Source organism: Flaviramulus multivorans (genome assembly GCF_021728415.1).
GTDB lineage: Bacteria > Bacteroidota > Bacteroidia > Flavobacteriales > Flavobacteriaceae > Sabulilitoribacter > Sabulilitoribacter multivorans.
Map to the genome: position 1 here is coordinate 1 of NZ_JAKKDV010000007.1, position 57,671 is coordinate 57,671.

At 33.0% G+C, this 57,671-nt stretch carries 38 protein-coding genes (1 of these 38 running past the window's edge); 19 read left to right on the forward strand and 19 right to left on the reverse strand.

The features are described 5' to 3' along the window. From L3X39_RS13355 to L3X39_RS13370, 4 genes are all read left to right on the forward strand, one after another. The coding region (locus tag L3X39_RS13355) for a MopE-related protein (RefSeq protein ID WP_237232361.1) at positions 1 to 720 on the forward strand (720 nt) is incomplete at its 5' end. Between the two features lie 267 nt (positions 721 to 987). Further along, complete coding sequence (locus L3X39_RS13360) at positions 988 to 6,966, forward strand: RemA C-terminal-like gliding motility protein (RefSeq protein WP_237232362.1); 5,979 nt, start codon at positions 988 to 990, stop codon at positions 6,964 to 6,966. 183 nt (positions 6,967 to 7,149) lie between these two features. After that, on the forward strand, positions 7,150 to 10,338 hold the full coding sequence (locus tag L3X39_RS13365) for a RemA C-terminal-like gliding motility protein (protein WP_237232363.1): 3,189 nt from the start codon (positions 7,150 to 7,152) through the stop codon (positions 10,336 to 10,338). A gap of 260 nt (positions 10,339 to 10,598) precedes the next feature. Further along, a complete protein-coding gene (locus L3X39_RS13370; RefSeq protein WP_237232364.1) occupies positions 10,599 to 16,034 on the forward strand; it encodes an immunoglobulin-like domain-containing protein in 5,436 nt (1,811 codons plus the stop codon). A gap of 324 nt (positions 16,035 to 16,358) precedes the next feature. On the opposite strand, the gene hisS is transcribed toward L3X39_RS13370, so the two are convergent. The 6 genes from hisS to rpsF form a co-directional block, all read right to left on the reverse strand. Beyond that, on the reverse strand, positions 16,359 to 17,729 hold the full coding sequence (hisS, locus tag L3X39_RS13375) for a histidine--tRNA ligase (protein WP_237232365.1): 1,371 nt from the start codon (positions 17,727 to 17,729) through the stop codon (positions 16,359 to 16,361). Between the two features lie 70 nt (positions 17,730 to 17,799). Next, on the reverse strand, positions 17,800 to 18,270 hold the full coding sequence (locus L3X39_RS13380; RefSeq protein ID WP_237232366.1) for a DUF6495 family protein: 471 nt from the start codon (positions 18,268 to 18,270) through the stop codon (positions 17,800 to 17,802). Between the two features lie 60 nt (positions 18,271 to 18,330). Further along, positions 18,331 to 21,462 carry a TonB-dependent receptor gene (locus tag L3X39_RS13385; RefSeq protein WP_237232367.1) on the reverse strand — a complete coding sequence of 1,044 codons (3,132 nt, stop codon included), beginning with the start codon at positions 21,460 to 21,462 and terminating at the stop codon, positions 18,331 to 18,333. A gap of 138 nt (positions 21,463 to 21,600) precedes the next feature. Beyond that, complete coding sequence (rplI, locus tag L3X39_RS13390; protein WP_237232368.1) at positions 21,601 to 22,062, reverse strand: 50S ribosomal protein L9; 462 nt, start codon at positions 22,060 to 22,062, stop codon at positions 21,601 to 21,603. 13 nt (positions 22,063 to 22,075) lie between these two features. Beyond that, on the reverse strand, positions 22,076 to 22,375 hold the full coding sequence (gene rpsR / locus L3X39_RS13395) for a 30S ribosomal protein S18 (RefSeq protein WP_237232369.1): 300 nt from the start codon (positions 22,373 to 22,375) through the stop codon (positions 22,076 to 22,078). A 2-nt stretch (positions 22,376 to 22,377) separates the two neighbouring features. Further along, positions 22,378 to 22,716 carry a 30S ribosomal protein S6 gene (rpsF, locus tag L3X39_RS13400; RefSeq protein WP_237232370.1) on the reverse strand — a complete coding sequence of 113 codons (339 nt, stop codon included), beginning with the start codon at positions 22,714 to 22,716 and terminating at the stop codon, positions 22,378 to 22,380. A gap of 211 nt (positions 22,717 to 22,927) precedes the next feature. On the opposite strand from rpsF, the gene L3X39_RS13405 reads away from it, so the two are divergent. Next, positions 22,928 to 23,623, forward strand: a complete 696-nt coding sequence (locus tag L3X39_RS13405) for a LytR/AlgR family response regulator transcription factor (RefSeq protein ID WP_237232371.1) — start codon at positions 22,928 to 22,930, stop codon at positions 23,621 to 23,623. 14 nt (positions 23,624 to 23,637) lie between these two features. Here L3X39_RS13405 and priA read toward each other — a convergent pair whose 3' ends face one another. The 3 genes from priA to nadC all read right to left on the reverse strand — a co-directional run bounded on the left by priA (position 23,638) and on the right by nadC (position 27,992). After that, the gene (priA, locus tag L3X39_RS13410) at positions 23,638 to 26,091 is read right to left on the reverse strand and encodes a replication restart helicase PriA (RefSeq protein WP_237232372.1); all 2,454 of its coding nucleotides are present in this window, start codon (positions 26,089 to 26,091) and stop codon (positions 23,638 to 23,640) included. Between the two features lie 3 nt (positions 26,092 to 26,094). Beyond that, entirely contained in the window at positions 26,095 to 27,036 is a 942-nt protein-coding gene (locus L3X39_RS13415; RefSeq protein WP_237232373.1) for a YihY/virulence factor BrkB family protein, read from the reverse strand. 95 nt (positions 27,037 to 27,131) lie between these two features. After that, the gene (gene nadC, locus L3X39_RS13420) at positions 27,132 to 27,992 is read right to left on the reverse strand and encodes a carboxylating nicotinate-nucleotide diphosphorylase (protein WP_237232374.1); all 861 of its coding nucleotides are present in this window, start codon (positions 27,990 to 27,992) and stop codon (positions 27,132 to 27,134) included. 132 nt (positions 27,993 to 28,124) lie between these two features. Here nadC and rlmH point away from each other — a divergent pair, with 132 nt between their 5' ends. Further along, positions 28,125 to 28,598 carry a 23S rRNA (pseudouridine(1915)-N(3))-methyltransferase RlmH gene (gene rlmH, locus L3X39_RS13425; RefSeq protein WP_237232375.1) on the forward strand — a complete coding sequence of 158 codons (474 nt, stop codon included), beginning with the start codon at positions 28,125 to 28,127 and terminating at the stop codon, positions 28,596 to 28,598. Here the strand turns inward: rlmH and hpf are convergent. Beyond that, the gene (hpf, locus tag L3X39_RS13430; protein WP_237232376.1) at positions 28,595 to 28,894 is read right to left on the reverse strand and encodes a ribosome hibernation-promoting factor, HPF/YfiA family; all 300 of its coding nucleotides are present in this window, start codon (positions 28,892 to 28,894) and stop codon (positions 28,595 to 28,597) included. The two genes, rlmH and hpf, sit on opposite strands and share 4 nt — an antisense overlap. A gap of 171 nt (positions 28,895 to 29,065) precedes the next feature. On the opposite strand from hpf, the gene L3X39_RS13435 reads away from it, so the two are divergent. The 11 genes from L3X39_RS13435 (at position 29,066) to L3X39_RS13485 (ending at position 43,148) form a co-directional block, all read left to right on the forward strand. Then, positions 29,066 to 29,638, forward strand: a complete 573-nt coding sequence (locus L3X39_RS13435) for a non-canonical purine NTP diphosphatase (RefSeq protein ID WP_237232377.1) — start codon at positions 29,066 to 29,068, stop codon at positions 29,636 to 29,638. A 72-nt stretch (positions 29,639 to 29,710) separates the two neighbouring features. Next, complete coding sequence (locus L3X39_RS13440; RefSeq protein ID WP_237232378.1) at positions 29,711 to 31,930, forward strand: RelA/SpoT family protein; 2,220 nt, start codon at positions 29,711 to 29,713, stop codon at positions 31,928 to 31,930. A 24-nt stretch (positions 31,931 to 31,954) separates the two neighbouring features. Further along, complete coding sequence (locus L3X39_RS13445) at positions 31,955 to 32,413, forward strand: Fur family transcriptional regulator (protein WP_237232379.1); 459 nt, start codon at positions 31,955 to 31,957, stop codon at positions 32,411 to 32,413. 8 nt (positions 32,414 to 32,421) lie between these two features. Then, on the forward strand, positions 32,422 to 33,705 hold the full coding sequence (locus L3X39_RS13450; RefSeq protein ID WP_237232380.1) for an adenylosuccinate synthase: 1,284 nt from the start codon (positions 32,422 to 32,424) through the stop codon (positions 33,703 to 33,705). A 109-nt stretch (positions 33,706 to 33,814) separates the two neighbouring features. Then, positions 33,815 to 35,632 (forward strand): OstA-like protein, encoded by a 1,818-nt coding sequence (locus L3X39_RS13455; protein ID WP_237232381.1) that lies wholly within the window; start codon positions 33,815 to 33,817, stop codon positions 35,630 to 35,632. Between the two features lie 2 nt (positions 35,633 to 35,634). Continuing rightward, positions 35,635 to 36,819, forward strand: coding sequence for an aspartate aminotransferase family protein (locus L3X39_RS13460; protein ID WP_237232382.1), 1,185 nt, complete (start codon positions 35,635 to 35,637; stop codon positions 36,817 to 36,819). A 156-nt stretch (positions 36,820 to 36,975) separates the two neighbouring features. Continuing rightward, positions 36,976 to 38,358, forward strand: a complete 1,383-nt coding sequence (locus L3X39_RS13465) for a tetratricopeptide repeat protein (RefSeq protein ID WP_237232383.1) — start codon at positions 36,976 to 36,978, stop codon at positions 38,356 to 38,358. 85 nt (positions 38,359 to 38,443) lie between these two features. Then, positions 38,444 to 39,361: a polyprenyl-phosphate transporter gene (locus L3X39_RS13470; protein WP_237232384.1), complete on the forward strand. Its 918-nt coding sequence runs from the start codon at positions 38,444 to 38,446 to the stop codon at positions 39,359 to 39,361. 2 nt (positions 39,362 to 39,363) lie between these two features. Further along, positions 39,364 to 40,380: a DUF368 domain-containing protein gene (locus L3X39_RS13475; protein WP_237232385.1), complete on the forward strand. Its 1,017-nt coding sequence runs from the start codon at positions 39,364 to 39,366 to the stop codon at positions 40,378 to 40,380. Continuing rightward, entirely contained in the window at positions 40,377 to 41,114 is a 738-nt protein-coding gene (locus tag L3X39_RS13480) for a shikimate dehydrogenase family protein (RefSeq protein WP_237232386.1), read from the forward strand. The genes L3X39_RS13475 and L3X39_RS13480 overlap by 4 nt, the downstream gene beginning before the upstream one ends. Before the next feature lie 108 nt (positions 41,115 to 41,222). Further along, entirely contained in the window at positions 41,223 to 43,148 is a 1,926-nt protein-coding gene (locus L3X39_RS13485; protein ID WP_237232387.1) for a DUF349 domain-containing protein, read from the forward strand. A gap of 6 nt (positions 43,149 to 43,154) precedes the next feature. Here L3X39_RS13485 and L3X39_RS13490 read toward each other — a convergent pair whose 3' ends face one another. From L3X39_RS13490 to L3X39_RS13520, 7 genes are all read right to left on the reverse strand, one after another. Beyond that, positions 43,155 to 46,430, reverse strand: a complete 3,276-nt coding sequence (locus tag L3X39_RS13490; protein ID WP_237232388.1) for an FIDD domain-containing protein — start codon at positions 46,428 to 46,430, stop codon at positions 43,155 to 43,157. A gap of 195 nt (positions 46,431 to 46,625) precedes the next feature. Further along, positions 46,626 to 47,408 carry a nucleoside triphosphate pyrophosphohydrolase gene (gene mazG, locus L3X39_RS13495; protein ID WP_237232389.1) on the reverse strand — a complete coding sequence of 261 codons (783 nt, stop codon included), beginning with the start codon at positions 47,406 to 47,408 and terminating at the stop codon, positions 46,626 to 46,628. Positions 47,409 to 47,516: 108 nt separating this feature from the next. After that, the gene (locus L3X39_RS13500; protein WP_237232390.1) at positions 47,517 to 49,784 is read right to left on the reverse strand and encodes an aconitate hydratase; all 2,268 of its coding nucleotides are present in this window, start codon (positions 49,782 to 49,784) and stop codon (positions 47,517 to 47,519) included. Positions 49,785 to 49,984: 200 nt separating this feature from the next. After that, positions 49,985 to 50,938: an AAA family ATPase gene (locus L3X39_RS13505; RefSeq protein WP_237232391.1), complete on the reverse strand. Its 954-nt coding sequence runs from the start codon at positions 50,936 to 50,938 to the stop codon at positions 49,985 to 49,987. Between the two features lie 4 nt (positions 50,939 to 50,942). Then, the gene (locus tag L3X39_RS13510) at positions 50,943 to 52,397 is read right to left on the reverse strand and encodes a peptidylprolyl isomerase (RefSeq protein WP_237232392.1); all 1,455 of its coding nucleotides are present in this window, start codon (positions 52,395 to 52,397) and stop codon (positions 50,943 to 50,945) included. Further along, positions 52,360 to 53,211 (reverse strand): peptidyl-prolyl cis-trans isomerase, encoded by an 852-nt coding sequence (locus L3X39_RS13515; protein ID WP_237232393.1) that lies wholly within the window; start codon positions 53,209 to 53,211, stop codon positions 52,360 to 52,362. Before L3X39_RS13515 ends, L3X39_RS13510 begins: the two co-directional genes overlap by 38 nt. Beyond that, positions 53,211 to 55,166 carry a peptidylprolyl isomerase gene (locus L3X39_RS13520; RefSeq protein WP_237232394.1) on the reverse strand — a complete coding sequence of 652 codons (1,956 nt, stop codon included), beginning with the start codon at positions 55,164 to 55,166 and terminating at the stop codon, positions 53,211 to 53,213. Before L3X39_RS13520 ends, L3X39_RS13515 begins: the two co-directional genes overlap by 1 nt. A 225-nt stretch (positions 55,167 to 55,391) precedes the next feature. Between L3X39_RS13520 and L3X39_RS13525 the strand changes: the two genes are divergently transcribed. Together L3X39_RS13525 and L3X39_RS13530 are read left to right on the forward strand one after the other, a co-directional pair. Beyond that, positions 55,392 to 55,628, forward strand: a complete 237-nt coding sequence (locus tag L3X39_RS13525; RefSeq protein WP_237232395.1) for a hypothetical protein — start codon at positions 55,392 to 55,394, stop codon at positions 55,626 to 55,628. A 119-nt stretch (positions 55,629 to 55,747) separates the two neighbouring features. Beyond that, positions 55,748 to 56,983 (forward strand): hypothetical protein, encoded by a 1,236-nt coding sequence (locus L3X39_RS13530; protein ID WP_237232396.1) that lies wholly within the window; start codon positions 55,748 to 55,750, stop codon positions 56,981 to 56,983. 195 nt (positions 56,984 to 57,178) lie between these two features. On the opposite strand, the gene L3X39_RS13535 is transcribed toward L3X39_RS13530, so the two are convergent. Together L3X39_RS13535 and folE are read right to left on the reverse strand one after the other, a co-directional pair. Next, a complete protein-coding gene (locus L3X39_RS13535; protein ID WP_237232397.1) occupies positions 57,179 to 57,442 on the reverse strand; it encodes a hypothetical protein in 264 nt (87 codons plus the stop codon). 57 nt (positions 57,443 to 57,499) lie between these two features. Further along, positions 57,500 to 57,671, reverse strand: the end of a protein-coding gene (gene folE / locus L3X39_RS13540; RefSeq protein WP_237232398.1) for a GTP cyclohydrolase I FolE. It continues 416 nt past the right edge of the window; only the last 172 of its 588 coding nucleotides appear in the window; its start codon lies beyond the right edge, outside the window; its stop codon occupies positions 57,500 to 57,502.

Genomic DNA, 57,671 nt, shown 5'->3' on the forward strand with positions numbered 1-57,671 from the left:
ACCGCTACTCAGTGTACCAACCCTGGTGGATACTCAACCACAGCGCCTACTATTGACGACTGTGATGATACCGATGCTAACATCAACCCAAATACCGTGTGGTACTTAGGCGTAGATAGTGATGGCGATGGATTCTTCGGAAGCCAGTTAACCGCTACACAGTGTACCAACCCTGGTGGATACTCAACCACAGCGCCTACTATTGACGACTGTGATGATACCGATGCTAACATCAACCCGAATACCGTGTGGTATGCTGATACAGATAGTGATGGCTACGGAGATAACGCTTCCAGCCTAACACAATGTACTCAACCTTTGGGCTATGTTTTAGATAATACAGATTGTGACGACACTAATAATGCCGTAAACCCCGGTGTTGCAGAAATTCCAGGAAATGGAATTGACGATGATTGTAACGCAGGAACACCGGATGGGTCTTTAGAAGTTGATGAGTTCAATATTAATAATGTGTTAGTTAGTCCTAATCCATTTAATAATATTATCAATATAAAGTTACCTTCAAGTCTTAATAATAGTGACTTTGACATTAGAATATTCGATTTAAATGGAAGACTTGTATTAGATAAACAGTATTCAAGTATTAATAATTCAATACATGTAACTGGTTTAGATAAACTAGAACAAGCGCCTTACCTATTCAAAATCACCAACAAAGAAACAGGTGCTAGTGTAATAAAGAGGTTAATAAAATTTTAATCTAGTCTGACCAATTCAAACCAACAAAGGGTAAAGCTTAAAAGCTTTACCCTTTGTTTATTGCTGATTAAAATTATGTCCTTAGAATTCAACAATTTATATGTAGGCGATTTCTCAATAAAATAAAAAATGTAATAATTACAAAATACTGATTATCAACATTTTATGTTTTTAATTATGTATTTCATCGATTATATTTGCATTTCGTAGAGTTTTAACATACATTTGGCATTAAATAATTAGTCCCAAGCTAAAATTTAACCTCTTATGAAAAAAATTACTTTTTTAATAAGGGCTAGTATACTTATAGTAGGTGTATTACTCTCATTCAATGGCAATTCACAAACATGTGGAACAACCATAAGTACATTTCCATATAGCCAAAATTTTGAAACTGGTGTAGGTGGATGGACTCAAGATACAGGCGACAATTTTAATTGGACTAGAGATTCTGGGGGAACCCCTTCAACGGGAACTGGTCCTACAAGTGGTAATGGCGATACATGGTATATGTATATCGAAGCTTCTAATCCTAACTTTCCCACATTAACTGCTAACCTAGAAAGTCCATGTTTTAACTTAACTAGTGTGTCTACTGCACAATTTACATTTAACTATCATATGTTTGGTGCAGATGTTGGTACATTAAATGTAGATTTAAGTACAGACAATGGTTCTACATATCCTACAAATTTATGGACATTAAGTGGATCACAACAAGCAACGCAAGCTAGTCCGTACATCACGGTAAACCTAAATCTAACTCCTTATGTTGGTCAAACAATCAAATTAAGATTTAGTGGTACTTCAGGATCAAGTGGTAGTGGTTGGAGTAGTGACATTGCTATAGATAATGTATCAATGACAGCAACTTCTGGTCCAGAAATAAATATTAGAGGTAATGCAACAGATATTGTAAGTGGTGATACAACCCCTAGTGTGAGCGATGATACTGATTTTGGAGATGTTGACGTAGCAATTGGTACAAATCCAAATACTTTTACAATACAAAATACCGGTACTGGAACATTAAATTTAACAGGGGCACCCAGAGTTGTTATTGGTGGTGCACATCCTGGTGATTTTACTGTTACTGCAACTCCCGCAGCATCAGTTGCTGCATCAGGGAGCACAACATTTACAATTACATTTGACCCTAGCGCTATTGGATTAAGAACAGCAACCGTATCTATCGCTAACGATGATTCTAACGAAAACCCCTATACATTTAGTATTCAGGGCAACGGTACAAGTTCTGCACAAGAAATAAATGTAACGGGATTAGGAAACACTATTGTTAGTGGTGATGTTACCCCAACTAGTACAGATAATACCGATTTTGGGAATGTAATTACGGCCTCTGGTACTGCTGCAAATACTTTTGTTATTGAAAACTTAGGTACTTTATTAAATTTATCCTTAACAGGTAGCTCTCCTTATGTTGCTATTTCAGGAACTAATGCTGCTGATTTTACTGTAACAACTATTCCTAGTAATACGATTGGCGCCAGTAGTAGTACAACATTTGTTATCACTTTTGACCCAAGTGCTGATGGTTTAAGAACCGCTACTTTAACAATTGCTAACAATGATGCTGATGAAAGTAGTTATACGTTCAGTATTCAAGGTACAGGTTACACGCCTCCACCATGTGGCGTTACTGTTTTAAATACCGCCGACTTTGAAACAGGTTTAGATGGTTGGACAGACGGTGGTGCCGATGCACAAAGAATAAATAATGCTACTAGATCATATTCTAATAGCTATAGTTTAGAAATTAGAAATCAAGATGGTGCTGGTAATAACTCCTCCGTTTTATCTCCGTTATTTGATTTAGGAACTTATGACAAAGTTGATATTAAATTTTTCTTTTCAGCTTATCATTATGATGATAATGAAGAGTTTTATATTGAATACAGTAGTAATAGTGGAAGTACATGGACTACAGTAAGCACCTATCATTGTGGTAACACGTCATCAGGCAGTAAATCTGGAGACTTTTTATTTAGTGATACTTCAAGTATTTTCTATGCTAAAACCTCAACATTATTAGATGCTGATTTTTCATTCCCTGCTGGAGCAACATCGCAATTTAGAATAAGAAGCAATGCTGATAGCACTTCAGACCTAATTTATATTGACCTAGTAACTATCACTGGAACGCAATATTGTACACCTGTTACTGGTCCTGGTGGTATAACAACTAATTTAGATTTATGGCTAAAAGCTGATAAAGTTGATGGCTCAAATGTAGTTGCAGATGGTACCGCCATTTCTCAGTGGTTCGATACTGGTAAGGGTAATCATGCCGAGGCTACGATTACCGCTCAAGCACCTGCTTATAGAAATAATACAACTGATAACTTCAATTTTAATCCTGTAATTGAATTTGACAACGATAATAATACGGCTCCAGGCGATATGACCTATTTGTTAACAGATAGAGATGTGCTTAAAGGAACCAGCGGGTTTAATAGTAACGACATGTTCGTAGTAATTATACCTGATATTACCGTCACAACTGGAATGATACCAATGGATACATTTACGGGAGACGATACCGACCCAACTACAACTTCATTTACAGAGGATGTAACAGGATTCGGATACGGTGGATATACGGCTCGTTTATCTGGTGAGTATCTAGCCTATTGTATTGGTGGAACAACTGGATCAGGACCTTACCCAGGGTATGGTTCAGCCGATACTAGTGCTGGCACAAACTTTAACCAAATAGGCATTTTAAACCTTAGACACAATGCCACTGATACAGGAGAAGAAATACATCTGAATTCTATAAGAATAGATGATCTTGAAAATGATGCTCCTGACTTTTCATCAGTGAATGATAAAAGATATTTTATAGGTAGAAGTCAATATTGGGGAGGTAGTTTTAATGGTCGAATAGCAGAAATCATTACATATTCAGCAACAAACAATGATGCTAATGATACAGCTGCAAGAAATAGGATTCAATCTTATTTAGGAATAAAATATGGTATCACCCTAGCACCAGACTCTAATGGTACTACAAAAGATTATGTAAACTCTGATGGTACCGTAATTTGGGATCAATCAGCAAATGTTGGCTATAACCACGATATTGCAGGTATTGGTCGTGATGACATTTCAGAGCTAAATCAAAAACAATCAAGTAGTGTTAATGATGCTACGGATGGTTCGGGACCTATTGAAGGTATTTTAACTATAGGTCTTAGCGATATCTATGACACCAATAGTGATAATGTTTCAAGCAACCCTACAGCGTTTAACGATAAAGAATTCCTTGTATGGGGGAACAATGGAGCAGATTTAAACTTGGCAGCTGCAACTATTAACGTAGATATGAGTGCTGGTATTGGTGGTCTTAGTACCCCAGTAAGCTTTATTGGTATGCAACGTGTTTGGAAAGTAGTTGAAACTGGTGGAGATGTACCTTCATGTAAAGTTAGGATACCACAAAGTGCTATTAGAAACATTACGCCTCCGGGTAGTTACTTAATGTTTATTTCTGATACAGGTGTATTTGACCCTACTGCCGATTATAGAGTACTAACTCCTGACGGTAGTGGAAATTTAGAAACTGACTATAATTTTAATGCTACTAAATACATAACATTTGGATATGCCCCACAAGTAATAGCAGAACGTTCTGTTTATTTTGATGGTGTCGTTGATTATATAGATGTTGAAGACAATTTAGATTTAAATACAACTGAATTTACACTGTCGGCTTGGATTAAAAGAGACTTAACTACTGTAAATGCATCTATTCTTTCAAAAAGAGACTTTGCAAATACAGAAGGTTATGATTTAAGAATTAATGTTCTTGGTAGATTGGAGTTTACTTTAAATGGTGGTGCTGCAACGATTACATCTTCTGTAGCCATACCTGCAGATGAATGGCATCAAGTAGCCGTCATTTATGACAACGGTACTGCCACGTTATATATTGATGGTGTAGCCGATACATCCGCTTCTTCTTTACCTGCGCCAATAGCGACATCACAAAAATTCTTAATTGCAGCCGCAGATGGTTATGATCCTAATACTACAGCATATTTTGCAGGAAATATTGATGAAGTACGAGTTTGGGATAGAGCCCTGACGGTAGGTCAATTGCGATATATAATGAATCAAGAAATTACAAATGACATTACACTTGCTCTAGAATACGGTGATGTTATTCCAACAACAATTACTAATAATGAGATTAGTGCTGTTCCTTGGTCTGACTTAGCAGGATATTATCCAATGTCCGTATACACATATACTAATACAAATGATTTATCAGGTAACAATAACCAAGGTGCATTAAGAAACTTAGATACTGTTGATTTTCAGACGGCTCCCCTACCATATCAGACGCAAGCAGCGGGTTCATGGGATGCAGATGCCACCTGGTTAAACAATACAGTACAATATCTACCAAACTCTTTGTCTATTATTGACGGTACTACTCCTATTGATTGGAATATAGTTGAAATTGATCATGATGTATATCTTGGTAATAACCCTACTGATGCTAGAACAAGAGACTGCTCGGTGGAAGCTTTAATTATCAATAGCGGTGATTTACAAGTTAATGGTGATACCGCAACTAGTACTGGTATTGGCTTGACTGTTACACATTATTTAAAAATTGATGGCACCTTAGATTTAGAAGGTGAATCTCAATTAGTACAAACAGACCTAAGTGATTTTGATATTACAAGTACTGGTACTTTAGAGAGAGACCAACAAGGTTATTCAAATACATATTTATATAATTATTGGTGTTCACCAGTGTCAACAACTAGTAATACAAGCTATACTTTACCAAGTGTTGTAACTAATGTAGGCTTCTTAACAAGTGCTTATAATGGAACATCATCCCCAGTTGCTAATGCAGATTATTGGATATGGAAGTATGCAAACAGACCTGGTGATAATTACTCATTATGGCAGCATGTAAGAAGTACTGGATCCTTATTAACTGGTGAAGGGTTTACCATGAAAGGTCCTGGAACTGCTACATCTGATCAAAACTATATGTTTGAAGGTCAGCCAAATAATGGTGATTTTAGTTTACCGCTCGCAGTAAATAACGATTATTTAGTTGGAAACCCATACCCTTCAGCATTAGATGCTGATCAATTTATACGTGATAATATTAGTACACTTGACGGTGGAAATAATACCGATAATGTTATTAATGGTGCATTGTATTTCTGGGATCATTTTGCTATCAATAGTCATTATTTAGCAGATTACCAAGGTGGTTATGCCGTTTATACCTTACTTGGAGGTACGGTGGCAATTTCTACAGATTCTAGAATTAATGCAACTTATGCGTCTGGTACAAAACTACCTGAACGATATATAGCTGTAGGACAAGGATTCTTCGTTTCGGCAATTGCTGATAGTGGATTAACTGGACTAACTCAACCTATAGTAGGAGGAAATATTTTATTTAGAAATAGCCAAAGGATTTTTCAAAGAGAAGTTGTTTCTGGATCAAATACGGGCTCTGTATTTATGAAAAATAAAGGAAAATCAAAGAATACAGGAAAAATTACTGAAGAACAAGACACTAGAGAAAAAATAAGATTAATGTTTGATTCACCTGATGGATATCACCGTCAACTTTTAGCTGGTGTAGATGAAAACGCTTCTAATGATTTCGATTTAGGGTATGATGCCTTATTAATTGAGGATAATCGTGAAGATATGTATTGGAATTTAGATGCTTCAAAATTAATCATTCAAGCCATTGATAATTTCAACTTGGAACAAAAACTTCCCTTCAGCATGAAAATATCAAAAGAAGGGTTAGCTACCGTAAGAATTGATAATTTAGAGAACATTGATGACAATAAAAACATCTATGTGCACGATAAAGAACTAAATACTTATCACAATCTAAGAGAAAGTGATTATAGTGTGCTATTAAGCCCTGGTGAATATAGCAACCGTTTTGAGGTCACTTTTTCAAATAATGCACTAAGCACTGAAGATTTTAACAATGTAGATATACAAGTTTACTATGCAAATGAAAAGGAAAGCATTATTATTAATAATCCTAAACTAATAAATATTAAAACCGTAGAAATGGTGAATGTATTAGGGCAATCTGTTTTTAAAACGGGTAACATTAAAAAAGAAAATTATCTAGAGATTAAAACAAAACAAATAAATACTGGTGTATATATTATTAATGTAACAACTGATGATATTACTATTTCCAAGAAAGTGTTAGTTGATTAATAACAATAATTAATTGAAATAAATAATAAAGCCCTAGATTAAGATTAGGGCTTTATTATTAAAATATACATTTTATCGCATTTATTAAACGTTTTATCGATTATTATAAAAAATATATTATATTAGTAAAACCAAGATTAAGAAAGACAAACTAATATTTAGACCTAAGCTAAATACCTACTTATGACAAAAATTGCTATTAACATAATTTTAATGCTCTCTCTTTGTTTTTGCAATATAAAATTATACGCTCAACTGCACCCTACTCCAACTTGTGGACAAAATTTTAACTTAAACTGGAGCACAAGCAATGGTGATGATCACTATTGGCCTCCAGGACAACTATCAAGTACATATACCAATGTAGATGGCTCTGAAACTGATATTACAATTACATTTACGGGAGAGACAAGCACATTAGGTTTTTGGTCTGGAAACACCCCAAAAATTGGTACACAATCAAGCTACTTATATAACGGCATAGATTTACTAAGCAACGGATTTTCAGGCACAGGAATTACCTGTACAATTACATTTAGTAAACCAGTATATGCGCTATCATTCGATATACATCACGTTAATAAATGGCAAACAAATGGCGATAAATATACATTTACAGGAAAAGATATAGATGGAAATACCATTTATCCTGAATTTACAAACTCTCCTTTGCCTACTTATGTATCGGATAACTCTACAGGAATCGTAAATGCAACTTCAAACTTAACTGCTGGAGACAATTCAATTATTGGGGTTAATTTCTCAAGCCCTAATTATATTCAAAGCATATCCTTTGTTTGGGAAGATTGTGATACTTGCGAGCATTATCAACCTCATGCCACAGGCATAGGTAATTTAAGTTTTTGTACACCTCAGACTTTAGATTTTGATGGTGTAGATGATTATGTAAGTCGAAGTCCCTTTTTAGATGGCAACTCAGAAATCACAATGATGTCATGGGTTAAGTTGGATAACGGCTTTAATGGCGGGGAAATTATGGGACAACCAAACTTTAGACTCTTTGTTGACTCACAAAAAAAATTAAAAGCATCTATCAAGAACAGTTTAGGAGCAGATATTAATTCGCCAGATTTATCAGAAGCCCTTTTACAAGAAGAACTTTGGTACCATGTGGCTCTGAAATTTGATGGCAATAGTGGTACTATTGAGCTTTATATAAACGGGAAATCCATTTGGAATTATGCCAATAGCGCATTAATAGGTAGCACCCTCATGAATTCAATGGAATTAGGTTTAAACACGGATTTTGAAATAGGAAGAAATGCACAGTTTGAAAACGATTATTTTGAAGGTTCAATTTACGAGTGTAGAGTATATAACAAAGCTTTAAACATAAAACAATTACATCAGCAGATTAATCAAGAAATCGAAAATAATAACGAAAATGTAAGAGGTACTATAATACCAAAAGATATTGAGGGTTTACAATGGAGCGACTTATTACTCTATTATAAAATGGATATTCTAAATACTGGTTTCACACCTGATTATTCTGCTAATAAAACTGATGGGAAGCTTCATAATATGAAGACCTATCAAGATTACACAGCACCACTACCATATGTAACAACCCCATTATCAACCGGCGTATATAGCGAACCGAGCAACTGGGAACATGGAAATGTATGGGATATATCTGAAGACATTCCAACACATTCAATTATTCAAATTAAAGGAAATCTGGAGTTCTATACAGATGTAAATACCATCGGACTCATTATTGATTCAGGCAGTACTTTAAAAGTAAGAAATGACTCTGGATTGTTTAACTCATGGTATTTAAAATTAGATGGAACCTTAGATTTAGCAGGAAAATCTCAGTTAATTCAAACAGAAAATAGTACGCTAGATGTAACAAGTACTGGTATACTAGAAAAAGATTTACTAGGTACTGCCGACAAATACACCTATAATTATTGGTCATCACCAGTTGGCAGACCAAGTGACGGTAGTAATAATAACAACTATTCTGTAAAAGACATTTTTACCGATGTCGTTTTTTTAAACACAGGTCACGACGGAGCAATTAATCCAGTTTCAATTGCTGATTATTGGATTTGGAAATATAACAACCGATTAAGTGATAATTATTCGTCATGGCAACAAGTAAGAAGTACCGGTGATATTATGGCTGGTGAAGGCTTTACTATGAAAGGTCCTGGAACAGGAACCATTAATGATGAACAGAATTATACTATTCAAGGAAAACCAAACAATGGCGATATTAATTTAACCGTATACCAAGGAAATGATTATTTAATAGGTAACCCATATCCATCTGCTCTTGATGCTGTTAAGTTTATTGAAGATAACAAATCAACTATTTCTGGAATTGGTGCTAGTAATGGAACATTATACTTCTGGAAACATTGGGGTGGCGGTTCTCATGTTGCTAGCGATTACCAGGGCGGTTATGCTACATTTTCACTTTCTGGAGGTGTGCCAGCCGCATCAAAAAACACTGATAGTTATTTAACCTCAACTGGCGGTGCTCCTGCCGATATCCCTGGGAGATACATACCAATTGGTCAAGGGTTTTATACAACTGCTGAAACCGATGGCATAATCAACTTCAATAATGGTCAACGTGTATTTAATATTAGCGATATTGAATATTCTACACAAGGAAAAAATAATAGCAACAAAAATATAACTGCAAATAGTGTTGATACAAGAACTAAATTAAGAATCGGTTTTAGTTCCGTAAATGCCCTAAGAAGACAATTGTTAGTAACTATAGATGAAAATGCAACATTGGGATATGATTGGGGTTATGACTCTAAATATATAGATACTCAAATTGATGACATATATTGGATAATTGATAACCAAAAGTATACGATTCAAGGAGTTAATGAAATTAATGAACAAACCATTATTCCGTTAGGTATACACACAAAAAATGATGGATATAATAGTATTAATATTGATAAACTGGAAAATACACCTAGCAATATTGAGGTTTATTTACACGATAAAGAATTAGAAGTTTATCATGATTTAAAACAAGATAAATATGAAACCTATCTTGAAGCCGGCGAATATTTAAATCGTTTTGAAATTACCTTCGCTAAAGGACAAACTTTAGAAAGTGAAGAAATACAAAGCAAACAGATTGAAGCCTATTTTTCAAATGAAAAAAATAGAATCGTCATTAATAATCCAACTTCAAAATTAATAGAATCGGTAGAAATGTTTAATATCCTTGGGCAATCGCTATTTAAGTTTCAAACAAATACTAATAACAGTTATTTAAAATATAATGCTGAACAAATAAAAGCGGGCAATTATATTTTGAAAATTGAAACCGAATTTGGCACCATATCTAAAAAAGTATTAGTCAATAATTAGCTGAATTATTCATCTTTGATAAAATCTAAATCTACTTTTTGTATTTAATAATACTTAAGTCCTGAATTTACATTCAGGACTTTTTTGTTTATACAATTAAACCACATACCATAGTTAATTGTAAGTAATCGCTTCAAGTAAATTACGGTAAAACCGTAAAATTAATTTTTGTTCATAATTTGTAAGAAAATATGTTTCTTGTTCAATATTAATATTTTAAATTGAAGTCCAAATATTTATTCTAACTTAAACTAACCCGCATGAAAAAACTATTACCCGTTTTACTCATTTTATTAAATGTAACCTTCGTTTTTTCCCAAAGTAATTCATTTTGGAAAAAGGAAACTACTGCTAAAAATGCCAAAATTAAGGCAAGTAAAACAGATATTAAAAACCCTAATATTTATACTTTAAATATTGAAGGGCTTAAGCAAGAACTACAGAAAGCACCTAAGCGAAATCTTTCTAACAAATCCGAAAGTGGTATTATAATTTCTTTTCCTAATTCTCTGGGCAAAATTGAAAGTTTTAGAGTTAAAGAAGCTTCTGTTATGCACCCCGATTTACAAGCTAGATTTCCCAACATAAGATCCTATGTAGGGCAAGGTGTTAGTGATCCTTCAGAGGTAATTAGGTTTAGTGTGTCTCCTTTAGGGTTACACAGTATGACAATTTCTCCAAACAAGCGAGCAACTTTTATTGAACCATATACTGAAGATTTAGGGTATTACCGTGTTTATGATAGATCTCAAAGAATTAATACCGATGATGATTTTGAGTGTGAAGTTACTTACCAAGTAAATAAAAAACTCAATGCCGATAAGTCATCTGCATCAACGATGAAAAATGCTGACGATGCCATTCTTAGAACTTATAGATTAGCGGTTTCGGCAACTGGAGAATACACGCAATATCATGGAGGCACTAAAGCTCTAGCTTTAGCAGCCATAAATACAACCATGACTAGAGTAAATGGTATATATGAAAGCGATTTTAATGTAAACTTAGTCCTTATCGCTAATACTGACGATGTCATTTATACAAGTACGAGTTCAGATCCTTATGGTAATACTACATCAGGCTATAATAGTGCGCTTCAGTCTACTTTAACGAGTGTTATTGGTGAAGCTAATTATGATATTGGACATTTATTTGCAAATCTTCAAAACAACGGAAACGCTGGATGCATTGGATGTGTTTGTGTTAACAATCAAAAAGGTAGTGGTTGGACCTCACATACAGTACCAGAAGGAGACCCATTTGATGTAGATTATGTAGCTCATGAAATGGGGCATCAATTTGGTGGTAATCACACATGGACTTTTGGAGGAAATGAAGGTTCTGGTGTTCAAGTGGAGCCAGGAAGTGGTTCTACAATTATGGGTTACGCTGGTATTACTGGCGCTACGGATGTACAATCCAATAGTGATCCTTATTTTCATGCGGTTTCTATCGAGCAAATTACTGATTATATAAAAACCACTAGTTGTCAGACAAATACAGCTACAGGTAATGCAGTACCAACGGCCGATGCCGGAAGTAATTATACAATTCCTAGAGGAACGCCATTTGTTTTAACAGGAACTGGTACAGATGCTAATTCAGGAGATGTTTTAACCTACTGCTGGGAGCAAATCAATAATGGTTCTTCTTCAACAACCAACCCTAATCCAAATGCCACTTCAGGTCCTGCTTTTAGGTCGTACAATCCAACTACAAACAATCAAAGATATTTTCCCCGTTTGGAAACTGTGAAAACAGGAGCTACGTCATGGCAGTGGGAAGCTGTTCCTAATGTTGCTAGAACCATGAATTTTAGGTTAACAGTAAGAGATAACGTTGCAGGTGGTGGTAATAATAATAGTGATGATATGATTGTTACTGTGAATAGTTCCGCTGGTCCTTTTGTTGTAAGTGCTCCAAATACTAATGTTACTTGGAATGCTGGTACTACTCAAACGGTTACTTGGGATGTAGCAGGCACTACAGGAAATGGTGTAAATGCAGCCAATGTGGACATATTTTTATCTACAGATGGTGGCGATACATACCCTATTGCTTTAGCTGCTGGAGTACCAAATGATGGATCTCATGATATTGTAGTGCCTAATAATCAAGGAACTCAAAATAGAATCATGGTAAAAGGTTCTAATCATATTTTCTTCGACATCTCTAATGCTAATTTTACAATTGCAGGACAAGTAGTTTGTAATGCTACAACGCCTACAGGATTAAATGCTTCAAGTATTAACTCAGATTCAGCCACTTTAAGTTGGGATGTTGTTCCCGGTGCATCTTACGATTTAGAATACAGACAAGTGGGTGCTGGTTCTTGGACAACAGTTTCAGTAAGTGGTGTTTCCCAAGCATTATCTGGTTTAAGTCCATTAACACAATATGAAGCTCAAGTAAGAAGCAAATGTCCTGATACTTCAACTTCTGCCTACAGTAGCATCATTAATTTTACAACAACCGATGTGCAACTTAACTATTGTAGTTCGGCAAGTACAAATGTTAATGATGAATATATAAGTAGAGTTCAATTAAATACTATTGATAATGCCTCGGGAGCACAATTTTATTCCGATTTCACTGGCATCTCTACTACCTTAGATAAAGATACTCAGTATACAATAACAGTGACCCCAACTTGGACTGGAAGTACATATCAAGAAGCCTATTCAGTATGGATTGATTACAACAGAGATGGTGATTTTGATGATGCAGGTGAACAAGTTTGGACGCAAGCTGCAACAACAGCATCACCCGTTAGTGGTAATTTCACGGTACCATCTTCGGCAGTTGAAAACACAACTACGATGAGAGTTTCTATGAAATATAATGGAATTCCAACCGCTTGTGAAACCTTTACTTATGGTGAAGTAGAAGATTATTCTATTACTATTCAAGGTTCAGGTCCAGATATTACGGCTCCTGTTATAACTTTAAATGGAGCTGCAAGTATTGACTTGAATGTTGGAGATACTTATAACGAATTAGGAGCAACTGCCACTGATGATGTCGATGGGGATATCTCTGCAAATATTGTTGTTGGAGGTGATACCGTTGATACTAATACCGCCGGAACTTATGTAGTAACTTATAATGTAAGTGATGCTGCTGGTAATCCTGCAACCGAAGTTATAAGAACTGTAAATGTAATACCAGATACAACTGCTCCAGTAATTTCATTAAATGGAGCATCAACAATTAATATTAGTATTGGTGGTGTTTATACGGAGGAAGGAGCTACAGCAACTGATAATATTGACGGAGATATTTCGGCTAATATTGTTATTGGTGGTGATACGGTTGACACGAATACTCCTGGAACGTATTTGGTTACTTATAATGTGAGCGACGCAGCAGGCAATCCTGCTACGGAAGTTGTTAGAACTGTTAATGTAACTCCAGATACAACCGCGCCAGTTATTACGTTAAATGGGGCTTCAACGATAAATGTTAATTTAGGAGATGCTTACACCGAATTAGGCGCAACAGCCACAGATGATTTAGATGGAGATATTTCGGCAAATATTATAATTGGTGGAGATGCAGTTAATACCAATACAGCGGGCACCTACTTCGTAACCTATAATGTAAGTGATGCTGCTGGTAATCCTGCTACAGAAGTTGTACGAACTGTCAATGTTATTCCAGATACCACTGCACCTGTTATTACGCTTACTGGAGCATCAGTAATTGACCTTACAACTGGTGATACCTATACAGAACTTGGAGCAACTGCTACAGATGATTTCGACGGAGATATTTCTGCTAATATTGTTATTGGTGGTGATACGGTTGATACCAATATTGCAGGAACCTATATTGTAACATATAATGTAAGTGATGCTGCTGGTAATCCTGCTGCAGAAGTTACAAGAACAATTAACGTTACCGAACCATCAATTGGATGTACAGGTGGTATTTCGTCATTCCCATATACCGAGAGTTTTGAAAACACATTAGGTGCGTGGACGCAATCAACCGCTGATGATATAGATTGGACTGTTGATTCTGCTGGAACCCCTTCTAGCAATACAGGACCATCTTCAGGATCGGTAGGTTCTTATTATATATATGTTGAAGCTTCAGGAAATGGTACTGGTTATCCTAACAAAAGAGCAATTATTAACTCGCCATGTTTTGATTTAAGCGGATTAACCACTGCAAATTTCACTTTTGATTATCATATGTTTGGTGCCGCAGATATGGGTACTATTGACCTTGAAATAAGTGACGATGATGGTGCTTCTTGGGTAAGCATTTGGAATCAATCTGGTAATCAAGGAAATGCTTGGTTAAACGTTAATATCAATCTTAGTGCTTATGTTGGAGGTGGCGTACAATTACGTTTTAATAGGTTTGTTGGAAGTACTTGGCAAGCAGATATTGCCATTGATAATGTGAATTTAACTGGGTTTGGTGGTCCTGATACTACAGCTCCAGTTATTACATTAAATGGCGCCTCAACTATAAACCTAGAACAAGGTGATAGTTATACTGAGCAAGGTGCTACAGCAACAGATAATGTTGACGGCGATATTTCTGCTAATATTGTTATTGGTGGTGATACGGTTAACACAAGCACTGTTGGAACATACGTTATTACTTATAATGTAAGTGACGCCGCAGGAAATGCTGCTACTCAGGTAACTCGAACTGTTAATGTAGCATTAGACTCTACAGCTCCAGTAATTAGTTTGATTGGAGCATCTAGTATTAGCTTGGACTTAGGTGATACTTATAACGAACAAGGAGCTACTGCCACAGACAACTTTGATGGAGATATTTCTGTAAATATTGTTATAGGTGGTGATACGGTTAACACAAATGTTGAAGGCACTTACGTGGTTACTTACAATGTAACCGACGCTGCCGGAAATGCTGCTACTCAACAAACTAGAACTGTTACTGTTACCGATCCAACTTCTGGTCCTGTGGTTTTGAACGAAGGATATTTTGAAACTGGATGGGATAGTTGGACTGATGGAGGTAGCGATTGTGCAAGAGTTTCTTCCTCTAACTCATACGAGGGTAGTTACTCAATAAGAATTAGAGATAATTCGGGTGTTGCTTCATCAATGACATTATCTAATATTGATGTAACACCATACTCTGAAGTCGTTATAGATTTCTACTTTTATGTTTTCAGTATGGAAAATGGCGAAGACTTCTGGGTACGTTTCTTTAATGGATCAACTTGGAGTACTGTTGCTACTTATGTAAGTGGTTCTGGTATAAATAATAATACGTTTTATAATGCGTCAGTTTCCTTAACTCCAGCTCAGTATAACTTTGCAGCAAATGCAGGTTTCAGATTCCAGTGTGATGCCTCAGGAAATAATGATCAAATTTTTATCGATCAAGTGACTATTACTGGAAATTCAGGAGCTGCGAGAGGTAACAATGATAAATTGATTGCCTTAGGAACTTATGAAAGACCTGGAACAAGTGATTTATTTGAAGATGACTTTAGAGTGTATCCAAACCCTGTGAAAGGCGATATTCTTAATGTAACCATTCTTGGAGTTGAAAAATTCTCATATAGAATCATGAATATGATTGGTCAAACAATTACTAAAGGTAATTCAGATGGTGAAGTAGGTGTAAGCAATTTAGAAGCTGGCATGTACTTTATAGAAGTAAATGATGGTGAAGAAGTGATGACCAAGAAGTTTATAAAAGAGTAGAAAGTAATATACTTTTAATCAATTTAAGTCCTGAGAATAATATTCTCGGGACTTTTTTTATAGCATAACTGTCCGTTTTAGTTATACAATTTATGATCAATATTACATTTTATCGTATTTTTTTGCATTTCATCGTGTTTTATTAAAATTTTATCGTATATTAGCCTCATAATTAAAAAGTTAAATAAAGCACCATTACAGATTAAAGTATCTGTAATTACAAAATAGGTATTGATAGATTGATTATTTGTTTGAGTTAGTCGCTTTTTAAAACACCCAAATCTACAATGCTAAACAGGTCCTGAATTGACGTTCAGGACTTCTTTATTTTACGAAGTTTATTAATTCCGCTAGTGAAACTTTAGATTGCTCACCCGAAACCATGTTTTTTAAAGTATATGTATTAGAGTTGATTTCCTCCTCACCTACTAAAACCACAAATGGGATATTACGCTTATTAGCATGATTCATTTGTTTTTTCATTTTTGCAGCATCAGGATATAATTCTGCATTAACACCCTGTAAACGCAATTGTTTAATAGCTTTTAAACTGTAAAGCGCTTCTTTTTTACCAAAGTTTATAAATAAAACCTCAACATTTTTATTGACTGTTTCAGGAAATAAACCTAATTCTTCTAAGACTAAATAAATACGATCTAGTCCAAAGCTTATACCAACACCACTCATATTTGGCATTCCAAAAATACCCGTTAAATCGTCGTAACGTCCACCACCACCTATGGAACCCATTTGTACTGTTTTTGGTCCAGCTACTTCAAAAATAGCACCTGTGTAGTAGTTTAAACCACGAGCCAAGGTTACATCTAATTGCAATGTGGCAGTTGACAAACCTAATTCTGCAATGGCATTGTTTATAATGGCTAGTTCTTCAATCCCTTTTTTTCCTTCCTCTGAATTGTTTAATATACTTTTTAAACTTTCAATTTGAGATTCAAACGAACCTGAAAGCGTAAATAAGGGTTGTAATGTTAAAATTCCTTCTTCGGAAATACCTTTACTTAACATTTCTTCTTTTACCTTCTCCTCGCCTATTTTATCTAGTTTATCTAAAGCTACTGTAAAATCGATGAGTTTATCACTGGCTCCAATAACCTCAGCAATACCAGACAATATTTTACGGTTATTTATTTTAACGGTTACGCCTTCAAGCTTTAAAGCCTTAAAAACGGTATCGTATAATTGAATAAACTCTACTTCTTGCCATAACGAATCACTTCCAACAACATCAGCATCACATTGGTAAAACTCTCTAAAACGCCCTTTTTGTGGTCTGTCTGCTCTCCAAACGGGTTGTATTTGATAACGTTTAAACGGGAATTCTATATCATTTTGGTGTTGTACTACGAAACGTGCAAAGGGAACGGTAAGGTCGTAACGGAGTGCTTTTTCTGAAATTGAAGAAGTCAATTTATTTGAATCTTTTTCATCATATGCATCGCTGTCTGCCTTTGCTAAATAATCTCCAGAATTTAAAATCTTAAAAATCAGTCTATCGCCTTCATCACCATATTTCCCCATTAAGGTATCAGAGTTTTCAAAACTTGGGGTTTCAATAGGCTGAAAACCAAAGGTTTCAAAAGCACTACGAATCGTATTAAATATATAGTTACGTTTCGCTACTTGTTCCGGGTTAAAATCTCTCGTTCCTTTTGGGATGCTTGGTTTTTGGGCCATTTAAGGTAATATGGTGTTTTTGTGATTAATAAATTCCGCATCACGTGCGAAATGACAAAAATAAAAGAATTTAATTTATAAGCTTATTAAAATACTTATATAAGTCGCCTTTTGTTATTACAGCACCTTGTTCAATCATTTTAAATTTATCAAGGTTTTTATCATGGGTATAATCTTTATCAGCTTGCAAAAACTCAACGTTTTCATCCATCAAGTTCTCTCGTAGCCAATTATAGCCTTCGGTCGTTGTTATATCAATTGCTTCATTTTTAACATTTACAACAATGGCGTGCATTTTATCGTCACCTAAATGAAACAAATACATGTGCTGTGGTGCAAAATGCTCTAAATATTCTGCTTGGTTTAAAGCCCCTTCCCATATTAAATCGCTAAACATATCCAACTCCGTTTCTGCCAATTCGGGTTTGTTAGCTTTTAAATTAGTCCACTCATCAGCAGTTATGGACTGTGTTGCTAAAAAATTAATAAACTCTTGGTGTAGTTCTTCAAACTGTTCTTTTGTAAGTCTTCTATACTTCATAATAAAAAAAATGCGCCCCTTTACAAGGAGCGCAAATTTAAGAATATATCTGTTATTTTCTTAGAAAATATAACGTAAACCAAATTGTGCTTGCCATCTAGACGCTAAACTAGAGTCGAAACCAAAAGTACTTGTTTGGTTACCATTAAACGAATAGGTAGGGGTTCCAGAGCCATCAACCGATACACCAATTGGTTGTACATTGTTTGGTTGCTGAATAACACCCCAATCTGAACTTAATAAGTTTCCAAAGTTTAAAATATCTACACTAAACTGGATAGTATTTGTTTTATCTTCCGATATTTTAATATTATAATCTTGTAAAAACTTAATATCCCAACGTCCTCTCCAAGGTGCTAAAGCACCATAACGCTCTGCGTACTGACCTCTTCTCCCGCTTAAATAATCATCTTGTGCAATGTAGTTTTCAAGCGCTTGAGCATCGCCTGCGTTAGCAAACTGCATTTGCCCGATTTCTCCAGAAGTAGGGATATAAATTAAATCATTTAAGTTAGAGCCATCACCATTTATGTCACCACCGTATGTGTAGTTAAAACGTCCTCCTTGAGCGTACTCAAAAAATGTAGATAAGGTAGTTCCCCACTTATCATTACCGTAATTCCATTTTTTGCTTATTACACCAATAAAACGGTGTGTATCACCATATCTAGAATACGCCAACACATCATTATTAACATCGCCTAAAGCTGGGTTGAAAGCAAAAGCATCTCCAGTAATTTCTGCTTCAATTGAGTTAACATCTTGAGAGTTTAAATAATTGTAGGCTAACATAGTATACAAACCATTGTCAAAAGTTTTTTGAGCTTTTAATGAAGCGTTCCAAATACGTCCTTTATCCGAGTTTGTAAATACGTAAGCATTATTTATAATATCAGACGATTGATAAATTGGTCTGTTATCAACACCTTGCAAGGTTCCTGATGGAGGCAATAATCCCCAGTTTTGAACATGAGCACCATTAATATCCTTAGTGTAAGAAACATCAGCTGTTAAAATTAAACCACTTTCAAATCTATAATCTGTTCCTATATTGGTTCTCCAAACTTGAGGAAACTTATAATCTGGATCTACAGCTTGATAGAAAAATACTTCTGGGTTAGCTATTTGGTTTCCTAACCATACAAACGGGAAGCGTCCTGTAAACAATCCTGAACCTCCACGTAATTGGAAGGTATCGTCGCCATTAACATCGAAATTAAAACCAACTCTTGGAGAAATTAACCAATCGCTGTTAGGCATTTGCGTATTATCTAAAAATACAGTTTCTCCCGTGTTTGGATTTCTATAAGGGATATCTGGCACATAACAACATGCTCTATCAATAACCTCTTGTGCTTTTTGAGCAGAATCGAAAAATAATGGTTTGTCAAAACGCACACCATATGTTAATTTGAACTTATCGCTCAAATTCCATTCATCTTGTACATAAAATGATAGCTGCCCAACATTTGTTTCAGCTAAAGCCCATCCACCTGCAACACCTTCGCCATTGGCTTCAATAGCATTGTGAGCAGCCGTAGCATCGTTTAACATCATTTCTAATCCTCCGCCAGGACCTGCATCAGCTAATAAATCAGCAACACTTGAATAAGATGGGAAGAATACACCTCTAGCACCATAAACTCCTAAATTAAAAGAGTTATCAAATTCAAATTTCTCAAAACTAGTACCTATTGTAAAAGTATGGTCTCCTTCATAAAAGTTAAGGTTGTTCGTAAATTGAATCACTTTTTGGTCTAATCTATTATGAATTGAAAATGGCTCATGACCTGCAATGATATAGTTTGAACCTCCTTCTTGAATCGTGATTGTTGGCGCTGGAACTGATAATGGATTTCTAAAATCATCAAAATGAGTATAGCCAATTTGTAATTTATTTGATGAAGATTCAGATAGTGTAGAGTTTAATTCTAATTGAACTGACTGTAAGTTGTTGTTAATTTCATAACCAGAGTTTTCAAACTGAAGTGTAGCCGCATTTGGTCCTCTAAACCCTAAAGCAGTTGGATGCGCAGGCTTTTCTTTTGAAGCTTTTAACCAGTTATAAATTACTGCCAAACGGTTATTATCATCAATATTCCAGTCTAGCTTAACAATTCCTTTTTTAGATTCTGATGCATAAGTAAATCCTTTGTACGCACCTGTATTGTAACCTAAAGTTGCTAAGGCACTTTGTACAGCAATTAAATCTGATTCTCTTACTCTCGATTCGTTGATTGACTGTACTGCATCTTCATTATTAGGAATCCACCCATTTGTCCCTAAATCGTCTCTTTCATCGCTTTCAAAATTCGCAAAAAAGAACAATTTATTCTTTATGATAGGACCACCAATACTAACACCATATTGTGTTTGATTTAAATCTGGTCTAGTTACTTCTTCGCCTTTAATTTTCTTACCGGTCATAGACTCATTTCTGGTAAACCCATAAACTGTCCCGTGAAATTCATTTGTTCCACTTTTCGTTACAGCGTTTACAGAAGCTCCGGTAAATCCAGATTGTGTAACATCATAAGGCGCTGTAGTAACTTGAATTTGGTCTATCGCATCTAATGATATAGGTTGCGCATCAGTTTGACCTCCTGGTGTTGCAGCATCTAATCCGAATGGGTTGTTAAAAATAGCACCATCTAAAGAAAAGTTATTAAACTGATCATTTCTACCACCAAAAGAGCCACCACTAGCCGTTGGTTCTAATCTGGTAAAATCAGATGCAGATCTCGAAATCGTTGGTAATCGTGTAAGTTCTCTTCTACCTACACTAGTTTCAGCTCCCGTACGGTCGCTACCAAAAGTACCCGTTCCTTGTCTGCCTTGAATAACAACAGCTTCTAATTGCTGACTATCTTCAACAAGAGTAACGTCTAAATTTTGTGTTTTACCCAAAGTAAGAAACACATCATTAAATGATTGTTCTTTATAACCAACAAAGCTGATGGTTATGGAGTAAGGTCCTCCTACTCTTAGGTTGAGTAAATTAAAACGTCCGTCAATATTTGAAGCGGCTCCATATTTTGTACCTGTTGGTGTATGGATTGCAACAATGTTTGCACCCGGAAGTGGTTCAGATGTTTCATCTAAAATTAACCCTTTAATGTTTGATGTAGTAACCTGCGAAAAGGCTATTAAACCAAAAAATAAAAAGAAAATTACAAAGTTTGTTTTTTTCATTTTGAAATAAATTTGTTTTGAGTTAGTTCAACATTTGTTATGCATACATAATAAACATTCTAACAAAAATAGTATAAAAAAAAGCCACTCAAAAGAGTGGCTTAACTTTATTTAAAGCTTTTATTAACTATTTGTTAATTATGCTTGTGCAATTACCTCAAAAGGAAAATCGAAAGTTACCTCACGGTGTAAACGTACTACAGCGTTATACTGTCCTAAACGTTTAATGTTTCCTCCAGTAATAGTAACAAACTTTTTATCAATTGTATGACCTTCCTTTTCGAAAGCTTCAACTAAATCTGCTTTGGTTACAGAACCAAATAATTTATCACCAGCAGATGCACCTTCTGTTGCTTTTGCAGTAATTTTAATATCTAAGGCTTTAATTGCTTCAGCCGTTTTATTGGCGTCTTCAATTAATTTTTTGTCTTTAAATGCGCGTTGCTTTAAATTTTCTGCTAATACTTTTTTAGCAGATACTGTTGCTAAAATAGCTTGTCCTTGAGGAATTAAAAAATTTCTACCATAACCGTTCTTAACTGTTACAACATCGTCTTTAAATCCTAAATTTTCAACGTCTTGTTTTAATATAAGTTCCATTGTTATCGGTATTTTATTTTAATAAATCAGCCACATATGGCATTAAGGCTAAATGTCTTGCGCGTTTTACAGCTACAGAAACTTTTCTTTGGTATTTTAAAGAAGTTCCTGTTAAACGTCTTGGTAAAATTTTACCTTGCTCGTTTACAAACTTTAATAAGAAATCTGGATCTTTATAATCAATATATTTAATTCCAGACTTTTTAAAACGGCAATACTTTTTTGCTTTATTAGTATCAATATTCAATGGTGTTAAGTATCTAACTTCACCATCTTTTTTTCCTTTTGATTGTTGTTCTATAGATGTTGCCATAATTACGCTTTTACTTTAAGTTTTTCTCTTCTTCTTTCTGCCCAAGAAATAGCGTGCTTGTCTAACGCTACAGTTAAATAACGCATAAAACGCTCGTCACGTCTAAATTCTAGTTCTAAAGCATTAATTACTTCACCAGATACAGTGTACTCAAATAAGTGATAGAAACCACTTTTCTTGTTTTGTATTGGGTATGCTAATTTTTTTAGCCCCCAATCTTCTTTCGCTACCATCTTAGCTCCGTTAGAAACAAGAAAATCTTCGTATTTCTTTACTGTTTCCTTTATCTGATCTTCAGATAAAACGGGATTTAAGATGAAAACAGTTTCATAATGATTCATAAAAATCTATTTAATTGTTAAAAATTGGCTGCAAAAATAAATAATTTATCTATATTAGACAACTAATTACTTCCCTAATATCACACATAAAGTTTAGCATCTAAAAAATGTTAAAATTATGTTAAAATGCTCGTTTCATCGATGTTTTTTGGTTTTTACCCGAATTTTTTGTACTATTGTCGATATCTTAACCGAAATAATATAAAATGTTATGACTTTAAACTGTGTAGTAGTAGACGATTCAGCAATACAACGTCTCTCTATTGTTAAGTTAGTCGAGAATCACCCTTCACTTAACTTAATAGCAGAGTACAGTAGTGCTTTAGAAACTAAAAATGGTTTAAATACGCATCAAGTTGATTTAATTTTTTTAGACATTGAAATGCCAGTGCTAAATGGATTTGAACTTTTAGACGTATTAAACAAAAAACCCCAAATTATTTTTGTAACTGGTAAAACCGAATATGCTTTTAAAGCATTCAATTACGATGCTACCGATTACTTACATAAACCCATAACAAGAGAACGTTTTAATGTTTCTGTTGAAAAAGCTTTAGAGCAACATAGATTGACTTTAGACTTTAGCGAAGAAGAAGGTGAGCATATTTTTGTAAAGAGCAACCTTAAGAAACGAAAAGTTTATATAAAAGACATTAAATGGATTGAGGCTCTTGGAGATTATGTGAAATTAGTTACAGAAGAAAACAGCTTAGTGGTTTTATCTACGATGAAATCTTTTGAAGCTGAATTACCTGAGGGTAAATTTTTAAGAATTCATAAATCCTATATTGTAAATCTTGATAAGATTGACAGGTTTAACAGTAAAAATGTTGAAGTTGGTGCTTATGAAATTCCTCTAAGTAGAAATAAAAAGACTCAACTTGTTGATGCTTTGAATAATATTTAAAAACCCATAAACAATTAAAAGTTATCGACATTTAAAATTACTTTAACCGACCGAAAATCTTTTATACTTTGGAAGCTATTATTAATTTTAATGATAGCTTCTTTTGTTTTTGATAATGATTGCTCTTTAGGTATTTTAACTAAAATATTTTTATGAAATTGATTTCGTATTCTAGCAATTGGAGGTGATTCTGGCCCTAAAACGTTGGTTTCAAACACTTGCTTTAACGATTTTGCGTACCAAATAGAAGCCGTTTCCACTCTATTATAATCTTTATGTTTTAACGTTATCTTAATTTGTTTAAATACTGGTGGATATTTATAATTATAACGATCGTTCATTTGTTCTTTAAACATATCAATATAATTATTGGTAGATACTTGCTGTAATATATTATGATGCGGATTATAAGTCTGAATTAATACCTTACCCCGCTCTTCAGTGCGTCCTGCCCTACCCGATACTTGAACCATAAGCTGAAAACTGCGCTCATGCGCTCTAAAATCTGGAAAGTTTAGCATATTATCGGCATTCATTATCCCAACTAGCTTCACATTTCTAAAATCCAAGCCTTTAGTAAGCATTTGAGTACCAACCAAAATATCAATTTCTTGTTGCTCAAGAGCCGTTATAATTTTTTCATAACCATACTTTCCACGAGTAGTATCTAAATCCATTCGTCCTACATTATAATCTGGAAATAGGATTTTTACTTCTTCTTCAATTTGTTCCGTTCCAAACCCCTTATTATCTAAATCTTGACTCCCACATGCCATACAATCTTGTAACATAGCCATATTATACCCACAATAATGACAGCGCAATTGATTTCTATATTGATGATAGGTTAAACTTACATCGCAATTGGGACATTGTGGAGAATGTCCGCAGGTATTACATTCAACAATAGGCGAAAAACCACGTCGGTTTTGAAATAAAATAATTTGATGCCCCTCACGCAGTGTTTCAGTCATTTCTTCAATAAGCCTATCGCTAAAATGTCCTTGCATCCGTTTTCGTTTCAGCTTATCTTTAATATCTATCAATTCAACATCGGGCATTAACACATCGTTAAATCGTTGCATTAATTCAACAAAACCGTATTTGTTTTGTTTTGCATTAAAGTAACTTTCCAAACTAGGTGTAGCAGAACCTAAAAGTGTTTTTGCTTTATGTAAATTAGCAAGAACAACAGCGGTATCTCGCGCATGATACCGAGGCGCTGGATCAAATTGTTTAAATGATTGTTCGTGCTCCTCATCAACAATAATTAATCCTAAATTATTAAAAGGTAAAAAAATTGAAGAACGAGCCCCCAAAACTATTTGTGCTTTAGCTGAATTTTCCAAAACATTATTCCATACCTCAACGCGTTCAAAAGATGAATATTTAGAATGAAAAATGGCTACTTGCTCACCAAAATAGTTCTGTAGACGTGTAACCAATTGGGTAGTTAATGCAATTTCTGGAAGTAAATACAATACCTGTTTACCTGAGTCTAAAACATCTTCTATAAGCTTAACATATATTTCGGTCTTCCCAGAAGAAGTCACACCATGAAGTAATGTAACCTGATGTTCATTAAAGCAAGCATTTATTTCGCTCAAAGCTTTTACTTGATACTCGTTGAGATTTTTTGAATCTTCATTCTCATCTCCTGAATATTGTACTCTATCCGTTTGAATAAAATATTCCTCAAGAATCCCTTTATCTATTAAAGTTTTAATAATAGATGAAGACGCTCCACTTTCATTAGATAAATCAGAAACTTTTACAGGTTTTTTAGTTTTAGCAGATATAGAAAATAAAGTTAAAACCACTTCTTTTTGTTTATTTGCTCTATTAAGGTCTTCTAATAAATTTTGAAGAGATGACTCTGAGGCGTATTTAGAATTTAGCTTTACATAGCGCACCAACTTAGGCTTGTATTTTTCGTAAACTTCTTCCTCAACAGAAATAGCCTCCTTATCTATCAGTCTTTTAATTATTGGGAGCACATTTTTCTTATCTAGAATATTAGAAATATCATGGATTTTTAAAGAAGATTGGTGATGTAATGCTTCATAAATTAAAAACTCATCATCTCTTAAAGTAGATTCATCAATAAGTCTTAATTTGTTTTTTGTAATGATAGTTTCACTTTCTAAAATAAAGGCGGTAGGCAATGCAGCTCGCATAACCTCTCCTAAAGTACACATGTAATATTTAGCCATCCATTGCCATAACTCTAACTGTATATTGTTCACAATTGGTGAATCATCTAAAATCTGATGAATATCTTTAGCTTCGTAAGCAGTAGGCGCTGTATTATGAATTGCATAAACAATTCCAGTATATATTTTTGATTTACCAAAAGGGACAGCTACGCGCATTCCAACTTTTAAAAAATCAAATTCGGCTTCTGTTATACTATATGTGAATAGTTTTTGAAGAGGAATAGGTATGATAACATCTATGAAGTTTCCCATAGGTTAATACCTTTTTCGAAGATTATTTAAAGAAGCATTTAGCTCGTATCCTAATAATAAAATATTAGCATTGAGCCACAAATAGAATAACAATATTAAAAGGGCACCTATAGAGCCATATAACTTATTATACTGGCTAAAATTTTCAATATAAACACCAAACAAATAAGATGACAATAAAATTAATAGAGTTGTGAATAATGCACCTATTGAAAAAAACTTTGAATGTTTTCCTTCTTTTGTACCAAAATAATATAATATAGCTGTAGCTATATATACCATTACAACAAAGAAAGCATATTTAACCAAGTTTGCCCAAAATATGTTTTGTACATCAACTTGATAACCCCTATTTTTTAAAGCATCAAGTAAACCTTGAACTATATAAATTTGAAAATATCCTAAAATTGCAATAGTAAAAATGAGTAAAAATGCTAAAATTAAGGCAATCCCTAAGGCATAAAAATATTGTTTAAAAACATTACGTGTTAGTTGTTCATGATAGGAATTTTCAAAACCAGAAAATATAGCATTAATACCATTCGCCATTAATGCCAACGACAAAATAAATACGGATGACAATAAACCACCACGTTGCGTATTATCTATATTTTCAAAAATATTGGTGAAGAAAAATTCTGAAGTTGTAGGTGGCAGAAATGATTCTAAAAACCTTAAAAATTCAATTTTAAAATCATCAATAGGCACATAAGGAATTACAATTAAAACAAATAACAAAAAAGGAAAAATAGCAGTAAAAAAGCTAAACGCAATAGCACTTGCCCGAGTTGTTAAAGCACCTTTTACAATACCTGTAAGATATAATTCTAATAAATCGTAGAAAGATAACCCTTCTAAGCCTGGTAATTTTATTTGCTTTAAAAACCGAACCAAGACATTAATTATAGGAATTTTGTCAAGCTTGTCTTCAAGAGGTTTGGTCATTAATTATTTACGTTGAGATTTATAGTAAAGTTATTAAATTTAAAATTACTAGTTACTTTAAATTTAGCTAAACACAAAACTTATAAATCAAAGTATTATTTTATGGCTTTTAAACTTAAATCCATATTATGAACCGAGTGAGTTAAAGCACCACATGAAATATAGTTTACTCCACATTCCGCATAAAACCTAATTGTAGTTTCATTTATATTTCCTGATGATTCTGTTAAGCATTTATCACCAATTAACTTAACTGCTTTTCTGGTATCTTCGTAATCAAAATTATCTAGTAAAATTCTGTAAACACCTTCATTTCTCAAAATTTCTTCTACTTCGACTAAATTTCTAGCCTCTACCATAATTTGCAAGTTTCTACCTGTATCCTTCAAATATTGTTTAGTCATTTCAATGGCTTTGGTAATACCGCCCGCAAAATCAATATGGTTATCTTTAAGCATAATCATATCATACAGCGCAAATCTATGGTTTTCACCGCCTCCAATTTTTACCGCCCATTTTTCTAAAACACGTATTCCAGGTGTGGTTTTACGCGTGTCTAATATTTGGGTTTTAGTTCCTTCAAGCAAATCAACAAACATTCTTGTTTTGGTAGCTATAGCACTCATACGTTGCATAGCGTTTAAAACGGTACGCTCTGCTTTTAATATGGATTGAGAAGGTCCTTCAACATACATTACAATATCTCCAAACGATACTTCAGTACCATCTTCTATCCTTACATCAAGTTTTAAATTCTTATCCACATATGCAAATACTTTTTTGGCAAAATTTACACCACCAATAATACCTTTGTCTTTAACCAAAAGTTTTGCTCTACCTCTTGCGTTTTCAGGAATGCAAGCCAATGAACTATGGTCGCCATCTCCCACATCTTCCCTAATGGCATTTGCTATTATCATTTTAACTTCCGAGTCAAACTGCTCCTGTGTAATCATAATATTTAGTTAGTTAGATTTGAACAAAAATAAGAAATTGATTGGCTTAAATAAATATTACAATTACGAATTTTAATTTTTTTTGTCTTTTAAATGAGTTTTTCATAAATTCTAAATGCTAATTTTGTTTTTATGACTATAAAACTTCTTGCCATTGGCAAAACTGATGATAAACGCCTTACATCTTTAATTGATGATTATATAAAACGATTAAATTTTTATATTAATTTTTCTTTAGAAATAATTCCAGACTTAAAAAACACCAAACATTTAAGTGAGGCTCAACAAAAACAAAAAGAAGGCGAACTCATCTTAAATAAACTTAACAACACTGATGTTTTAGTTTTATTGGATGAAAATGGAAAACAATTAGACTCCATTGGCTTTTCGGCATATTTACAAAAACATATGAACTCTGGCATTAAACAATTAGTTTTTGTAATTGGTGGTCCTTACGGATTCTCAGACGAGGTTTATAAAAAAGCAAATGGGAAATTATCATTATCAAAAATGACATTTTCCCATCAAATGATTCGCTTATTTTTTATAGAGCAACTTTACAGAGGATTCACCATTTTAAAAAATGAACCTTATCATCATCGCTAATGTGTTTTATAAACTTGTTTGCGTTTTTTTATTTGACGCTCTAAATCGCTAATCGTTTCTCTAACAGCTACTTCAAAGTTATGCTCGTTTGAAGTTGCAAATATTCTTGGTCCAGGTAAACTCAACTCTATATTGCAAATTTTACCAGCATCATGGTTGTTCTCGTCTTGTTTAAAATGTACCGTGGCACCAATTAAAAACTCATATCTATTAAATAATTTTTCTAATTTTTCTTTTGTGAAAGCTGAAAGTGTTTCACTTACATCTACATCTACATACTGAATATTTACTGTCATAATCATTCTCTTTTTAAGTATTAATATATTTTTAAATATAAAGATTTTTTAACGATTCAACTGTGATTAAAATCATAAAATAGTAATAAATTTTCTGTATAATATTAAAAGTTTATAATTTCATTTAAAATCAATATAATAGTATTTTTGAAACTTAGATTTTTTACATAAATGCAACTCGTTTTCGCAACAAACAACCAGAATAAATTAAAGGAAGTACAAACTTTAATACCTAGCCACATTAAGCTTTTAAGTTTAAAAGACATTGGTTGTTTGGAAGATATTCCTGAAACCAAGAGTACAATTGAAGGCAACGCTATACAAAAAGCAGAATACATTAAAACCAATTATGGCTATGATTGTTTTGCAGATGATACCGGTTTAGAAGTTAAAGCCTTAAATGGTGACCCTGGTGTTTTTTCTGCCCGTTATGCTGGAGAACAGCGTAACGCTGAAGACAACATGAATAAGCTGTTGAATGAGTTAAGTAATAAAGAAGATAGAGACGCCCAATTTAAAACTGTTATAGCCTTAATAATAAATAATAAACTACAAACTTTTACGGGTATTTGTAATGGAGAAATTACCAAAACTGAACAAGGAAAAAAAGGCTTTGGATACGATCCCGTTTTCAAACCTAAAGGATACAACTTGACGTTTGCTGAAATGGATTTAAGTTTAAAAAACAGCATTGGACATCGAGGAAAAGCCATTACAAAACTTGTTGATTTTTTAAATTCATAAAAATTAAAAAGTTAGTTATAAAAAACTAATTTTCACGTTGGTCATTAATTCAGATTGTCTTACTTTTAGTTTATGACAGAGGAAGTTATAGAAAAGGAAAATGCAGCCATTGCCAAAGCCTACAAAAATTTATTAAAAGTTAGTTACACCACGCTTACTGATGATGATAAAAAATTAATCAGAAGTGCTTTTGAAGTTGCCTTAGACGGACATAAAAATCAACGCAGAAAATCGGGTGAAGCTTATATTTTTCATCCGCTTGCTGTAGCTAGAATTGTAGCTCAACAAATTGGTTTGGATGCCACTTCTATTGCTTCTGCACTACTTCATGATGTGGTTGAAGACAGTCCTGATTATACTATCGAAGACATTGAAAAACAATTTGGGGAAACCGTTGCTAAAATTGTTGATGGACTTACAAAAATTTCTTCTTTAAGCAAGGAAAAGGACATGGATGTGTCTTTACAAGCAGAGAATTTTCGTAAAATGCTACTTACTCTTAATGATGACGTTAGAGTTATCATTATTAAAATTGCTGATAGGCTTCATAATATGCAGACTATGGATTCTATGCGATCAGACAAGCAATTAAAAATAGCATCTGAAACACTTTACATTTATGCACCATTAGCTCACCGAATTGGACTTTACAATATTAAAACCGAGCTTGAAGATTTGGGTTTAAAATATACCGAGCCTGATGTTTATAACGATATTTTAAGCAAAATAAAAGAAAGCAAGGAAGAACAAGACCTTTATATTGAACAATTTAGTGATGTAATAAAAAGATCTTTAGATAAGGAGCAACTTAAGTACACCATAAAAGGAAGGCCAAAATCTATTTTTTCTATTAGAAGAAAAATGCTGAATCAAGGGGTTCCTTTTGATGAAGTTTATGACAAGTTTGCTATTAGAATAATTTATGAAAGTGACCTTGATAACGAGAAATTTATAGCTTGGAAAATCTATTCGGTGGTTACAGATCATTTCAGACCAAACCCTGTAAGACTTCGTGATTGGATTTCTTCTCCAAAAGGTACGGGGTATGAAGCTCTTCATATTACAGTTATGGGTCCAAAAGGACGTTGGGTAGAGGTTCAAATACGTAGCGAACGAATGAATGAAATAGCCGAAAAAGGCTATGCGGCGCACTACAAGTACAAACAAGGCAACGAAAAAGAAGATAATTTAGAAACCTGGATTAATCGCCTACAAGAAGCTCTGGAAAACCCAGAAATGAATGCTGTAGATTTTGTTGAACAGTTTAAGCTTAATCTCTACTCAAAAGAAATATTTGTTTTTACACCTACTGGAGAGCTAAAATCACTACCCAAAGGAGCTACTGCGTTAGATTTTGCTTTTAATATTCATACCGAAGTTGGTATGAAAACTCGTGGGGCAAAGGTAAACGGTAAATTAGTTACGCTAAGTCATGAATTAAAAAGTGGTGACCAAGTAGATATTATAACGTCAGAAAGTGCAAAACCCAACCCAAACTGGTTAGATTATGCTACTACTGCTCGTGCAAGAAGCAAAATTAAATCGGCTCTAAAAGAAGACAAAAAAATTATAGGTGAAGACGGTAAAGAAATTTTACGTCGTAAATTAAAACAACTTAAAATTAATCTAGATGAAGAAACCATCAACGAAATGGTTCGATATTTCAAGTTAAAAACAAGTTTAGATTTATTTTACAGAATTGGCGTAGGTACGATAGATAATAACATGCTTAAAAGCTATGCCGCATCTAGAAGTAACGCTTTTATGAAGTATCTTAAAAATAAGATAACACGAAAAGCTAATATTAACAAAGAAGAATTAGAAAAAGAAGAGGTTACCTTAAAGTACGACTCACTTGTTTTTGGAAAAGAAGAAGAAAAACTAGAGTATAAATTATCAAATTGTTGCAATCCAATTCCCGGTGATGATGTATTTGGTTTTTTAACGGTAAATGAAGGTATTAAAGTGCATAAATACAACTGTCCGAATGCTGTTAGTTTGCAATCTAATTATGCCTACAGAATTATGCCAGCCAAATGGATAGATTCTACTCAACAAGAATTTTTAGTAAAAATTATGCTCACAGGTATCGATCACATTGGGCTAGTTAATGAAATAACGACGATAGTTTCTGAGAATATGCATGTTAATATGAAAAGTATAAGTTTTGAAAGTGATGATGGGTTATTTTCAGGAAAAATAAACGTAGTCGTAAAAAATAATACCATTATTAAAAAACTTTTAGAAAAACTTAAGAAAATTAATGGTATAGATAAGGTTACTAGAGTATAAAAAGTGTAAATTTGCGACGAAATTATGGATCCAAAGGCTGATACAAAAAACCAAGAAATAGTAAAGAGCGTATTTACTAGCTTTTTAGAAAATAACGGGCACCGAAAAACTCCTGAGCGATACGCTATACTTCAAGAAATCTATAACAATAAAGAACATTTTGATATAGAGTCTCTTTATCTTAATATGAAAAATAAAAAGTATCGAGTATCACGTGCAACGCTTTATAATACTATAGAATTACTGTTGGAGTGCGGTTTAGTTAGAAAGCACCAATTTGGCCAAAATCAAGCACATTACGAAAAATCATATTTCGACAGACAACATGATCATGTAATACTTACCGATACCGGTGAGGTTATTGAGTTTTGCGATCCAAGGATTCAATCCATTAAAAAAACAATCGAAGAAGTTTTCGATATTGAAATTAATAACCACTCACTCTATTTTTACGGAAATAGAAAATCAACCACAAATAACTAATTTTTACAATGGCAGTAGATTTACTACTAGGACTACAATGGGGAGACGAAGGCAAAGGAAAAATTGTTGACGTACTTACAAATAACTACAATATAATTGCACGTTTTCAAGGAGGTCCTAATGCAGGACACACCTTAGTTTTTAATGGCAGAAAACATGTTTTACACACTATTCCTTCAGGTATTTTTCATGATGAAGCTATAAACTTAGTTGGAAATGGCGTTGTTATAGATCCTGTAATTTTTAAAGGCGAACTTGATAAACTTGAAGAGCAACAGGTAGATTATAGAAAATCGTTGCTTATTTCTCGTAAAGCACATATTATTTTACCAACCCACCGTTTACTTGATGCCGCAAGTGAAGCTTCCAAAGGAAAAGCAAAAATTGGTTCCACACTTAAAGGAATTGGACCTACTTACATGGACAAAACAGGTAGAAATGGTATTCGTGTAGGTGACTTGGAGTTAAGCGATTGGAAAGAAAAATATAGAGCCTTGGCAAATAAGCATGAATCTATGATTGCTTATTACAATGTTGATATTCAATATAATTTAAAAGAATTAGAAGAAGAATTTTTTAAGGCCGTTAAGGTTTTAAAATCTTTAAAATTTATAGATTCTGAAGAATATATTTATCAAGCTCAAAAATCCGGAAAAACGATTTTGGCAGAAGGTGCGCAAGGGTCTTTGTTAGATATTGATTTTGGAACGTATCCATTTGTGACTTCAAGCAATACTACGGCCGCTGGTGCTTGTACCGGATTAGGAGTAGCTCCAAACCAAATTGGTGAAGTTTTTGGTATTTTTAAAGCCTATACAACACGTGTTGGCTCAGGACCATTTCCGACAGAATTATTTGATGAAGATGGAGAAACTATGGGACGTGTTGGCAACGAATTCGGCGCAACAACCGGAAGACCGCGCAGATGTGGTTGGTTAGATTTAGTGGCTTTAAAATACGCTTGTCAGGTTAATGGTGTTACCCAATTAATGATGATGAAAGGTGATGTGCTTTCGGGATTCAAAACTTTGAAAGTTTGTACATCATACAAATATAAAGGTGAAGTAATTTCACATTTACCATATAACATAGAACCAGAAAATGTTGAACCTATCTATTCGGAACTTAAAGGTTGGAATGAAGATTTAACAGCAATGTCTGATGCTTCTCAATTACCAGGTGCTTTAAAAGATTATATAGCATTTTTAGAAAAAGAGCTTGAAATTCCAATTACAATTGTCTCGGTTGGACCTGATAGAAAACAAACTATTTTCAGAAAACAATTGGTTTAAAATACTTTATAATATAATTTTAAACGCTCCAAAATAATTTGGAGCGTTTTTTGTTTCATTATACTTAAACATCATATTAATCGTTATTTTTGCCACAAACTTTTATATTTTGAACAAACTACAGGTTTTATTTTTTTTACTCTTAATTGGGTTTTTATCAACTTTTCATAGTCAAGCTCAAACAAAAAAGAAAATTGAAATTGAATATGCAGGAAAGCTTACTATTGATGAAGAAAATTATCCAGGAGCAAAAATTTTAACACGCGACGATTCACAGCAAGTTCAAATAATCCACCAAGGCACTAATATGTGGTGTGACAAAGCCATTCATTACAGTAAAGAAAATTTTATTGAGGCTTACGGGAACGTTAAATTAATACAAGGTGATACTATTAATATGACATCTAAATACATTGAGTATAGCGGTATTACCGAATTAGCTTTTGCTAGTGGCGATGTGGTTTTAAAAGACCCTAACTCTACTATTTCATCAGACACCTTACATTTTGATAGGTCAAAACAACAAGCATTTTATAAAAGCGGTGGTACGGTTGTAAAGGATTCTTCTGGTACTATTACCAGTAAAATAGGACGCTATTATATGAACCTTAAAAAATATCAATTTGTACAAGATGTTGTTCTGGTTAACAAAGAATCTACTATTAATTCAGACTATTTTGATTTTTATTCTGATACTGGTCACGCCTATTTATTTGGTCCATCAACTATAACCACCGAAGAAAGTAAAACTTATTGTGAAAAAGGGTTTTATGATACCGAAAACAAGATTGGTTATGCTGTAAAAAAAGCAAAAATAAACTATGACAATCGTATTATTGAAGGTGATAGTTTATACTTTGATAATAATATAAGTTTTGCTTCTGCCACCAATAATATAAAGGTAACCGATACCATAAACAATAGTATTATAAAAGGGCATTATGCTGAAGTTTTTAAAGAAAAGGATTCTGTTTTTATTACTAAACGTGCGTTGGCCATTACGATTCAAGAAAACGATTCTATTTACATGCACGCAGATAAAATTATGGTTACTGGTAAACCTGATAATCGTATTATTAAAGCTTATTATAACGCTAAAATTTTCAAATCTGATCTCAGTGGAAAAGCTGACTCCATTCATTCTGATCAGAAAACGGGTATAACGAAACTTATTAATATACCTCGCTTTTCACCTGGAGATAAATTTTCGACTAAACGAAAACCCATTATTTGGAATTTTGAAAATCAAATGACAGGTGATACTATACATTTAATATCGAACAATGAAACCGAAAAAATAGATTCGCTACTGGTTTTCAATAATGCCTTTATTATAAGTAAGGATACTATTAGTCAAACTGGATATAACCAAATTTATGGTATGCGATTGGTAGGATTATTTAATGACGAAAATCAATTACGACAAGTAGATATTACAAAAAATGCAGAGTCTATTTTTTATGCACGTAATGATAAACAAGAATTGACAGGTATTGACAAAGCAAAATCTGGGAGTATCTCAATGCTATTTGCAGATGGTGATATTGAAGAATATACTAGATATAATCAAATTGATGGCAATTTATACCCTGAATCTAAATATCCAGAAAACGAGCGATTATTAAAGGGTTTTGATTGGCGCGAAGAAGAACGACCTTTAAGTGTTGACGATTTATTTAAAGACGACCCACTTTTAGAATTACCTATAATAAAAGGGCTTGAAGACTACATTCCGCAAGAAGATTTTGTTGACGAAGCTATGCAAAAGCGCATTGAACTGGCAGATGAAAATGCTAAATTAAATAATGTTCAAACATCCAAAGCATCTCGAAATTTGCCAACGAATGTAAAAATAAACACTGATTCTATACCTAAACCAGATAAAAAAACAAAACTTCCTAATTCAAAAGAAGTCAAAAAAGAATAAAAATGTCTTCAGATTTCTTTAAATATCAGGCCCAAACAACACCACATCCTTTGGCTATGGAAATTTCTCATGCCAATGGCTCATATATTTATGACACTAATAACAAAGCTTATTTAGACTTTGTAGCCGGAGTTTCGGCAACACCTTTGGGGCATAATCACCCAAAAGTTGTCTATGCTATTAAAGAACAATTAGATAAGTATTTGCATGTTATGGTTTATGGAGAATACATTCAAAAACCAGCAGTTGAACTGACTAAACTTTTAGCTGAAAATTTACCGCAACCATTAGAAAAAACATATTTAACAAATTCAGGAACCGAGGCCATAGAAGGTGCATTGAAGTTAGCAAAACGTGCCACAGGGCGCAGTGAAATTATTGCTGCAAATAATGCATATCATGGTAATACTATGGGTTCTATGAGCGTGATGGGGTTCGAAGAACGTAAACGAGCTTTCAGACCACTCTTACCAAATGTAAAGTTTATTGATTTTAATAATGATGATGATTTAGAGCAAATTACCCATAAAACGGCTTGTGTGATTTTAGAAACTATACAAGGTGGTGCTGGTTTTATTGAACCTAAGAATGATTATTTAGCTAAAGTTAGAAAACGTTGTAACGAAGTTAATGCACTTTTAATACTTGATGAAATTCAACCAGGTATTGGGCGTACTGGAAAGCTTTTTGGTTTTCAGCACTATAATTGTGTTCCAGATATTTTAGTTTCAGGCAAAGGTCTTGGTGGCGGTATGCCAATTGGTGCTTTCACAGCATCCAGTGAACTAATGGATTTATTACAAGACAATCCTAAACTTGGGCACATTACAACCTTTGGTGGTCATCCGGTAATTGCAGCATCAGCTTTAGCCACTTTAAAAGAAATTACCGAAAGTAATTTAATGGAACAATCTTTAGAAAAAGAACAACTTTTTCGAGAACTTTTAGTGCATCCTTTAATAACTGAAATTAGAGGAAAAGGACTCATGCTAGCCATAATTACACCTTCTTCAGAAATAACAAATGCGTTAATTTTAAAGTGTCAAAATGCGGGTTTAATACTTTTTTGGTTGCTTTTTGAGCCAAAAGCCGTTAGAATTACACCCCCTTTAACCATCTCTAATGATGAAATTATTAAAGGATGTAAAATAATAATTGAAATTTTAGATGAAATTCATCTTCAATAGACAGTCTTCAACTTTCTGATAATCAATTCTAAAGAATAAAAATATTTAATAACCCTTGTAAATGTTCATTACTTTGTTAAAAACATTTGAGTAGTAATCAACAATAATGCAAATAGAAGCTTAAATTTATTTCGCTACAATCTTACAAATTTGCTTATGGAGTTTAGTCATGACGACAACAACAACTTACCGCTTACCAAGTTTGAATCGATGTTGAAAACCAATCATGTTTTGTTCTTCGATTCTGAAGAATTTGAAAACATCATTCATCACTATTTAAATCAAGGAAAAATAGCCTTAGCAAAAAAAGCTATTAAGTTAGGACTGGATCAGCATCCAACTTCATTAAACTTAAAACTTTTTAAAATTGAGGTTTATATTTTTGAAGATAAATTAGTTGAAGCCGATACGTTACTTAATGAGTTATATTTATTAGACCCTACAAACGAAGAAATTTATATTCAAAAGGCTAATATTTTCTCAAAAAAAGATGATCACTTACAGGCTATTGAGGTTTTAATAAAAGCTTTAGACCTTACGGATGATGTTGTAGATATTTATTCTTTAATCGGAATGGAATATTTATTCATTGATCAATATGAAAATGCTCTAATTTATTTTATGAAATGCCTTGAAGAAGATTTAAATGATTATTCGGCTTTATATAATATAATTTATTGCTTTGAATTTTTAAATCAGTATGACGAAGCTATTTCATACCTGAACGTATTTTTAGATAATAATCCGTATTGCGAAGTAGCATGGCATCAATTAGGAAAACAGTACTACGCTATAAAAGACTACAATAAAGCCTTAACGGCGTTCGATTTTGCTATAATCTCCGACGACACCTTTGTAGGCGCTTATTTAGAACGTGGTAAGGTTTTGGAAAAATTAAAACGCTTTGAAGATGCTATAGAAAATTATACGATTACTTTACAATTAGACGAGCCAACGTCATTTGCATTGTTGCGTATTGGTAATTGTTACGAAAAGCTAAAAAATAATGACTTAGCGCTTCAGTTTTATGAAAGAACTGTTCATGAAGACCCTCTATTAGATAAAGGCTGGATTGCTATTACAAAGTTCTACAACAAAAAAAGAGACTATCAAAAAGCCCTTTATTACATCAATAAAGCCATCAATATTGACTCAGAAAATGTTACCTATTGGAAGCTTTATTCACAAATAAATCAACGATTAAATTTTTATGAAGAGGCGGAACGCGGATTTAAAAAAACACTAGAACTTGGTAATTACGAATTAAATACGTGGTTATCACGTGGCGATTTATTGATAAAGTTAGGAGAACCTGAAGCTGCTATTTATAATTTTGAACAAGCTATAGAGTTTTATCCTGAAAATCCTGAAATAGAGTATCGTTTAGCGGGATTGTACTTTCGTTTAAATGAAACTGATAAAGGTGCATTTCATTTAAAAAATGCTATAAAACAGAATGAAGATTATTCATTTATTTTAGAAGAACTTTTCCCGGAAGTTTCAAATAAAATATTAGTACAAAAAATATTAAAACCCTAACCTGTAAGCAAATCTTACATAATTGCATATTTGTTTTTTTTTAGTGTTCAAATGTATACCTTTGGTTTACTGTTAAAATTAAGGTATGCAAAGACGTTTTATTGATTATTTAGTTATTTCATTTAAAGGGTTAGCCATGGGTGCTGCCGATGCAGTTCCAGGTGTCTCTGGAGGAACAATAGCCTTTATTTCTGGTATTTATGAGGAGTTAATAAATACTATTAGCAATATAAATGTGTCACTCTTTAAAACGCTTTCAAAAAAAGGTTTCAAAGAGTTTTGGAATGCTTTAAATGGAAACTTCCTAGTAGCTCTATTATCTGGAATTATTATAAGTTTTGTCTCGTTTATGAAACTTGCAAAATATTTGCTTGAGTATCATCCCGTTTTAATTTGGTCGTTCTTTTTTGGCCTTATTGTGGCAAGTATATATTTTGTAGGAAAACAAATTACCAAGTGGCGGTTCGCTACTATAATAGCATTAATTTTAGGGGCAGCTATTGCTTTCTATATAAGCAAATTACCATCATTGGCCACTAACGAAAGTCCTTGGTTTTTATTTTTAGCTGGTGCCATAGCTATATGTGCAATGATTTTACCAGGTATTTCTGGTTCTTTCATACTTATCATTCTAGGGGCTTACAAAACTTTAAGTGATGCCATACATGATATTGATATAAAAAAATTAGTGATTTTTGCTGGTGGAGCTCTAATCGGTTTACTGAGTTTTAGTCATGTCTTAAAATGGCTTTTTAAAAACTATCACAATATAACTCTAGCTTTATTAACAGGTTTTATTTTTGGGTCGTTAAACAAAGTATGGCCTTGGAAAAAAACCTTGTCATGGCACACCAATTCAAAAGGCATCAATACACCCTTATTACAAGAAAGTGTTTCTCCTTTTTCTTTTGAAGGAGATAATCAAATAATTTACGCTATAATTTTAATGATTCTAGGGTTTTTAACTATTTTCATACTCGAAAAAATAGGCTCCAAAAAATAGAAATGCAAAGCACCAGAACACTTACTGACAAAATTTTTCTAGTCCTTAAAGGATTAGGCATGGGTGCTGCCAATAAAGTTCCAGGTATTTCGGGTGGTGTTGTAGCTTTTGTTGCAGGGTTTTATGAAGAATTTATTTATTCGCTAAAAAAGGTAAACGGTAAAGCTTTCAAATTACTCATTAATGGTCGTTTTAAAAGTTTTTATAGATATGTCAATGGCAAGTTTTTAGGGCTATTATTTTTTGGAATGGTAGTTAGCTATTTTAGTATTTCGAAGATTTTAGATTATCTAATTAAGCATTATGAATTATATGTTTGGAGCGTTTTCTTTGGAATGATTATTGGCTCCATATACTACATTAATAAAGACTTTAGAGATTGGAACTACAAAACCTATACATCTTTAGTTATTGGAATTTTAGTAGGTGTTAGTATAAGTTTTTTAAATCCTGCTAAGGAGAATGACAATCTTTTATTCGTATTTTTCTGTGGAATTATTAGTGTTTCTGGAATGACACTTCCAGGGTTTTCTGGATCTTTTATCCTCATACTTTTAGGAAATTATGTGTTGTTGCTAGTAGATTCGGTAAATGCCTTATATGATACTATTTCGGATATATTTAGTGCCGATTTTAGTTTTGTAAATAATGCTGAACGTATAAGAATGTTAAAAGTTTTAGCGATTTTTACTTTAGGATCTGTTACGGGTTTAGTAACTTTTTCACACATACTAAGTTATATTTTAAAACATTACAAAAGTATTACATTATCAGCTATAATAGGTTTTATCGTTGGATCTTTAGGAGTTGTATGGCCTTGGAAAAAAACAATTTACAAGTTAAATAACGGGGGTGAGTTTCTCTTAGATTCTACGGGTGAAAAAATTATAAAAAACTACCAACGCTTTATACCCGAATTTAATACCCAAACTTATTACGCTGTAGGTTTTATTTTTCTAGGTATAGCTATAGTTTTAGCATTAGAGTGGTACGGACAAAAAACAAAAAAAACTAAATGAACAAATTAGGGCTTTTAGGTAAAAATATTTCTTATTCATTTTCAAGATCTTATTTTAAAAAGAAATTTGAAGTTGAACATATCAATAACACGACTTACGAAAACTTTGATATTGAAAGCATTGATTTATTTCCTTTAATAATAAAAAACACTGAAAATTTAAAAGGCTTAAATGTTACTATCCCATACAAAGAAGCCATAATCCCTTACTTAGACAAAGTAAACAAAAAAGCCAAAGCTATAGGTGCTGTAAACACCATAAAAATAACCAAAAAAGGAAAGTTAACAGGCTACAATACCGATTGTTATGGCTTTAAAAACACGATAAAACCTTTTTTAAAAGCTCATCACAAAAATGCTTTAATTTTAGGTACTGGTGGTGCTAGTAAAGCCATTGCCTACACGTTTAATGAGCTTGGAATTAATTTTAAATATGTATCAAGAAACCTATCAAAAGGTGTATCCTTCACTTACGAAACGTTAAGCGAAATGGATATAAAAAATCATCAAATTATAGTAAACTGTACGCCTTTAGGAACATTCCCAAATATAGATGATTGCCCTGATATTCCATATAATGCCATAGGTAGCCATCATATTTTATTCGACTTAATTTACAACCCCGAAGAAACAAAGTTTCTAAGTTATGGAAAGGAAAAAAAAGCAACAGTTATTAATGGGTTAAATATGCTTAAATTACAAGCAGAAAAGGCTTGGTCCATCTGGAATTTATAACAAAACGCTTCCCATAATCGTTAAAACATTAATCACCTCTTTGTAATTACTTTACTTGTTAGTATCTTTAATGTCTAAAGTGCTATGTGAACCTTAACATTTTTTAAAATGTCTGATACAAATAAACTGTCTGAAACAGAAGAAATTAATGAAATTAATTCAAATGAAAATTCATTAGAATTAAATGAAAATCAAGAAGTTAATGAAACTGTTGATGGTGTTGACGTACCTGAAAACAAGGACGAAGTTTTAAATGAAATTGAGGAATCAAATGCCGAAGATGCCGAAGACGAAGGAAACAAAGACAGACACAAAATAGAAATTAAAGAGTACGACTCTATGTCTTTAGAGGCTTTGACAATAGAGCTGGAAAGACTTATAAAGAACGAAAAGGTTCAAGCAATAAAAACCCATGTAAATAGCATAAATTCCGAATTCAAAACTAAGTTTCAAGCATTATTAGACGAAAAAAAAGAAGATTTTTTAAACGATGGTGGTAATGAAATTGATTTTTATTACTCCTCGCCTATTCAAAAAAGGTTTAAGGAAGCTTACAAGGAGTATAGAAAAAAGCTAAACGATCACTACAAAAGCTTAGAAAAGAATTTAAAGCAAAACCTGGCTGATAAACTTGAAATTATTGAAGAACTTAAGGGTCTTATTAATGTTGAAGAAAACATAAATACTACCTACAAACACTTTAAAGAATTACAAGAACGCTGGCGAAATACAGGCCCGATTCCAAGAGATAAATACAATAACGCTTGGAATAGCTATCATCATCATGTAGAAATGTTTTACGACTTTTTACATTTAAATAGGGATTTACGTGATTTAGACTTTAAACATAATTTAGAGAAAAAGCTATTAATTATAGAGCACGCTGAAGAGCTTGCAAAAAACGATAATGTAATGCATGCATTTAGAGAATTGCAAGAATTACATAAAATGTGGAAGGAAGAATTGGGACCTGTGGCTAAAGAGCATAGGGAAGAAATTTGGGAACGATTTAAAGCAGCCACTAAAATTATTAATGACAAAAGGCAAGTTTATTATCAGGAAATAGATAAGATTTATGAAAAAAATCTAGAAAAAAAGCTAGAGATTATTTCTAATATTGAAGCGATAACAAACGAAAACATAATCTCTCACGGTGGGTGGCAAAAGAAAATTAAAGAAATTGAAGCGCTTCGCGAATCGTTTTTTAATGCAGGTAAAGTTCCACTTAAGGAAAATGAAAATACTTGGTCTAAATTTAAAAATTCAGTAAGACTATTTAATAGGAAAAAAAATGCATTCTATAAAGGCTTAAAAAAGGAACAATACACTAACCTGCAACAAAAACTTGAGCTAATTAAAATTGCCGAGGACAATAAGGATAGTGAAGATTTTGAGGTAACCACACCTTTAATGAAAAAAATTCAGAACGATTGGAAAAAAATTGGTCATGTTCCTCGTAAAGACAGTGATAAAATATGGAAGCGTTTTAAAACAGCCTGTAATCACTATTTTGATAAACTACATGCTACTCGAAATGCGGCAAATAAAGAGTTTATCGAGGCTTATAATAAAAAGAATGAGCTGTTAAGCACTCTAAAAGATTTGGATTTAAAAGGGTCTAAAGAGAAAAATATAGAAACTATAAAGGGGTACATTTCCCAATGGCAGGAAATTGGAAAAGTACCTAACGACAAACGCTATATTGAAGGTAAATTTCAAAAAACCATTGATAGCCTATTAACAGGTTTGGATATGGATAAAAGTGAGGTTGAAATGATTAAGTTTGAAAATAAACTGGATACCTTAAATAATTCAGACAACAATCGAGATTTGGATAATGAACGGTCTTTTATTAGTAAAAAAATAAGTGAAGTAAAAGGTCAAATCAATCAGTTAGAAAACAACCTACAGTTTTTTACTAATGTAGACGATGATAACCCCGTTGTTAAGGAAGTAAAAAACAACATAAAAGCACATAAAGAGTCACTAAAACTTTGGAAGGATAAGCTTAGTAAAATAAAAGACCTTTATTAGTCTTTGCTATCTAATTAAACTAAAATGCCCTTTATAGGTTATGATGTTTCCATCTGCTTCTATTAGTTCGGCTATAAACCAATAATCAGAATCTGGTAGCTCTTGTCCATTAAAGGTGCCATCCCAAATACCTGTTTTAGCATTTAACTGTTTGATTAATTTACCGTATCTGTTAAAAACGCTCACTTTTGATTCATTTGTAAAATCAGCACCTAAGCCTTTAATTTGCCAAATATCATTAGTACCATCCCCATTAGGTGTGAAATATTTAGGAAACCCAAGAATAAATACTTCTATAGACGCAATACCGCAGCCATTTTTATCTCTAACATATACGATATGAGAACCAGCACCAACATTGTTAAAGACTGATGAATCTTGATAAGGGCCATTAATATTATCTAATGAAAATTCGTAATCTCCAATACCTAAATTATTATTCTCATTGTTAATTGATATACTATTATTATCGGACAGTTCAACTATTGTAATATCATCTATATCAATCTCAGCGATTGCAGACTCAACAACAGAAAATGTTACCGGAAAAGAGTCGCAACCAAAACTCGAAGTAGCTATAACCGTGTAAGAGCCTCCAGAAATAACCTCAGCAAAGGCTAAATTACTAACTATATCACCATTTGAATTTCTCCATTCATAGGTGAAACTTCCAGAAGGATTAAAGGTTGTTAGAGTTATTGGATTATTATCTAAGCAATAAATTTCCGAATTATCCACTTCAAACTCAGGTCTTGGATTAGCTGTTAATACTAAATGGGGACCGATACCAAAACATTCACCATTATCATCACTCTCAACACGCACATATAAAGTTTGCGAAAAAGGGTTCACATTCACATAATCATTCTGCTGCAAAATTTCATTTTGCTCTAATTGTGCATCCATTAAACTTTCAAAATAGTGTACACTTAAATTTTGTCCAGAAGGAAATTGAGCTATAAACTGAGGAGTGACTTGGGTTAAATCAAAACTATGATAACCATCGTTAGTATCATCATCATCACATAAATCAATAGTTTCAAAATACCCCATTGGAAACGACGTTGTTGAAACCTGTAAATTAATTGTTGAAATTCTATAACAACCATCTGCATTTTCTACACGCGCAAATACGGTATTTGCCAATTGATTATTAAATATCTCATTTATTTGATTTATACTAGCATCCGCATCATTATATGACAAATGATACGTAAAAGTTATACCGGAAGTATTATTAGTTATAAAGCTATTAGCTTCTATTAAATTAAAATCTGTAAAACCATCCGCAGTGCCATCCTCATCACAGTTTTTAAATACTATAGAGTTTTCAATAGTTGGCAATGGATTTACTATAACACCAAAGGATGTGTCAGTAAAACAAGTATTATTAACATTATTAACTATCCTTAGGTAAATAGTTTGACCATTCGCGACCATATTTTCAAAAGCATTCGCTGGAGTTAAAATGGTGTTCGAATAAGCAGCATCCGTGAAATATAAAAATGTATAATCTGATGCTGATTTTCCATTTAGTAAAACACTCTCATTTGTAGTTAAATCAAAAGTAGTTAACCCATTAGTGTCATCACCGTCTTGCATGGAATCGCATTCCATTAAATCAGGTATATTAGATGGTAAAACCACTGTTTCATTAATTGTAACATTTATAGGTAGTCTATTGATGCTTTCACAATTATTTACGGTTTGAGTAGCGTAATATGTACTTGTGGTTAAAGCATCAGCAGAATTTAACTGATTACCACCAGTAACGGCGTCATACCATAAAATGTTTTGACCTGTAACTTGGATGTCTGAAATGCTAGCTTGGTCAATATCACAAAAACTTTGATTAGAGTTGGTTGTATTTGGCATTGGTGTTTTTTGAACCGTTACAGTAACTGCAGTTCGAGTTGTAGTTGTACAGCCATTTACTGTTGCATCAACATAATAAGTGGTTGTATTATTAACCACGGGCGTATTAAATACTGAACCTGTGGCTAAAGATGTTCCTCCTGTTGGAGCATTATACCAATTAATTACTCCAGCCGAAGCCGTTGCAGACAAAACCCCTGAACCTGAATCGCATACCAAATCGTCACTAACTGAATCTATTGTGGGAAATGGTGTAACTGATGCAGTAACGGGCACTCTCACACCTTCTAAACAGCCATTGATGGATGCCAAGGCGTAATAAGTAGTTGTTGAATTTATAACTGGTGTAATAAAGGTTGTTCCCGTACTTAAAAGGGTTCCTCCAACAAAAGCATCAAACCACAAAACGTCTCCCTGTGATGCGGTAGCCTCCAGAGTAACTATACCACTTCCACATCTTATAGCTGGTTTGGTATCTATGATAGAGGTTGTAAAAATATTAGAACTTGCAGAAATATTAAGAATTGGATCTCCAGGAGTTCCTCCGTATTCAACAATATAACCCTTTGGCTGATATGGTCCGCTAGGACTGCCTACATTACTTAAATCATTCCATGACCCAGGAATTCCCACACCAGGAGCAGTAACATGAGCATAATCCTCATCACCAGCTTGATTGGGTTCATTAGTATTCCAAAAGGCATAATTAGGCGTTGATCCATTTGCTAAACCATTCCAAAAAATAGTTCCAGCTTCTGGACCAGTCATCCATTTCCATACACCTTCAGTTTCAGAATCACTACCACCTATCCAACCAGCTCCTGAGGCTTGTTCACCTGATAATTGTGCCTCCTCAGCAGAGGTAATAGTTGCTAAATATCCTTTTAAACCAAAATAAGTCCTGCTATCAGCGGCAGCCCTAGCGGATGTCCAGGTTATTCCGATGGATGAGACATATTCATAATAATGATCAGTCGACGGTAAATAATTAGCATCGCCTATGGTTATTGAAAAAGCTTTATTACTAGGATTATTACTACTACTTTGAAAAACAATATCCTTTACTGCCGCAATTAAATCCGTATAACTTACTGGTAACGATGATATACCAGATAAAGTAAGTTTCCCTTCATTTGCATTCCATGACGTTACTATATTTGGGTAAGTTCCTTGAAGAATCAATAAATCTTCACCTTGTGAATAGCCAGCAGAAATTTGAATGAATAGTGCTTGTATTTCAGTATCATCTGGATCAACAATATCAAAATCAGTCACAATATTGATTTGACTTTGCGGACAATAGGCCTGATTTCCTGTTGCGGTTAATGTTGGCGCTATATTTTGAGACCAACCAGAAAGCATCAGTATTAAAGAAATAAAATAAGTATAAATAACTTTTTTATACATAAAAAAACTTTCCATAAATAAAATGAAAATTTTCAGATTTAATAAATCTATCCGATGTTAAGATAAAAATCGCTGTGAAGTGTTTAATTAGCAACAAATTTTTAGCTTCTTCCCTTTAGCAGATTTTCTAATTACTCTTTTGGTAAGCGCTTCGCCTCTTCCCGTTTATGAATTTGAAAATCATAGATTTTCTAATTACTCTTTTGGTAAACGCTTCGCCTCTTCCCAAAATACATCCATTTCAGCCAAAGTCATTTCTTTTAGAGGTTTGTTCAAGTTCTTAGCTTTACTTTCAAGATATTGAAACCTTTTTGAGAATTTTTTATTAGTGCGTTCAAGAGCATTCTCTGGATTGATATTCAAAAATCGTGCATAATTAACCATTGAAAATAAAACATCTCCAAACTCACTTTCTATAGCACTTTTATTGCCCGATTCTACCTCGGTTTTAAATTCATTCAATTCTTCTTCAACTTTTTCCCAGACTTGATGAGGAGCTTCCCAATCAAACCCTACTCCTGCTACTTTTTCTTGTATTCTATTAGCTTTTACTAGGGCTGGTAAACTTTTTGGAACACCCTCTAAAACACTTTTTTTTCCTTCTTTTAGTTTTAAGTTTTCCCAATTACGTTTCACGTCATCTTCATTATCTACTTTTACATCACCATAAATATGTGGGTGTCTGCTAATTAATTTTTCGCAAATACTATTGCATACATCTGCGATATCAAAGTTGTTGGTTTCACTTCCTATTTTAGCATAAAACACAATATGCAATAAAACATCTCCTAGCTCCTTTTTAACTTCATCTAAATCATTATCTAAAATAGCATCACCTAATTCATAAGTTTCTTCAATAGTTAAATGGCGTAAGGTCTCCATGGTTTGTTTTTTATCCCACGGACAGCCTTCTCGCAACTCATCCATTATGGTTAACAATCTATCAAAAGCCTTTAATTGATTTGCTCTAGAATTCATAAAACATATTTCAGTAAAAATACAATTTATAATTATCTAGAAACTTTATTAAAACAAAAAAATCCAGCAAAATTGCTGGATTCTTTTGAATATATATTGATAAAAATCTTAGGCGTTTTGCTTCTTAATTAAATTAAGTGCCGAACCTTCTTTATACCATGCAATCTGCGCATCATTATATGTATGATTTAATTTAATGATATCTTTTGACCCATCTGAATGTACTGCCTCTAACGTTAATTGTTTGTTAGGAGCAAATTCGTTTAAATCTAAAAAGTTAAACGTGTCGTCTTCTTGAATTAAATCATAATCAGCTTCATTTGCAAACGTTAAACCTAACATTCCTTGCTTTTTCAGGTTTGTTTCGTGTATACGCGCAAATGATTTTACAATTACAGCAGCTACACCCAAATGTCTTGGTTGCATAGCGGCATGCTCTCGGGAAGATCCTTCACCATAGTTATGATCTCCAACAACAATAGTTTTAATCCCTTTAGCCTTATACTGACGTTGAACATCTGGTACTCCACCGTATTCACCATTTAATTGATTTTTCACAAAATTGGTTTTTTGGTTGAATGCGTTTACCGCACCAATAAGAGTGTTATTAGCGATATTATCTAAATGGCCTCTAAAACGTAACCAAGGACCTGCCATAGAAATATGGTCGGTTGTACATTTACCAAAAGCTTTAATTAGCAATTTAGCTCCAGTAATTGAGTCTCCGATAGGTAAAAAAGGATCTAAAAGTTGAAGTCTTTCTGAATCACCCGCGACTTTAACTTGAACATGACTACCATCTTCCTCTGGAGCAAGATATCCATTATCTTGTACTTCAAATCCTTTTGGTGGCAATTCCCATCCTGTTGGTTCGTCAAACATCACTTCTTCACCATTTTCATTAATTAGCTTATCTGTCATTGGATTGAAATCTAATCTACCCGCAATAGCAATAGCGGCAGTAATTTCAGGTGATGCCACAAAAGCATGCGTATTTGGATTTCCATCAGCACGTTTTGCAAAATTTCTGTTGAAAGAATGCACAATACTGTTTTTAGGAGCGTTTTTAGGGTCACTATATCTAGCCCATTGACCTATACAAGGTCCACAAGCATTTGTGAATATTTTAGCATCTAATTTTTCAAAAACATTTAAAATACCGTCTCTTTCGGCAGTATATCGTACTTGTTCTGAACCAGGGTTAATACCTAATTCCGCCTTCATTTTAATACCTTTATCTAAAGCTTGTTGTGCAATAGAAGATGCACGAGATAAATCTTCATAAGATGAGTTCGTACAAGAGCCTATCAATCCCCATTCAACAGCAATTGGCCAATCGTTAGCTTTTGCTTTTTCAGACATTTCACCACCAACAGTTGTTGACAAGTCTGGAGTGAATGGTCCGTTTAAAAGTGGTCCTAACTCAGATAAATTAATATCAATAACTTGATCAAAATATAGCTCAGGATTCGCATAAACTTCCGCATCAGCAGTTAAATGCTCTTTTACTTTATTTGCAGCGTCGGCCACATCGGCTCTATCTGTAGAACGTAAATAACGCTCCATAGATTCATCATAACCAAAAGTAGATGTGGTAGCACCTATTTCAGCTCCCATGTTACAAATGGTTCCTTTACCAGTACATGACATTGAAGTGGCTCCTGGTCCAAAATATTCAACAATAGCTCCAGTACCTCCTTTTACGGTAAGAATTTCAGCTACTTTTAAAATAACATCTTTGGGTGCTGTCCAACCCGATAATTTACCAGTTAACCTAACCCCTATTAGTTTTGGAAATTTTAACTCCCAAGCCATACCAGCCATAACATCAACGGCGTCAGCTCCACCAACACCAATAGCTACCATACCTAATCCACCAGCATTAACTGTATGCGAATCTGTACCAATCATCATTCCACCAGGGAAAGCATAATTTTCTAAAACTACTTGGTGAATAATTCCCGCTCCTGGTTTCCAAAAGCCAATTCCATATTTATTTGAAACCGATTCTAAGAAGTTAAAAACCTCACTACTTACGCTATTAGCGTGTTTTAAATCGGCTGCAGCACCTTCTTTAGCTTGAATAAGGTGATCGCAATGCACAGTAGTTGGAACTGCAACTTTAGTTTTACCAGCTTGCATAAACTGCAATAATGCCATTTGCGCTGTGGCGTCTTGACATGCAATTCTATCAGGTGCAAAATCCACATAATCTTTTCCTCTTACAAATGCCTTCTCAGGAGTACCATCCCAAAGGTGAGAATATAGTATTTTTTCAGATAAAGTCAATGGTTTACCCACTATATTGCGCGCCTTATTCACGCGGTCTCCCATTTTGGTGTATACACCTTTTATCATTTCAATGTCAAATGCCATAAAATATATTTTTTGTTTGGTTTTATAAAAAGTAATGCAAGTTACTAAATAAAAACAAAGTTTTAAAAATAAACCAAGTAATACAACATCCTTACAATACTAAATTATTATAGTGATATTAATATTTAATATGATTTATATTTTATTAGAATATTTTAGCTAAAAATGAAGATTTGTTAACCGTAACAATAAATCTAAAATTAAAACAAACTTTTAATTATTTGTTCTTCTGAAATGCCTTCGGCTTCTGCCTTATAGTTTTTAATAATCCGATGTCTCAAAATACTATTAGCAACTGCTTGAACATTTTCAATGTCAGGTGAGAATTTGCCATTAATTGCAGCATGCGTTTTTGCTGCCAATATTAAATTTTGAGAAGCTCTAGGACCTGCGCCCCAATCGATATATGTTTTAACTAAATCAGGTGCTTCATTAGAGTTCGGTCTTGTTTTTCCAACTAAAGAAACTGCATATTCAATCACATTATCTGCTACAGGAATACGACGTATTAAATGTTGAAAATCTATAATTTGTTGAGCCGTATATAAAGGGTTTACTTTAGTTTGCACATCATTTGTTGTTGATTTAACAACCTCAACTTCTTCCTTAAATGAAGGATAATCCAAGTTAATAGCAAACATAAAACGATCTAACTGTGCCTCTGGTAATGGATACGTTCCTTCCTGTTCAATAGGGTTTTGAGTTGCTAATACAAAATACGGTAAACTTAGTTTATAATGGTGACCTGCAACGGTTACAGCACGTTCTTGCATGGCTTCTAGTAAAGCAGCTTGAGTTTTTGGAGGAGTTCTATTTATTTCATCCGCTAAAATAATGTTGGCAAAAATAGGTCCCTTTATAAATTTGAAATGGCGGTCTTCATCTAGAATTTCACTTCCTAAAATATCACTAGGCATTAAATCAGGTGTAAACTGAATACGCTTAAAATCTAAGCCTAAAGCCTGAGCAATCGTATTAACCATCAAGGTTTTTGCTAAACCAGGAACACCAATAAGCAAGGAATGACCTCCTGAAAATATAGAGATTAGAATTTGAGTTACTACTTCATCTTGACCAACAATAACCTTGGCTATTTCGGTTTTTAAATCTTTAAATTGCTGTACAAACTTCTCAATGGCTGCTACATCAGACATAGGCTTACTTTTTTAACCAGTTACTAGAAAACTCACAATTTCTATATTCTCCACTAATTTTTATGTAAGTATCTAATATTTTTTCTTCTTGCCATTTCTCAATTGCTTGAATTTTCTTTTCCTCTTCGGCTAGCTGCTTAATCTTTAAATAATCGCGTGCATAATCAGCAGTGTGCTCATCAATTCTATCGGTAACCGTTAAAATCTTAAATTTCTTTTTGCTTGATCTATCTTCTTCACTTAAAACCAAACTCACTTCACCGTCTTTTAAATCTTGAATTTGAGCATAAAGTTCAGGATCCATTCTTGTTAACTCAAAATTATAATCTTGAGTTGTAGGATTGATTAATTGCCCACCATCATTTTTGGTCTCTTTTTCATCACTAACTTCTCTTGCTGCATCAGCAAAGGATATGTCGCCATTTACTATACGTTGTCTAACCTTCTCTAATCGTTCTTTTGCTTCAGCTACTGCTTCATCCGAAACTCTTGGAATTAATAATATATGAGCAACATCGTATTCTTGTCCTCTAATTTTTTCAAGGGTTATAATATGATATCCAAATTCGGTTTCAAAAGGCTCTGAAATTTCACCCTCTTGCAAACCAAATGCCACTTGCCTAAACTCTTTAACCATTCTAGGTTGCTTTCTATTCAAAGTATATTTTCCTCCTTTACTTGCTGATCCTGGGTCGTCAGAATATAAAATAGCTTTTGAACGGAAACTAGCTCCATTTTCAATAATATCTGCCTTAAATTGTTTCAAACGATCAATAACTCTTTGTTTCTCCTCTTCAGATACTTTAGGTTCTGCCACTATTTGAGCCACTTTTAACTCCGTTCCAAAGGTTGGTAATTCGTCTTTAGGTATTTTATTAAAAAAGGTTCTTACTTCTTCAGGGGTTATTTCAACCTCTTCAATAATTTTCGCTTGCATTTTTTGAGCCAACGTGTTTGCTTTATTAATCTCAAACATTTCATCTCTAAAACTTTTCTCGTCTTCCTTTTTATAAAAAGCTAACAGTCGGTCCATAGAACCATTTGTTTGTTGTAAAAATTGCTCAATCTGATAATCTACTTGTCTTCTTATTTCGGCATCAGACACTTGAATACTATCTTGAATAGCGTGGTGCGCATATAGTTTGTTTTCTAACAGTTTGCCAAATAATTCACAATCTGTAATATCCTTAGTGTCATATCCTCCAGCTTCTAGTTGTAGACGCTCCTTTGAAACATCAGAATCTAAAACAATATAATCCCCTACAACAGCAGCAACACCATCTACCTTTTTTGCTTTTGATAAATCTACCGAATCAACCTTTTTAACAGCTTCTTCTTTAACTTCGTCAGGTATGATTTCTTGGGAGTTCATAACATTTATAGTAAAAAGCGTTATGACTAATAGTGATATGGGTTTCAAATTAATTGTAAATTTCAAATTGTTTATTTTTAATAGCATCTTTTGTGATATCTTTTTCTAATTCTCTAATAAGTTCAAGCTTGCGTTTGTTCACCACTATTTGGTCAATAGTTGGCTTTACATATTCTAATGGCGCCGTATCGTTTCGAAGCAGCACATCATTAATTTGCATCAAATATACTCCTAATGAATCTTTGAGTTGTACAAAATTAGATTTTTTTAACAGTTGATTTTTATTTTCGGCTGTAACCGCAGGAATTTTATTAATAACTTGATTTAATTTTATCCAAATAGAGTCATTTAATGAATATGATTTAAATTGAATTGATATAGAATCTAACACCTTTTTATCATTTGCATTGAAGCGCAGAAACCTTTCCTTAATTTTGTTATAGTCAATAATGTTTTCATCAACATGCACATAACGAAACTTTATCAATTCTTCATTTAACTTAAAAATTTCTTGGTTTTCGTTATAATAGGCTTCAGCTTCCTCTATTTTCACAACGGTATCGATACTTCTTTTTACCAATGCCTCAAGATAAGCCTTCGTGTATAAATCATTTTTATATTGCACAACCAATTTATTAAAGGCCTCTTGCTTTTCATCACTTAAATTAAGCATTGCGCCATCTACAAAAAGTTGTTGAGTAGCCCATCGGTTTATAAAGTTTTGCACTACAATGGTGCTATCTTCAGTTGATGCGCCTTCAGGTACTAAATTCTTTATGTCATCAAAATATAAATAAGTTTCATTAACTCGGGCAACAGGAACTCTGTCGTCTGATTTTTTAAAAAAATCGCATGACGTTACTAGAATTACTAATAAAATTATACTGGCTTTAATTCGCACTATGGATTGTTTATTTGAGCTTTTACTTTCTTTAAAGCCTCTTGATTAATTTCAACTTTGTACTTCTCACTTAATTCCTTTACCCAATTCTCTTCTTTAAAAGTTTGATAATCACTTATCACTAAACCTTTAGCTTCTTCAAAAGATTTTGGACTTACGGGTAATACGTCTTTTACTTGAACCAAAACAAATGTGTCATTATGGTTATAAATTTTTGAAATTCCTTTAACAAAATTAAAGTCTTTAGGAAGGGCTTGATGGTTTGAATCGAAAATACCAGATGTAAAGATAACTTCAATTTTATCATTACTATTAACCAATGCTTTTATTTGCTCCAAATTCATTTTTTTCTCTAATAATTCGGAAACTTTTTTAAGTGTTTTCTGCTTTGGCGAAGAAGCTATAACAGCATCTATACGCTTGGGTAAAACATATTTGTCTTTATTTTTATTAAAGTACTCTTGAATATTTATTGAATCTGTTTTAGCCACATTCCATATAGTAGTTTCCATAAGTTCAAATAAGAGCAAACCATCACGATATTCGTTGACTATATGAGCAAAATCTTCGTTTTCATCTTCCAAATTATCTTCGTGATATGCAATAACATTCTCGCTTAAAAAAGATTCATATTTGTCTGATATAACTGATTTATACGACCCTTTTTGAGTTTGAGTACGCTGAGTCTTTAACAGGTAATTTCCAAAATCGCCAAACGATAATTGCTTTTTACCAATTTTAATTAAAGGTTTTTCCGCTGTAAAATCCGATGGCAATTTCCAAGTTTTTTTAAAATAGTCGTCAGTAAAAATAGATTCAAAATATGAGAGCGCAGGTTGTGTATCAGTAATATTGTAACGCTTTTTCAATTTCTTAGTAAGTGCTTCATCTATTAGTTTCGATCTACCATCGCGTTTAACCTTTTCTATTAATTCTGGCTTTATCGCTTCAAATTCTGATATTGGCTTTTTACCATATAATTTCACAATATGCCAACCAAAGTTTGTTTTAAAAGGTTTTGATACATCTCCTATATTCTCCAAACCAAATGCAACATCTTCAAATTCTTGAACACTAATTTGTCCACCAGAAAATGGTGCTAATTTACCTCCTTTAGGTGCAGAATTTTTATCATCGGAAAATTGTTTTGCTAAAGACTCAAAGTCTTCTCCTTGATTTAGCTTTTTATAAATTTCCTGAATTCTAACTTCAGATTTTTCGGCTAATGAATCGTTTGGTTTTTCAACAACCATTATATGTGCCACGGTGCGTTCGCCTCTGGATTTTCTTTTGTCTATCACGTTTACTATATGGTAACCAAATTGGGTTCTAAAGGGTTGAGAAATATCTCCAACATTTGTGTTAAATGCTATGTTTTCAAACTTATAAACCATTTTAAAACCTGAAAAATACCCTAGTTTTTCTCCGTAAATGGTTTGACCATTATGGACTTCTTCTCTTACTTTTTCAAACCCTTCTTTTAGAGCTCTTTCACGTAACTTAATAATGCCGTTATAGGCATTCAATGTATCTTGAGGACTCGCATTTTCATCAACTTTAACTAAAATATGACTTGCATTAATATCATAAGATATCCGTTCGTAGGCTTCTTCAACCAAAGCATCCGTTACTTTAGTATCCGTCATATAATTTTTTGCTAGTTGCTTTTTGTAATTAGACAACTCTCGTAAATAAGATGGTTTTGTATTTAAGCCTAAGGTATTCGCTTCTTTTAACTTTAATTTGTAATTAGTGAAAAGCTCTAAATAAGTGTCAACATCCTTTTGAGATTCATCTTGAACCAAATCCAAATTTTTATTATAAACTCTTAAAAACTCTGAAGCATAAACAGGTTCGTCGCCAACCGTAAAAAGCACATCATCTGATGCGGATTGTGCATTAACATTTAATATTAATAATGAAAAAATTAAAGTGAAATAAAAATTCAATTTCATCTGTTTAGATTTTATTGTTTTTAATTAGTTTGATGCAATTCGTCATTAAACAATTTGATTGATTTAAAGAAGAAAATAATTATTAAACGATTACAAAAATACTAATATATACCTATTTTACAAGTTGTTTTAAAACGGTTAAAGAAAACAAATATTATACTATTAATGATTACTTTTAAGAAATATTTTATCTTAATTTTAAAACAAAAAATTCGAAAAAGTTAGATGCGTAAATTAAAACTGATATGGGATTTTTATGGTCCTGATGCGAGTAAAATTGCTGAACACCATGAAATTCATTTAAAGGAATATATAAAATTAGAAAAACTAAATATTTCTATAACAGGACACGAAGCGATAAATGATATACATTCTATTGCTTTTTTAGTAGTTGATGAAGACAAAATGAAACCCATAAGAGACGCCTTAAAACCGCATAGAGGTCAAGTTTATACTTCATAATTTGAATATTTGCCTATTTGACTTTGTAAAAAATTTCTACTACCTTCGTTTAACTGCTGATATAAACAATTAAAAAAGTTCATATAAAACATTGTAACACATTTAAAGACATCTTATCAATGAAGAAAGTAATAAAAATTTTAATAATTTTAATTTCAGTAATTGCTTGTTCAGATGATGATTCGAAAAATAAGCAACAAACCGATGAATTTCCAACAGACATTACTCTATCTACTCTATCAGCAGAAATTGGAGATGTTTTGACAATAAATGGTAATGGTTTTTCAGTAAATGAAATTTATATAGTAACTTTTACAAATAATATTATTGGAAATATAATAGAAACTAATAGCTCCTTTTTAAAAGTGGAAATTCTAGAAAACACTGAATCTGGTGATATTTACTTAACTCTAAACAATCAAACTGAAATAATTGGTAACATTGAAATTGTTAATTCAAATAACTGTGAAAAATTGGAAGATCTAATATTTACAGGAGATATAAACATTACGAATCAGGAAGAGTTAATAGCTTTTGGTAATGAAAAATATACTACTATTAATGGCAATCTCAATATTTCCGGAGTTAATGATTTATCCCCTATTTCACATTTAAGAGAAACAAAAGGTTTTGTTATAAAAAATACAAATTTAGAGAATCTTAATGGTTTGGATTGCTTAAAAAGTACAGGCGGGAGGTATTTAAAAATCATTTCTAACCCTTTATTAAAAGATATTACTGGATTATCAAATATTGAATATACTGGATTATTAACAATTATTGATAATCAATCATTAATTAATACAAATGGAATTTCTAATATTAGAATAGGTAGTATTACAATTGAAAATAATAACTCCTTAATATCAATTAGTGAGTTTCCAGACGATTTAGAAAATATGCAAGATTGTTGGGGTTCTCAATGTGAGAAAAATATTATTATTAAAGATAATAGCTTGTTAATGAATATGGATGGATTACTAAAAATTAAAACGTTATTTCTTAAATCGCTAATTATAGATAATAATGATTCGTTAACGAACCTAAATGGTTTATCTAATTTAGAAAATATTAATCATCCCATAGATGGAGCTTCTACAGTTTCTATTGTCAATAATGACAATCTAACCAATCTAGATGGTTTTTCAAAGTTAGAATCTTTAATTTATTATACTTTTCCTGATTCCAATTTTGGTAAATTAGAAATAAAGAATAATATTAGTTTAACTAATTTTTGCGGATTTAAAAAATCTGCTAATTATACTAATTATTTTTATTTAAGGTATGATATCTCTGATAACGCCTATAATCCTACTTTTGAGCAAATAAAAACATCAGAAGGCTGCTCTAACTAAAAAAATTGTAGGAGACGATTAATAGCGTTTGTAAAACGATGATAAATAAAAAAACATGTTACAACACAGTATATAAAACATTGCTGGTGTTGTGCTAAAACAAAGATCGTTGCACGTATGCTACATCTGATTTCCCTTTGGAAAATCCCCGCACACAATCACGCATCTTTCCATGTAAATAAACGTTAAACGAAATTACTTTTCTTTTTTAAAAACATAGGTATAAAGCCACATTAGTGTAAAGGTTGGAATAACATCAAACCCAGGTAGTGCTTCTTCAACAAAAGTTACAACACCAGCAATTTTACCAGCCTTACCCTTATAAAGTTTGGTCATTAACCACCCCGAAATTGGTGCCCATATAATATCTGAGAATTCTCCAATACCAGGAATTATAAAAGACACATAACCAAGAGCATCTAAAACAATCCCAATTATTAATTTTTTGTATTTATTCATTAAGTAATTTTAATCACCTGTATATAAGCAAGAAACATACCATATTTTAAACAAAAGTTATTTTCCAATAAGCTTTAAAAATTCGTTTCTGGTTTCACTTTTTTCAAATTGTCCTCTAAACCCAGACGTTGTGGTTACAGAATTTTGTTTTTGCACACCCCGCATCATCATACACATATGCGATGCTTCAATAACCACAGCAACACCCTGTGGTTTAAGCGTATCATTT

Coding starts and splice junctions, on each gene's coding strand:
- rlmH (WP_237232375.1), top strand. CDS start 28,125: ATGACTATAAAACTTCTTGCCATTGGCAAAACTGATGATAAACGCCTT.
- nadC (WP_237232374.1), bottom strand. CDS start 27,992: ATGATTACACAGGAGCAGTTTGACTCGGAAGTTAAAATGATAATAGCA.
- L3X39_RS13445 (WP_237232379.1), top strand. CDS start 31,955: ATGGATCCAAAGGCTGATACAAAAAACCAAGAAATAGTAAAGAGCGTA.
- priA (WP_237232372.1), bottom strand. CDS start 26,091: ATGGGAAACTTCATAGATGTTATCATACCTATTCCTCTTCAAAAACTA.
- L3X39_RS13380 (WP_237232366.1), bottom strand. CDS start 18,270: ATGAAGTATAGAAGACTTACAAAAGAACAGTTTGAAGAACTACACCAA.
- L3X39_RS13505 (WP_237232391.1), bottom strand. CDS start 50,938: ATGTCTGATGTAGCAGCCATTGAGAAGTTTGTACAGCAATTTAAAGAT.
- L3X39_RS13480 (WP_237232386.1), top strand. CDS start 40,377: ATGAACAAATTAGGGCTTTTAGGTAAAAATATTTCTTATTCATTTTCA.
- L3X39_RS13500 (WP_237232390.1), bottom strand. CDS start 49,784: ATGGCATTTGACATTGAAATGATAAAAGGTGTATACACCAAAATGGGA.
- L3X39_RS13490 (WP_237232388.1), bottom strand. CDS start 46,430: ATGTATAAAAAAGTTATTTATACTTATTTTATTTCTTTAATACTGATG.
- L3X39_RS13510 (WP_237232392.1), bottom strand. CDS start 52,397: ATGCTATTAAAAATAAACAATTTGAAATTTACAATTAATTTGAAACCC.
- L3X39_RS13435 (WP_237232377.1), top strand. CDS start 29,066: ATGCAACTCGTTTTCGCAACAAACAACCAGAATAAATTAAAGGAAGTA.
- rpsF (WP_237232370.1), bottom strand. CDS start 22,716: ATGAATCATTATGAAACTGTTTTCATCTTAAATCCCGTTTTATCTGAA.
- hpf (WP_237232376.1), bottom strand. CDS start 28,894: ATGACAGTAAATATTCAGTATGTAGATGTAGATGTAAGTGAAACACTT.
- L3X39_RS13475 (WP_237232385.1), top strand. CDS start 39,364: ATGCAAAGCACCAGAACACTTACTGACAAAATTTTTCTAGTCCTTAAA.
- rplI (WP_237232368.1), bottom strand. CDS start 22,062: ATGGAACTTATATTAAAACAAGACGTTGAAAATTTAGGATTTAAAGAC.
- L3X39_RS13405 (WP_237232371.1), top strand. CDS start 22,928: ATGACTTTAAACTGTGTAGTAGTAGACGATTCAGCAATACAACGTCTC.
- L3X39_RS13485 (WP_237232387.1), top strand. CDS start 41,223: ATGTCTGATACAAATAAACTGTCTGAAACAGAAGAAATTAATGAAATT.
- hisS (WP_237232365.1), bottom strand. CDS start 17,729: ATGGCCCAAAAACCAAGCATCCCAAAAGGAACGAGAGATTTTAACCCG.
- L3X39_RS13535 (WP_237232397.1), bottom strand. CDS start 57,442: ATGAATAAATACAAAAAATTAATAATTGGGATTGTTTTAGATGCTCTT.
- L3X39_RS13460 (WP_237232382.1), top strand. CDS start 35,635: ATGTCTTCAGATTTCTTTAAATATCAGGCCCAAACAACACCACATCCT.
- mazG (WP_237232389.1), bottom strand. CDS start 47,408: ATGAATTCTAGAGCAAATCAATTAAAGGCTTTTGATAGATTGTTAACC.
- L3X39_RS13360 (WP_237232362.1), top strand. CDS start 988: ATGAAAAAAATTACTTTTTTAATAAGGGCTAGTATACTTATAGTAGGT.
- L3X39_RS13465 (WP_237232383.1), top strand. CDS start 36,976: ATGGAGTTTAGTCATGACGACAACAACAACTTACCGCTTACCAAGTTT.
- L3X39_RS13415 (WP_237232373.1), bottom strand. CDS start 27,036: ATGACCAAACCTCTTGAAGACAAGCTTGACAAAATTCCTATAATTAAT.
- rpsR (WP_237232369.1), bottom strand. CDS start 22,375: ATGGCAACATCTATAGAACAACAATCAAAAGGAAAAAAAGATGGTGAA.
- L3X39_RS13530 (WP_237232396.1), top strand. CDS start 55,748: ATGAAGAAAGTAATAAAAATTTTAATAATTTTAATTTCAGTAATTGCT.
- L3X39_RS13370 (WP_237232364.1), top strand. CDS start 10,599: ATGAAAAAACTATTACCCGTTTTACTCATTTTATTAAATGTAACCTTC.
- L3X39_RS13470 (WP_237232384.1), top strand. CDS start 38,444: ATGCAAAGACGTTTTATTGATTATTTAGTTATTTCATTTAAAGGGTTA.
- L3X39_RS13440 (WP_237232378.1), top strand. CDS start 29,711: ATGACAGAGGAAGTTATAGAAAAGGAAAATGCAGCCATTGCCAAAGCC.
- L3X39_RS13450 (WP_237232380.1), top strand. CDS start 32,422: ATGGCAGTAGATTTACTACTAGGACTACAATGGGGAGACGAAGGCAAA.
- L3X39_RS13385 (WP_237232367.1), bottom strand. CDS start 21,462: ATGAAAAAAACAAACTTTGTAATTTTCTTTTTATTTTTTGGTTTAATA.
- L3X39_RS13525 (WP_237232395.1), top strand. CDS start 55,392: ATGCGTAAATTAAAACTGATATGGGATTTTTATGGTCCTGATGCGAGT.
- L3X39_RS13520 (WP_237232394.1), bottom strand. CDS start 55,166: ATGAAATTGAATTTTTATTTCACTTTAATTTTTTCATTATTAATATTA.
- L3X39_RS13365 (WP_237232363.1), top strand. CDS start 7,150: ATGACAAAAATTGCTATTAACATAATTTTAATGCTCTCTCTTTGTTTT.